At 51.3% G+C, this 55831-nt stretch carries 61 protein-coding genes and 1 tRNA gene (2 of these 62 only partly in view); 33 read left to right on the top strand and 29 right to left on the bottom strand.

The window, feature by feature from the left end; translation table 11 throughout:
• A protein-coding gene (locus QNN86_RS02995) for an ion channel protein (RefSeq protein WP_414210609.1) crosses the window boundary here: on the bottom strand, window positions 1–626 show its 5' portion. Its footprint begins 610 nt before the window's first position; 626 of the gene's 1236 nt are visible here — the first part of the coding sequence; the start codon lies at window positions 624–626; its stop codon lies beyond the left edge, outside the window.
• A 204-nt stretch (window positions 627–830) separates the two neighbouring features.
• Here QNN86_RS02995 and glk point away from each other — a divergent pair, with 204 nt between their 5' ends.
• A complete protein-coding gene (glk, locus tag QNN86_RS02990) occupies window positions 831–1796 on the top strand; it encodes a glucokinase (protein WP_181617521.1) in 966 nt (321 codons plus the stop codon).
• Between the two features lie 78 nt (window positions 1797–1874).
• Here glk and QNN86_RS02985 read toward each other — a convergent pair whose 3' ends face one another.
• The 3 genes from QNN86_RS02985 to QNN86_RS02975 are packed head-to-tail and all read right to left on the bottom strand — an operon-like array spanning window position 1875 to window position 5375.
• Window positions 1875–2894 (bottom strand): hypothetical protein, encoded by a 1020-nt coding sequence (locus tag QNN86_RS02985; protein ID WP_414210608.1) that lies wholly within the window; start codon window positions 2892–2894, stop codon window positions 1875–1877.
• Window positions 2895–2928: 34 nt separating this feature from the next.
• Window positions 2929–3663 (bottom strand): two-component system response regulator YpdB, encoded by a 735-nt coding sequence (ypdB, locus tag QNN86_RS02980; protein ID WP_181617519.1) that lies wholly within the window; start codon window positions 3661–3663, stop codon window positions 2929–2931.
• A 14-nt stretch (window positions 3664–3677) separates the two neighbouring features.
• Window positions 3678–5375 carry a sensor histidine kinase gene (locus tag QNN86_RS02975; protein WP_181617518.1) on the bottom strand — a complete coding sequence of 566 codons (1698 nt, stop codon included), beginning with the start codon at window positions 5373–5375 and terminating at the stop codon, window positions 3678–3680.
• A gap of 386 nt (window positions 5376–5761) precedes the next feature.
• Here QNN86_RS02975 and alaC point away from each other — a divergent pair, with 386 nt between their 5' ends.
• A complete protein-coding gene (alaC, locus tag QNN86_RS02970) occupies window positions 5762–7000 on the top strand; it encodes an alanine transaminase (RefSeq protein ID WP_181617517.1) in 1239 nt (412 codons plus the stop codon).
• 67 nt (window positions 7001–7067) lie between these two features.
• On the opposite strand, the gene ypdK is transcribed toward alaC, so the two are convergent.
• The gene (gene ypdK / locus QNN86_RS02965; protein ID WP_010723117.1) at window positions 7068–7139 is read right to left on the bottom strand and encodes a membrane protein YpdK; all 72 of its coding nucleotides are present in this window, start codon (window positions 7137–7139) and stop codon (window positions 7068–7070) included.
• A 358-nt stretch (window positions 7140–7497) separates the two neighbouring features.
• On the opposite strand from ypdK, the gene QNN86_RS02960 reads away from it, so the two are divergent.
• Entirely contained in the window at window positions 7498–8097 is a 600-nt protein-coding gene (locus QNN86_RS02960) for a lysozyme inhibitor LprI family protein (protein ID WP_181617516.1), read from the top strand.
• A 41-nt stretch (window positions 8098–8138) separates the two neighbouring features.
• On the opposite strand, the gene lpxP is transcribed toward QNN86_RS02960, so the two are convergent.
• Window positions 8139–9059 (bottom strand): kdo(2)-lipid IV(A) palmitoleoyltransferase, encoded by a 921-nt coding sequence (gene lpxP / locus QNN86_RS02955; protein ID WP_115257852.1) that lies wholly within the window; start codon window positions 9057–9059, stop codon window positions 8139–8141.
• 440 nt (window positions 9060–9499) lie between these two features.
• On the opposite strand from lpxP, the gene QNN86_RS02950 reads away from it, so the two are divergent.
• On the top strand, window positions 9500–9742 hold the full coding sequence (locus QNN86_RS02950) for a YfdY family protein (protein WP_115257853.1): 243 nt from the start codon (window positions 9500–9502) through the stop codon (window positions 9740–9742).
• A 112-nt stretch (window positions 9743–9854) separates the two neighbouring features.
• Here the strand turns inward: QNN86_RS02950 and pgtP are convergent, their stop codons facing one another.
• Window positions 9855–11246, bottom strand: coding sequence for a phosphoglycerate transporter PgtP (gene pgtP, locus QNN86_RS02945; RefSeq protein ID WP_414210607.1), 1392 nt, complete (start codon window positions 11244–11246; stop codon window positions 9855–9857).
• 391 nt (window positions 11247–11637) lie between these two features.
• Between pgtP and pgtC the strand changes: the two genes are divergently transcribed.
• Genes pgtC through pgtA form a run of 3 tightly spaced genes read left to right on the top strand, consistent with a single transcriptional unit; the run spans window position 11638 to window position 16104 of the window.
• Complete coding sequence (gene pgtC / locus QNN86_RS02940; RefSeq protein ID WP_279278101.1) at window positions 11638–12861, top strand: phosphoglycerate transport regulator PgtC; 1224 nt, start codon at window positions 11638–11640, stop codon at window positions 12859–12861.
• Window positions 12858–14867 (top strand): two-component system sensor histidine kinase PgtB, encoded by a 2010-nt coding sequence (gene pgtB, locus QNN86_RS02935; protein WP_414210657.1) that lies wholly within the window; start codon window positions 12858–12860, stop codon window positions 14865–14867. The genes pgtC and pgtB overlap by 4 nt, the downstream gene beginning before the upstream one ends.
• Complete coding sequence (gene pgtA / locus QNN86_RS02930; protein ID WP_115257857.1) at window positions 14857–16104, top strand: two-component system response regulator PgtA; 1248 nt, start codon at window positions 14857–14859, stop codon at window positions 16102–16104. Before pgtB ends, pgtA begins: the two co-directional genes overlap by 11 nt.
• 51 nt (window positions 16105–16155) lie before the next feature.
• On the opposite strand, the gene QNN86_RS02925 is transcribed toward pgtA, so the two are convergent.
• From QNN86_RS02925 to QNN86_RS02865, 13 genes are all read right to left on the bottom strand, one after another.
• The gene (locus QNN86_RS02925) at window positions 16156–16695 is read right to left on the bottom strand and encodes a DUF2058 domain-containing protein (RefSeq protein ID WP_414210606.1); all 540 of its coding nucleotides are present in this window, start codon (window positions 16693–16695) and stop codon (window positions 16156–16158) included.
• A gap of 197 nt (window positions 16696–16892) precedes the next feature.
• Window positions 16893–17093 carry a helix-turn-helix transcriptional regulator gene (locus QNN86_RS02920; protein WP_023294204.1) on the bottom strand — a complete coding sequence of 67 codons (201 nt, stop codon included), beginning with the start codon at window positions 17091–17093 and terminating at the stop codon, window positions 16893–16895.
• Window positions 17094–17228: 135 nt separating this feature from the next.
• The gene (locus QNN86_RS02915) at window positions 17229–17465 is read right to left on the bottom strand and encodes a hypothetical protein (RefSeq protein ID WP_149911443.1); all 237 of its coding nucleotides are present in this window, start codon (window positions 17463–17465) and stop codon (window positions 17229–17231) included.
• 8 nt (window positions 17466–17473) lie between these two features.
• The gene (locus QNN86_RS02910) at window positions 17474–17665 is read right to left on the bottom strand and encodes a hypothetical protein (RefSeq protein ID WP_414210605.1); all 192 of its coding nucleotides are present in this window, start codon (window positions 17663–17665) and stop codon (window positions 17474–17476) included.
• A gap of 9 nt (window positions 17666–17674) precedes the next feature.
• Window positions 17675–17914 (bottom strand): DUF4222 domain-containing protein, encoded by a 240-nt coding sequence (locus QNN86_RS02905; RefSeq protein WP_414210604.1) that lies wholly within the window; start codon window positions 17912–17914, stop codon window positions 17675–17677.
• On the bottom strand, window positions 17892–18515 hold the full coding sequence (locus QNN86_RS02900) for a morphogenetic protein (protein WP_414210603.1): 624 nt from the start codon (window positions 18513–18515) through the stop codon (window positions 17892–17894). The genes QNN86_RS02905 and QNN86_RS02900 overlap by 23 nt, the downstream gene beginning before the upstream one ends.
• Entirely contained in the window at window positions 18512–18733 is a 222-nt protein-coding gene (locus QNN86_RS02895) for a TraR/DksA family transcriptional regulator (protein ID WP_414210602.1), read from the bottom strand. The genes QNN86_RS02900 and QNN86_RS02895 overlap by 4 nt, the downstream gene beginning before the upstream one ends.
• Complete coding sequence (locus QNN86_RS02890; protein WP_414210601.1) at window positions 18733–18915, bottom strand: hypothetical protein; 183 nt, start codon at window positions 18913–18915, stop codon at window positions 18733–18735. The genes QNN86_RS02895 and QNN86_RS02890 overlap by 1 nt, the downstream gene beginning before the upstream one ends.
• Window positions 18916–18917: 2 nt before the next feature.
• A complete protein-coding gene (locus tag QNN86_RS02885) occupies window positions 18918–19256 on the bottom strand; it encodes a hypothetical protein (protein ID WP_414210600.1) in 339 nt (112 codons plus the stop codon).
• 95 nt (window positions 19257–19351) lie between these two features.
• On the bottom strand, window positions 19352–20404 hold the full coding sequence (locus tag QNN86_RS02880; protein WP_414210599.1) for a DNA-methyltransferase: 1053 nt from the start codon (window positions 20402–20404) through the stop codon (window positions 19352–19354).
• Window positions 20401–20853: a hypothetical protein gene (locus QNN86_RS02875; protein ID WP_414210658.1), complete on the bottom strand. Its 453-nt coding sequence runs from the start codon at window positions 20851–20853 to the stop codon at window positions 20401–20403. Before QNN86_RS02875 ends, QNN86_RS02880 begins: the two co-directional genes overlap by 4 nt.
• Window positions 20854–20865: 12 nt before the next feature.
• Window positions 20866–21348 carry a siphovirus Gp157 family protein gene (locus QNN86_RS02870; RefSeq protein ID WP_414210598.1) on the bottom strand — a complete coding sequence of 161 codons (483 nt, stop codon included), beginning with the start codon at window positions 21346–21348 and terminating at the stop codon, window positions 20866–20868.
• Window positions 21341–22246: a recombinase RecT gene (locus QNN86_RS02865; protein ID WP_414210656.1), complete on the bottom strand. Its 906-nt coding sequence runs from the start codon at window positions 22244–22246 to the stop codon at window positions 21341–21343. The genes QNN86_RS02870 and QNN86_RS02865 overlap by 8 nt, the downstream gene beginning before the upstream one ends.
• Window positions 22247–22452: 206 nt before the next feature.
• Between QNN86_RS02865 and QNN86_RS02860 the strand changes: the two genes are divergently transcribed.
• From QNN86_RS02860 to QNN86_RS02835, 6 genes are read left to right on the top strand one after another with little or no spacing between them, the layout of a single operon-like run.
• Complete coding sequence (locus tag QNN86_RS02860) at window positions 22453–22641, top strand: hypothetical protein (RefSeq protein WP_414210597.1); 189 nt, start codon at window positions 22453–22455, stop codon at window positions 22639–22641.
• Window positions 22638–22997, top strand: a complete 360-nt coding sequence (locus QNN86_RS02855) for a hypothetical protein (RefSeq protein WP_337899754.1) — start codon at window positions 22638–22640, stop codon at window positions 22995–22997. Before QNN86_RS02860 ends, QNN86_RS02855 begins: the two co-directional genes overlap by 4 nt.
• Complete coding sequence (locus tag QNN86_RS02850) at window positions 22994–24223, top strand: baseplate J/gp47 family protein (protein ID WP_414210596.1); 1230 nt, start codon at window positions 22994–22996, stop codon at window positions 24221–24223. The genes QNN86_RS02855 and QNN86_RS02850 overlap by 4 nt, the downstream gene beginning before the upstream one ends.
• A 9-nt stretch (window positions 24224–24232) precedes the next feature.
• On the top strand, window positions 24233–24871 hold the full coding sequence (locus QNN86_RS02845) for a DUF2612 domain-containing protein (RefSeq protein WP_414210595.1): 639 nt from the start codon (window positions 24233–24235) through the stop codon (window positions 24869–24871).
• A gap of 2 nt (window positions 24872–24873) precedes the next feature.
• Window positions 24874–25605, top strand: a complete 732-nt coding sequence (locus QNN86_RS02840; RefSeq protein WP_414210594.1) for a hypothetical protein — start codon at window positions 24874–24876, stop codon at window positions 25603–25605.
• Window positions 25606–25607: 2 nt separating this feature from the next.
• On the top strand, window positions 25608–26030 hold the full coding sequence (locus QNN86_RS02835) for a tail fiber assembly protein (protein ID WP_414210593.1): 423 nt from the start codon (window positions 25608–25610) through the stop codon (window positions 26028–26030).
• Between the two features lie 52 nt (window positions 26031–26082).
• Here the strand turns inward: QNN86_RS02835 and QNN86_RS02830 are convergent, their stop codons facing one another.
• Complete coding sequence (locus QNN86_RS02830; protein WP_414210592.1) at window positions 26083–28089, bottom strand: hypothetical protein; 2007 nt, start codon at window positions 28087–28089, stop codon at window positions 26083–26085.
• 93 nt (window positions 28090–28182) lie between these two features.
• Between QNN86_RS02830 and QNN86_RS02825 the strand changes: the two genes are divergently transcribed.
• Window positions 28183–28347: a hypothetical protein gene (locus QNN86_RS02825; RefSeq protein WP_414210591.1), complete on the top strand. Its 165-nt coding sequence runs from the start codon at window positions 28183–28185 to the stop codon at window positions 28345–28347.
• A 146-nt stretch (window positions 28348–28493) separates the two neighbouring features.
• On the opposite strand, the gene QNN86_RS02820 is transcribed toward QNN86_RS02825, so the two are convergent.
• From QNN86_RS02820 to QNN86_RS02810, 3 genes are all read right to left on the bottom strand, one after another.
• Window positions 28494–29648 (bottom strand): tyrosine-type recombinase/integrase, encoded by a 1155-nt coding sequence (locus QNN86_RS02820; RefSeq protein WP_414210590.1) that lies wholly within the window; start codon window positions 29646–29648, stop codon window positions 28494–28496.
• A gap of 160 nt (window positions 29649–29808) precedes the next feature.
• Window positions 29809–29883 (bottom strand) — tRNA-Arg (locus QNN86_RS02815).
• 75 nt (window positions 29884–29958) lie between these two features.
• Window positions 29959–30900 carry a formate/nitrite transporter family protein gene (locus QNN86_RS02810; RefSeq protein ID WP_181617460.1) on the bottom strand — a complete coding sequence of 314 codons (942 nt, stop codon included), beginning with the start codon at window positions 30898–30900 and terminating at the stop codon, window positions 29959–29961.
• 288 nt (window positions 30901–31188) lie between these two features.
• Between QNN86_RS02810 and mlaA the strand changes: the two genes are divergently transcribed.
• A complete protein-coding gene (gene mlaA, locus QNN86_RS02805; RefSeq protein WP_096756318.1) occupies window positions 31189–31944 on the top strand; it encodes a phospholipid-binding lipoprotein MlaA in 756 nt (251 codons plus the stop codon).
• A 60-nt stretch (window positions 31945–32004) separates the two neighbouring features.
• On the opposite strand, the gene fadL is transcribed toward mlaA, so the two are convergent.
• Window positions 32005–33336, bottom strand: coding sequence for a long-chain fatty acid transporter FadL (gene fadL / locus QNN86_RS02800; protein WP_181617459.1), 1332 nt, complete (start codon window positions 33334–33336; stop codon window positions 32005–32007).
• Between the two features lie 371 nt (window positions 33337–33707).
• Here fadL and QNN86_RS02795 point away from each other — a divergent pair, with 371 nt between their 5' ends.
• From QNN86_RS02795 to sixA, 4 genes are all read left to right on the top strand, one after another.
• On the top strand, window positions 33708–33992 hold the full coding sequence (locus tag QNN86_RS02795) for a YfcZ/YiiS family protein (protein WP_115257884.1): 285 nt from the start codon (window positions 33708–33710) through the stop codon (window positions 33990–33992).
• Between the two features lie 176 nt (window positions 33993–34168).
• Entirely contained in the window at window positions 34169–35479 is a 1311-nt protein-coding gene (fadI, locus tag QNN86_RS02790; RefSeq protein WP_414210589.1) for an acetyl-CoA C-acyltransferase FadI, read from the top strand.
• Window positions 35479–37626, top strand: a complete 2148-nt coding sequence (gene fadJ, locus QNN86_RS02785; protein WP_414210588.1) for a fatty acid oxidation complex subunit alpha FadJ — start codon at window positions 35479–35481, stop codon at window positions 37624–37626. The genes fadI and fadJ overlap by 1 nt, the downstream gene beginning before the upstream one ends.
• A gap of 208 nt (window positions 37627–37834) precedes the next feature.
• Window positions 37835–38320, top strand: a complete 486-nt coding sequence (gene sixA, locus QNN86_RS02780; RefSeq protein ID WP_096756324.1) for a phosphohistidine phosphatase SixA — start codon at window positions 37835–37837, stop codon at window positions 38318–38320.
• 108 nt (window positions 38321–38428) lie between these two features.
• Here sixA and smrB read toward each other — a convergent pair whose 3' ends face one another.
• Window positions 38429–38980: an endonuclease SmrB gene (smrB, locus tag QNN86_RS02775; RefSeq protein ID WP_096756325.1), complete on the bottom strand. Its 552-nt coding sequence runs from the start codon at window positions 38978–38980 to the stop codon at window positions 38429–38431.
• A 166-nt stretch (window positions 38981–39146) separates the two neighbouring features.
• Between smrB and prmB the strand changes: the two genes are divergently transcribed.
• The 6 genes from prmB to QNN86_RS02745 are packed head-to-tail and all read left to right on the top strand — an operon-like array spanning window position 39147 to window position 43698.
• Window positions 39147–40079: a 50S ribosomal protein L3 N(5)-glutamine methyltransferase gene (gene prmB, locus QNN86_RS02770; RefSeq protein WP_115257887.1), complete on the top strand. Its 933-nt coding sequence runs from the start codon at window positions 39147–39149 to the stop codon at window positions 40077–40079.
• Between the two features lie 37 nt (window positions 40080–40116).
• A complete protein-coding gene (gene aroC, locus QNN86_RS02765; RefSeq protein ID WP_279277872.1) occupies window positions 40117–41202 on the top strand; it encodes a chorismate synthase in 1086 nt (361 codons plus the stop codon).
• Between the two features lie 3 nt (window positions 41203–41205).
• Complete coding sequence (gene mepA, locus QNN86_RS02760; RefSeq protein ID WP_115257888.1) at window positions 41206–42030, top strand: penicillin-insensitive murein endopeptidase; 825 nt, start codon at window positions 41206–41208, stop codon at window positions 42028–42030.
• Window positions 42030–42839, top strand: a complete 810-nt coding sequence (locus QNN86_RS02755) for a sulfite exporter TauE/SafE family protein (protein ID WP_096756329.1) — start codon at window positions 42030–42032, stop codon at window positions 42837–42839. Before mepA ends, QNN86_RS02755 begins: the two co-directional genes overlap by 1 nt.
• Window positions 42839–43387 carry an elongation factor P hydroxylase gene (locus QNN86_RS02750; RefSeq protein ID WP_181617454.1) on the top strand — a complete coding sequence of 183 codons (549 nt, stop codon included), beginning with the start codon at window positions 42839–42841 and terminating at the stop codon, window positions 43385–43387. The genes QNN86_RS02755 and QNN86_RS02750 overlap by 1 nt, the downstream gene beginning before the upstream one ends.
• A 32-nt stretch (window positions 43388–43419) precedes the next feature.
• Entirely contained in the window at window positions 43420–43698 is a 279-nt protein-coding gene (locus tag QNN86_RS02745; RefSeq protein ID WP_096756331.1) for a YfcL family protein, read from the top strand.
• A gap of 110 nt (window positions 43699–43808) precedes the next feature.
• Here the strand turns inward: QNN86_RS02745 and mnmC are convergent, their stop codons facing one another.
• Entirely contained in the window at window positions 43809–45809 is a 2001-nt protein-coding gene (gene mnmC / locus QNN86_RS02740) for a bifunctional tRNA (5-methylaminomethyl-2-thiouridine)(34)-methyltransferase MnmD/FAD-dependent 5-carboxymethylaminomethyl-2-thiouridine(34) oxidoreductase MnmC (RefSeq protein ID WP_414210587.1), read from the bottom strand.
• A 159-nt stretch (window positions 45810–45968) separates the two neighbouring features.
• On the opposite strand from mnmC, the gene fabB reads away from it, so the two are divergent.
• On the top strand, window positions 45969–47189 hold the full coding sequence (gene fabB / locus QNN86_RS02735) for a beta-ketoacyl-ACP synthase I (protein WP_096756333.1): 1221 nt from the start codon (window positions 45969–45971) through the stop codon (window positions 47187–47189).
• Window positions 47190–47273: 84 nt separating this feature from the next.
• On the opposite strand, the gene QNN86_RS02730 is transcribed toward fabB, so the two are convergent.
• Complete coding sequence (locus QNN86_RS02730) at window positions 47274–47786, bottom strand: YbjP/YqhG family protein (RefSeq protein WP_414210586.1); 513 nt, start codon at window positions 47784–47786, stop codon at window positions 47274–47276.
• Window positions 47787–48192: 406 nt separating this feature from the next.
• On the opposite strand from QNN86_RS02730, the gene QNN86_RS02725 reads away from it, so the two are divergent.
• Window positions 48193–49371 (top strand): MFS transporter, encoded by a 1179-nt coding sequence (locus QNN86_RS02725; RefSeq protein ID WP_181617451.1) that lies wholly within the window; start codon window positions 48193–48195, stop codon window positions 49369–49371.
• Here the strand turns inward: QNN86_RS02725 and flk are convergent.
• Window positions 49368–50375: a flagella biosynthesis regulator Flk gene (gene flk, locus QNN86_RS02720; protein ID WP_414210655.1), complete on the bottom strand. Its 1008-nt coding sequence runs from the start codon at window positions 50373–50375 to the stop codon at window positions 49368–49370. The two genes, QNN86_RS02725 and flk, sit on opposite strands and share 4 nt — an antisense overlap.
• Window positions 50376–50483: 108 nt before the next feature.
• Here flk and pdxB point away from each other — a divergent pair, with 108 nt between their 5' ends.
• The 6 genes from pdxB to folC form a co-directional block, all read left to right on the top strand.
• Complete coding sequence (pdxB, locus tag QNN86_RS02715) at window positions 50484–51620, top strand: 4-phosphoerythronate dehydrogenase PdxB (RefSeq protein ID WP_182269477.1); 1137 nt, start codon at window positions 50484–50486, stop codon at window positions 51618–51620.
• 67 nt (window positions 51621–51687) lie between these two features.
• Window positions 51688–52701 carry an aspartate-semialdehyde dehydrogenase gene (locus QNN86_RS02710; RefSeq protein WP_181617449.1) on the top strand — a complete coding sequence of 338 codons (1014 nt, stop codon included), beginning with the start codon at window positions 51688–51690 and terminating at the stop codon, window positions 52699–52701.
• The gene (gene truA / locus QNN86_RS02705; RefSeq protein WP_181617448.1) at window positions 52701–53513 is read left to right on the top strand and encodes a tRNA pseudouridine(38-40) synthase TruA; all 813 of its coding nucleotides are present in this window, start codon (window positions 52701–52703) and stop codon (window positions 53511–53513) included. Before QNN86_RS02710 ends, truA begins: the two co-directional genes overlap by 1 nt.
• Before the next feature lie 23 nt (window positions 53514–53536).
• The gene (locus QNN86_RS02700) at window positions 53537–54196 is read left to right on the top strand and encodes a DedA family protein (RefSeq protein ID WP_096756341.1); all 660 of its coding nucleotides are present in this window, start codon (window positions 53537–53539) and stop codon (window positions 54194–54196) included.
• A 149-nt stretch (window positions 54197–54345) separates the two neighbouring features.
• Window positions 54346–55260, top strand: coding sequence for an acetyl-CoA carboxylase, carboxyltransferase subunit beta (accD, locus tag QNN86_RS02695; RefSeq protein WP_096756342.1), 915 nt, complete (start codon window positions 54346–54348; stop codon window positions 55258–55260).
• Window positions 55261–55448: 188 nt separating this feature from the next.
• Window positions 55449–55831, top strand: the 5' portion of a protein-coding gene (gene folC, locus QNN86_RS02690; RefSeq protein ID WP_414210585.1) for a bifunctional tetrahydrofolate synthase/dihydrofolate synthase. The gene runs 886 nt beyond the window's last position; 383 of the gene's 1269 nt are visible here — the first part of the coding sequence; its start codon is at window positions 55449–55451; its stop codon lies off the right edge, out of view.

Raw genomic sequence — 55831 nt, 5'->3', positions numbered from 1 at the left:
GAAAAATGCGGATGAAAGAACAGGTCAGTGGTCAGTGCACCGGCAGCAGCCGCCAGCAGCGGTGCAAACAGGCGATCCCATAACGGCACATCATTGGAGCCATTCAGCGTTTGTGAAAATATCAGTGCCGCGGCGACAGGCGTACCAAATAGTGCTCCGATGGTGCCCGCAGAGGCGAGAATGGTCCAGTCCAGCTTATTAATTCGAGGGAACAGACGCACGCCAATTGCCGCCGCCAGCGCGATATTCACGGTCATTATTGGGTGTTCAGGCCCCAAACTGACGCCGCCGGCCAGGCCGAGGATCAGCGCAGCCAGCAGGCCCGGCAGTGCTGACGTGGGGACCGGCATTCCGATTAGCGGTTCACAAGCTGGGTCCGGTCCCGCATGACCGTGGCTGTAGCGAATGACGAGTCCGACCAGTATCCCGGTCAGCGTGAGCATACCGATTATCCACAGCGAAGAGTCATGAGCAATGCCGATGATGGTGGGCAGGCGCTCCCATAAAAATTGCTGTAAAACGGCGGCCACTTTCATGACGATGATCAGTACCAGGCTTGAGGCAACGCCAATGATCAGTGCGGGAGTGGATAACAACAGCATCGTTCTGGCTCGCGGATGGAGCATTTTCTATTCCCTCAAATAGAGTCATAAGCATAGTTTGCACAGCCTGCCTGCTGACATCGCTGCAAATGGTGCTGAAACGATAAAGTAATTCTGTGATCTGGGTCGATATTTTACCGGCATCAGCCTTCAGGCCGTTGTTGTTATGCCCCCATGAATTTACAGTGTGGCAAAGATTTATTCTGACTTTAGCGGAGCAGTAGAAGAATGACAAAATATGCTTTAGTAGGTGATGTTGGCGGCACCAACGCGCGTCTTGCTCTGTGCGACATTGCCAGCGGTGAAATTTCGCAGGCTAAGACCTATTCAGGACTGGATTACCCCAGCCTTGAGGCCGTGGTTCGCGTGTACCTGGATGAGCATAGCGTCAGCGTCGAAGACGGGTGTATTGCGATTGCCTGTCCGATTACCGGCGACTGGGTGGCGATGACCAACCATACCTGGGCGTTTTCTATTGCTGAAATGAAAAAGAATCTCGGTTTTAGCCATCTGGAAATCATCAATGATTTCACCGCCGTGTCGATGGCGATCCCGATGCTGAAAAAAGAGCATTTGATCCAATTTGGTGGCACGGAGCCGGTAGACGGTAAACCGATTGCCGTGTACGGTGCGGGAACCGGTTTAGGCGTAGCGCATCTGGTGCACGTCGATAAGCGCTGGGTGAGCCTGCCGGGAGAGGGCGGTCACGTAGATTTTGCGCCTAACAGCGAAGAAGAGGCGATTATCCTTGAAGTCCTGCGCGCTGAGATTGGCCATGTTTCTGCAGAACGCGTGCTGTCCGGTCCGGGGCTGGTGAACCTGTACCGCGCTATCGTCAAATCCGACGGACGTCTGCCGGAAAACCTGCAGCCGAAGGATATCACCGAACGTGCGCTGGCAGACTCGTGCACTGACTGTCGTCGGGCGCTGTCGCTGTTTTGCGTGATCATGGGACGCTTTGGTGGCGATCTGGCGTTAACGCTGGGGACCTTTGGCGGTGTTTATATTGCCGGCGGGATTGTGCCGCGCTTCCTTGAATTCTTTAAAGCATCGGGTTTCCGCGGTGGCTTTGAAGATAAAGGTCGTTTTAAAGCCTACGTACAGGATATTCCGGTGTATTTGATTGTGCATGATAACCCTGGTCTGCTGGGTTCCGGTGCGCACCTGCGCCAGACGCTGGGACATATTCTGTAAGATCCCTGCCGGATGGTGTCTATTAACACCTATCCGGCACACTATAAATAATATGCCTGCCGCCGTCAGGGTAACGCATTAGGTCCCGTGAGTTTTACTCGCAATCTCGTTCAGTACTATCGCTATCATCTGCTGTTCAAACATTTCGCTGTGCAGGTATCTTTTTTCTCTGTATTTTTTATCTGTCTCGAGATAAGGCTGATGCAAAACGCATTCAGGTGGTGTACACGAAATAAGAGTATTAATGACGTCGATTGGCTGAGGATATTCAAAAAAAAGCGCGCCGGGATGGTAGTTATGCTTAATTTGCCATTCCGCCAGGTCATCCAGAAAACAGTCAGCTTCTGGTTTTGACATTGTGCTGGCTTTTTCGCTGCCCCACACCACACTCGCCAGGTTGTATAACCCATGTGCGTATGGCCAGAACATTTTATTGAGCTTAATAAGACCCGCGTCCCTCAACTTTGGTACGCTTTTACAATATAAATCGAGCTGCACGCCCGCTTCTGTCACATCCTCCTCGAGGAGCGCCATCAGATAACGGAGGATACACATATCGCTGGCTGCCTGCTTCGTCGCCAGTACCTTTTGCGCTCGTTTACTGGCTTCAGCCGCAAAATCAGTTCGTTTGTACCACAGTGCCATGACTAAATTAGCAATCGCTATAGTAACCGGGTGACCGTTGTCACTGAGACCCCATTTTTCAGGTAACAGCAGCGGTACGCGGGCAAACAGGCCGGCAGCAAGAATATCGAGGGTCGTCCAGATGTTTATACTGTGGTCGCATCCGGAATCTACGCCGAGTGTTGTATGTTTGATCATGGCTGACTGACGCAGCGCAGCATGCAGTAATGCCATATCGTTGGCGAGGATGGCCGTTTTAAATCCTAATAAATCAGGATTGTGATTAATGCGCAGCACAAAAAGCCATAGCCTTATCTGCTCTTGCAGTGACGCATCTTTATGGCATTGCGTCTGGGTATCCAGACATTCTGCTAAATAATCATCGGTATCCATCCATACCCGGGCATTTTGATCAGCTTCTTTCGCGTATTTACGTTGATATGCACGTTGATATTTTTCCGTCAGCTTTGCCATTAAATCTCAGCGCTCTTTCTTTGTGGGGTAAGTGTTATAAATGCATTAACTGCCTAAACTCTTTCACTTTACTTCTACTAACCGGGATTTCAAATTCCAGGTCTTTTAACCGCAGAATGTAGGTGTTATTGAACCACGGCTCGATTTCACGGATTTTATTCAGATTCACGCAGAACGAACGGTGACAGCGGAAGAAATGTGAAGCTGGTAGTTTGCTGCAAAATTCGCTGATGTTCATCGGCATGACGTACGATTCCCGTCGTGTGTAGACAAACGTCATCTTTTCATGCGCTTCCGCGTAGTAGATATCGTTGATCGGGGTCACGATGATTCGCTCATCTTTGATCAGATTGATGGTGTCATTCTCACGCGTGACGGGGGTTAGTAGTGGGGTTCCCGTTTGTTGCTGCTGCCAGGCTGCCTCCAGCTTTTGCAGCATTCCAACAATCCGTGACTCCTGGTACGGCTTCAGAATGTAGTCAAACGCCTCGAGTTCAAACGCTTCAACAGCGTGTTCTTTCCAGGCGGTAATAAACACAATAAAGGGTTTATGCGCGAACTGGCTGATGTTTTGCGCCAGCAATACGCCGTCCAGTGAGGGAATATTAATATCGAGGAAAATAGCGTCGACGCGGTTGTGCTGCAGGAATTTCAGCACATCCAGACCATCGTCAAACGTGCCGACAATCTCCATCTGGCTATGTTCTTTTATCAGCCAGCTCAGTTCCTGTTGGGCCAGGAATTCATCTTCAACAATGATGACTTTCACAACTTCACTCCTGGTTAAAGCAATAAGGTCGCCGGTGTGACAGCGGGTGAGTGCTGATTGGGCACATAGAATGCAATCTCGGTGCCTGGCTCCAGGCGGCGGATATGCAGCCCTTCGCCGTACAGCAACTTCACGCGGTGATGCACATTCAACAGACCGATTTTATTGCCCGGCATTTCGTTGGACTCGACCCGTTCAATGACTTTTGGATCGATACCGTGGCCGGTATCCCTGACGGCGATGCGTACCCGGTTACCGCACTCCGCGACGCTAATGGTGACTACACCTTTTCCTTTACACGGCTGAATACCGTGAACGATAGCGTTCTCGACCAGCGGTTGAATCAGCAGGCTGGGAATATAACAGCTGACCTCTTCATCAATATCATAAATAACCGTTAGCTTATCGCCAAAGCGGGCCTGTTCAATGGCGATGTAATCCTTGATTTGATACAGCTCTTTCTTGATATCGATCTGCTCATCGTCTTTCAATTCAATATTATAGCGAAGATAACGCGACAGATTAAAAATCAGCTGACGGGCGGTATCTGGGTTAAGCCTGACTGATGACGAAATAGCGTTCAGCGCATTAAACAGAAAATGGGGATTGATTTTACTTTGCAGCGCGCGTAGCTCTGCCTTATTTGCCATCTCTCGCAGTTGCTCTGCGCGGGAAACCTCAAGCTGCGTAGAGATAATCTGCGACAAACCGATCGCCATTTCCTGTAACGAGGAGGTGATCTGATGGGCGTGACAGTAGTAGATCTTCAGTGTGCCGGTCACGACGCCTTTCTCCCATAGTGGGATCACCAGCATGGAGTGGATTTCCGGGGTCCGATGTGCTTCATCATTGTTTTTAATGATTATTTTACCGTGATTGATGGCTTCCTGCGTTGTGGGGCTGACGAAGTCATCGTTATCGCGATAGTTAAGTTCCCCGACGCCAACATAGGCCAGCACGTGTTGGGTATTGGTGATGGCAACCGCATCAGCGAGAATGTCATGGCGAATAATTTCACATACCTGACGTAACGACTCGCTGTTGACCTGGCGAAAGAGCGGCAAGGTTTTGTTAGCAATATCCAGTGCCAGCTTGGCCTGCCTGGCGGCGCTGGCCTCTTTCTCACCTTCCACGCTTTGTACCAGAAGCACAATAAAACCAATACAGACGCTGCCGAGGATCATCGGGATACCGATTTTGGAGACAATATCCAGCCCCAGTTCGGTGGTAGGGGCCCAGGCGACTACCAGGATCATGGTCAACGTTTCGCACAGCATCCCGCCTAAAATACCAACTCGCCAGTGCTGCGCTTTGGGGATCTTTCGGTTGATCCAGCCGGCAATACAGCCCGCCAAAATACTGGTGATAAAGCACGGCAGGGCAGTGACGCCGCCAATGTCGATCAGATAGCGATGGATGCCCGCGATGATGCCGGTAATGATGCCGACCCACGGGCCGAACAGGATCCCACCCGACATCACCGCGATAATACGCACGTTAACCAGAGAACCTTCGACCGGTACTCCGGACCAGGTGCTGAACAGAGCGAACATAGAGAAAATGGCGGTTACGGCGAGCAGTTCCTTCGGGGAGTGGGCTGACTTGTGCAACAGTTCGCGAAACAGGCGGATGCGGATCAGGAAAAACAGGCAGAACAGCATCAGCGCTGCCCGATCAAAGACCGCCAGCAGCATATTGAATATTTCGTGCACGGGTGACTCTTGCGAATAGATTAAACCTCTATGATAGGTAACCTGAGCAAGGATGACCAGCATCCCCATCGCTGCAGCTTAATGAGGAAAAACCATAATATTAAAAGGGGATTGTAAAGGAAAAGTGTATTTCTCCGAATGTTCCAGGATTGATTGATTTCCAAAGTAAATTTTATGACTTCAATATGTTAATGAATGGTAAATTTAGAGGCCTGTGAAAATGTTTATTTCCTTGTTTATTTTTATTGTTCCTCTTTTAGCGCAGGAAAAAATATTTTGCGTTGCCTCTCGACAGAAGGAATTTATTCAGGCTATTTTCTAAATGTGCCACCATCGTGGCAGCGTCGCTCGGACGGTCCGGGCGCTAACGTGAATTTGAGGATACTATGGCCGACTCTCGCCCTGAACGTCGCTTTACGCGTATTGATCGTCTTCCCCCTTATGTTTTTAACATCACCGCTGAACTGAAGATGGCTGCGCGTCGGCGCGGCGAAGATATCATCGATTTCAGCATGGGGAACCCGGATGGGGCTACGCCTCCTCACATTGTCGAAAAACTGTGTACCGTGGCCCAGCGCCCGGATACCCACGGCTATTCCACTTCTCGCGGCATTCCGCGTCTGCGCCGGGCGATATCCCGCTGGTATCAGGAGCGCTACGACGTTGAGATCGACCCTGAATCCGAAGCCATTGTGACCATCGGCTCTAAAGAGGGGCTGGCGCATTTGATGCTGGCTACGCTCGATCACGGAGACACGGTCCTCGTGCCTAACCCAAGCTATCCGATTCATATTTACGGTGCCGTGATTGCCGGGGCGCAGGTGCGTTCTGTACCGCTGGTGGAAGGGGTCGACTTCTTTAATGAGCTGGAGCGGGCGATACGTGAAAGCTACCCGAAACCAAAGATGATGATCTTAGGTTTCCCGTCCAACCCGACCGCGCAGTGCGTTGAGCTGGAATTCTTTGAGAAAGTGGTCGCACTGGCTAAACGCTACGACGTGCTGGTGGTTCACGACCTCGCCTATGCCGATATCGTCTACGATGGCTGGAAAGCGCCGTCGATCATGCAGGTACCTGGTGCCCGCGATGTGGCGGTCGAATTCTTCACACTGTCGAAAAGCTATAACATGGCGGGGTGGCGTATTGGTTTTATGGTGGGTAATAAAACGCTGGTGAATGCGCTGGCACGAATTAAGAGCTATCACGATTACGGAACCTTTACCCCGTTGCAGGTTGCGGCTATTGCCGCACTGGAAGGCGATCAGCAATGTGTACGTGATATCGCAGAGCAGTATAAGCGTCGACGCGATGTGCTGGTCAAAGGCCTGCATGAAGCGGGCTGGATGGTAGAGATGCCGAAGGCGTCGATGTATATCTGGGCGAAAATTCCTGAGCAGTATGCTGCGATGGGGTCACTGGAATTTGCCAAGAAACTACTGAATGACGCGAAGGTCTGCGTGTCGCCGGGGGTGGGTTTTGGTGATTATGGCGATACCCATGTGCGCTTTGCACTGATTGAGAACCGTGACCGTATTCGTCAGGCGATCCGAGGGATTAAAGCCATGTTCCGCGCAGATGGTTTACTGCCCGCCGCCGCGAAATCCACTGCTGAAGGCACCGACTAACCAAACGGTTAACCCACAAAAGCAAACAGGAGCCAGAGGGCTCCTGTTTTTTGCTGCATCTTTTTGTTTAGATCATCAGGGCAAACGTACCGGCCCAAACGATGACCATAAATGAAATGCCCATAAAGAAATATTTCACTTTTCATCTCTCCGCGCACCATAAGCACGCCTAAATGAACATACACTTACCTGACAGAGAGCTGATGCCAGCGTTAACGCAACGGAGAATTCCCTGCGTTTGCAGCGCTGCATCACCTCAGAATTCTGAGCTGTAATGCTCCAGACGGCGCTAATGTACGCCTAAAAATGAGGCGAGACAAGTGGCATTTTTTTATTTAATTTTAATAACTTACAAGTGTCGTGAATCGACGACAGTTTGATTTCTATGAGCAATGAATCATCATTGAGCGATGAAATGTTTACTCGGAGAATTCTCATATCGCCATGATGTTAATGCGGTTACTTTTGCGCGGATTTTTATAATTAAAAGGTTAAAAATGACCAGATTAATGATGTTAGCACTCGTTTTAACTCCACTGACGTCGATGGCGGCAGCCCCACAGGCGTTGAATTTCAGCTGCGCAAGTATTGGTGGTGTGAATAGTGATGGTAAAGGTAATGTCTGGATTGATGGTACGAAAGCGACTGTGAAGACATTCAACGAAAATTACTGGGAAGTGAAAAGCGGTAAAAATACCGTTTCTATTTCCCGTAATGATGACGGTAGCCCGGCCGTTTCCTGGACTGGCCCTAATCGTAAGCACGGTATTTGCCAGCCTGACGATGAGAAGAGCTATGCACCAGCGAAAAAATCGGTGAATGCTGGCCCGTCTTTCTCCTGTGCCGCGGTCGACAAGGGAAGTATGGAGGACATTATTTGTCAGAGCCCGTCACTTTCCGCAATGGACTTGAAACTGAATGGCATCTACAAGCAGGCGTTGGTGAAATCAAACAATGATTCGACGCTGAAAGCCGAGCAGCGCGGTTGGATCAAAGGGCGCAACGAGTGCTGGAAAGAGCAGGATAAGCCTGCCTGTCTTTCCCGCGAATACAGTCAACGGATGACGGAACTACAGAACAAATGGGGCATTAAGTAATTCAGCCGCAGAAAAAAAGAAAGGCCATCTGGCCTTTCTTTTTACGTATATAACGAGGCTTCACCCATCGGGCGGGTTTTGAAACGACGATGGATCCAGAGATACTGCTCGGGCGCACGCATAATCTCTTTTTCAATTATTTTGTTCATATAAGCCGCAGCCAGGCCCTCATCAGTTGGGTAACCTTCCATCTCCGGCGTGATAAACAGACGGTAGCCAGAATTGTCCGTTTTTCTCACCATGGTGACGGTCAACATCGCAGCACCTGATAAACGTGACAGTACGTAGGTACCATTGGTTGTCGCGACGTCCTTGACGGCGAAAAAGGGTGCAAACGAACTGCCTTTGCGACCGTAGTCCTGATCGGGAGCAAACCATACGGCTTCCCCTTTTTTCAGGGCGCTGACAATGCCACGCAGGTTATTTCTGCCGATCATGGCTTTGTTTGAGCGCATCCGACCACGGGTCTGGATCCACTCCATTAACTTATTGTTATGCGGGCGGTAGGTTGCCATCATGGGTTGGCAAAGCCCCATCACGCGGCCCCCCAATTCCAGAGACATAAAGTGTACGCCTACTACCATCACGCCGCGGTTTTGCGACTGTGCACGCTTCAGGTTGTCGAGACCTTCGACGTCAAACCACTTACGCACGCGACGGTCAGGCCAGAACCAGGCCATGCCGGTTTCAAGCAGCGCCATGCCAAGAGAACGAAAGTTTTCTTCGACCAGTCTGTCCCGTTCTGCCTGTGGCAGATTCGGGAAGCACAGTTCGAGGTTTTTACGGGCAATAGATTCACGACGTTTTAAAAACGGGCGAGCAAGCGTTCCGGTACGCGTACCCAAAAAGCACAATACGGGGTAGGGGAGTTGCACCAAGAGCCAGAGCACACCGACACCAAACCATGTGAGCCAGTAGCGCGGATGCAAAAACGCGCGTGAAAATTTACATTGGGGGAACATAAGCACCTGTTGTTGATACTAATAAGATGTATCGCGAAGATTCTTTGTCGACAGCGTTACACTCTGATACTGATCGTTAGGCCACCATGAAGGACAATGGTTCCTGTAAAGAGTGTAAAACTTAGTCAGGACAAAACCACGGGGGGACATGAATGATCGGGCTTATACTTTACCACCTGGAGATTAATGTCAGCCAGAGATAAATCCTCAATAAGCGTAAATGTTTATGCGGGAGAGAAACTGAAATAGGGAGAGGGGTATAACCTGTTGTTTTTTTTGCTGGTTAACTGTCCATCTGATGTCGAGGTTCGCCGCCATAGCCGTATTTATTGTAACAAAAATGTTGCCTGGATTGCCTGTGTATAGGAATTGTCTTAGACTATAAATTCAAGGAGTGTAAGGACTTACGTGACGTTTTACGGCAGACAGGAGGTACCGCTATGCTCTATTTCTGGACCTTTCTCATATTGAGCATTCTGTGCGTTAGTTGCTATATCTGGCAGGTTTTGGGCGCGTTGGCATCAATCAGTTCTTTAATCGGCATGGCTATCCTGGCGGCATTAATTTACTTCACTACTCTGTGGCTGACTCATGGTGATGAAATGGTCACGGGAATATTTCTTTTTCTGGCTCCGACCTGTGGGCTGATCATCCGCTTTATGGTCGGTGACGGGAAGCATTAAATCGATGTGTCATCGATGATGATAACAAAATGATTGTCACACGTTTTTTCATCCAGCATATGAATATCCTGAAGTGCCAGCATCGCTGGCACTTTTTTATCGACCTTACCGATTACCGGGCATCAGCAAGCTCTAAAGCGGCTTCCTCTTGCTGGGCATCTTTTCGCTGTTGTTCCAACTCCAGCGCGCCGCGGTGAGACAAGTAGCAGAACACGATGCAGCAGACGATCCCCCCCATCAGTAGGTAAAATCCCCCGTGCCAGCCCATTTTGTCGACCATCACACCAAACAGGCTGGTTCCCAGCGAGGCGCCAAAAATGTAGCTCATGAATCCGCGTAATCCCACGGCTGAACCGACGGCGAAGCTGGGGACGATTTCCATGGTCTGCACGGATGCCAGGAACTGAGGAACGTAAATCAGACAACCGACAATGGCGGCGAAAATAGTCACCATCAGCAGGGATTCACTTTTCCAGTAGCCGATCAGACAGACGAAGATCAGCGCCATGCAAATCATCGCCAGCGGCATCCTGCGACCCTTAAACAGTTTGTCGGTGAGCCAACCGGCCAGCAATGTGGAAGGAATGGCCGCCCATTCGAAAAACAGAAATGCCACGCTCATTTGTTCTTTCGAGAAGTGTTTTTCGGTAAGCAAGTAAATCGGCAACCAGCTGATCATGCCAAAACGCACCATATAGACAAACACGTCCACCAGAGAGACATACCAGGCATTTTTATTACGCAGCACGTAGGTGCAAAAAATCTGGAAGGCGCTCATATTCTCCGGTGCCTGGGTGACCTGTCGGGTGTTGAGCACGACTTTTTCTTCCGGCATCATTTCTTCCAGCGGCGGTAAACCTTCTTTACGTGGCGAACCTTTACCCAGCATTAGAACAATAAAGGCAAATAACACGGCGATACAGGCGGGGACAATATAGCTGGCGCTTTGCCAGTGTTCGCTACCCAGAATGGCAAAAGCGGTGCCTACAATCGGGGCGACAATACCGCCGCCAACGTTGTGCGAGATATTCCAGAAGGCGCCAACGCGTCCACGTTCTTTACGTGGGAACCAGTTGGCAATAGTTATAAATGAGGGGCCAACGCCCATCCCCTGGAATAAGCCGTTGAACACTACCAGTGTGGCAAATATCCAGAATCCGGTGCTGAAACCTAACCCGACGTTCACGATGGCGCACAAGACCAGACCGCATGCCATAAAGACTTTGGGGCTGGCCTTATCGGCAAGGCTGCTCATAATACCCTTACTGATCCCGTAGGCAATCAACATGCAACTGCTGAGCAGACCAATTTGGGTGGCACTGAGATCCAGATGTTCTTTCAGGTACGGCGTAGAGAGTGTGAAGTTATTACGTACAATATAGTACGCAAGATAGCCGAGAAATACGCTAAGTAGCGCCTGCATCCGGTATCGACCATATGTCGCCTGGACTTGCTCCGGCGGGACTTTATTTGCCGATGGCCCTGTCTTAAATATTGAAAGCATATCATCACCTAAATTTATATTGATGTGAATATCAGGAGTTTTCGTTGTGCAGGGTGAAATAAACGGTGATGGAATTCAACTCGATGAAATGTGTCAGTATTGACTCAACTTAACCACAGAATGACTAATTTTGACTCTTTTAAATTAACAGACGTGTGTGTTTTTTATTTTTAGCGGGGATTTATAGCCAGCATGTGCGGGTACTAACAATTTTAATCGGTAATTTAAGGTATTCTGTACCCATGCTTTCGCTTTCGGCTTGGTTATTTTTATAACCACCTTACCTTTCCCCTGAGTTGGGGTAAACGGGTAAGTTTTGTCTCAATATTATTTTTCGAACATGTTGGTATTTATGAACGGGATCACAAACAGGCTTTGCGACCAGGGGCGGATGATCATCCTGTCGCTTTGTTTTACGTTGCTGTCTACGGCCAGCCAGGCACAGGGTAAAGAGCTCGTCATGGCCACGACGTTCTCCCCTGGAGCGACGGCATGGATTATCCAGCAATGGCAAACCGAGCCAGGGTCGGTGATGATTCGTACGCTAAACCGCACCAGTGCCTCTCTGGAACAACTGCTCGATACGGCGAACGCGGACAATGTTGATCTGATTTTGACCTCCTCTCCCATGCTGTTGCAGCATTTGCAGGAACATCAGAAGCTGGCTCCGTTTGATAATGCGCTGCCAGAGAGTCAACGCCTGGTGCCGGAGTCCATCCGTTCTACGTCCGTGGCGGTGGCAATATCAGGTTTTGGCCTGTTGATTAACCGTTCTGCGCTGGCGGCGCGGCATTTACCGGCTCCGACTGACTGGGGGGATTTAACGCACCCCCGGTATCAGGGCGCGCTGTTGATGAGTAGCCCGTCACGTTCGGATACCAACCATTTGATGGTGGAATCACTGCTGCAGCAAAAAGGGTGGGAACAAGGATGGGCGACGCTGCTGGCGAGTGCCGGCAATCTGGTGACGATTTCCTCGCGCAGTTTCGGTGTTGCTGACAAAATTAAGAGTGGATCAGGCGTAGCCGGGCCGGTGATTGATAATTACGCCAATCTGCTGCTCAACGACCCGCATCTGGCGTTTAACTATTTTCCGCATTCCGCAGTGTCGCCAACCTATGTGGCGGTGTTGAACAATAGCCAGCATGCCGGTGAAGCCCGTCGTTTTATTCGCTATTTATTGAGTCCTCAAGGGCAGCGGATCCTTGCCGATGCGAATACCGGGAAATATCCGGTCACGCGGTTGCCCGCCGATAATCCGCGTGCTGCTCAGCAGGCCATACTGATGGACCAGCCACCACTAAATTATCGCCTGATCCTCAAGCGGCAGCAGCTGGTGCAGCGGATGTTTGATACCGCCATCAGTTTTCGTCTCGCACAATTGAAGGATGCCTGGCGAGCGCTGTATAGCGCCGAAGCGCGGCTAAAACGGCCACTCCCTGAAATACGAGCGTTATTGACCAGCGTCCCGATAGACGCCAGCAGCAGTGAAGATGAGGCCTGGCTTGCGCAATTCGAGAATAAAAGCGTTGCTGAACAGCAGATGATGGAATGGCAGCTATGGTTTCTCAAAAACCAGCGCCAGGCTATCGCCAAACTGGAAGAATTAAAATGAAGGGCGGGTCGTTACTGCAACGTCTTCGTCAGCTTAGCATCAGCAGCAGTCTGCGCGGGGCATTCCTGACAGGGGCGTTGCTGACGTTAAGCGTGAGTTGCGTCAGTCTGTATTCCTGGCATGAGCAGAGCTCGCAGATCCGCTATTCGCTGGATGACTACTTCCCGCGCGTCCATTCCGCTTTTTTAATTGAAGGTAATCTCAACCTGGTGGTGGATCAGCTCAATGAGTTCCTGTTGGCTCCCAATACCACGGTAAGACTGCAACTGCGCAACCAGATAATCCAGCATCTGGATAAGATTGAGGCGTTAAGCCGTGGATTGCAGCCCGCGGAACAGCAGCAACTGGCGGTCATTTTGCAAGACAGCCGTACCCTGATGACGGAGCTGGACAGGGTGCTCTACAACATGTTTCTGGTGCGAGAAAAAGTGAGTGAATTGTCTGCACGCATAGATTGGCTGCATGATGATTTTACGACCGAGTTGAACTCACTGGTGCAGGATTTTACCTGGCAACAGGGAACTCTGCTGGATCAAATTGAGGCCAAAAATGGTGATGCGGCGCAATACCTGAAACGTGCCCGGGAAGTGCAAAACGAACAGCAGCAGGTTTACACACTGGCGAGAATTGAGAATCAAATCGTCGACGATCTGCGTGACAGGCTGAACGAGCTGAAGTCCGGTAGCGATGACGGTATGTTGGTGGAGACCCACATTCGTTATCTGGCGAATTTGAAAACAACGGCGGATGAAAATATCCGCACGCTGGATGACTGGCCTAGTACCATAACGTTGCGCCAAACTATTGATGAGTTGCTGGAAATTGGCATGATGAAAAATAAAATGCCCGACACAATGCGCGACTACGTAGCGGCGCAAAAGGCCCTCGTTGATGCTAATCACGCCAGAGAAGCGACGCTTGGGCGCTTTCGTACCTTGCTTGAGGCGCAACTGGGCAGCAGTCATCAGCAAATGCAGATGTTTAATCAGCGCCTGGAGCAGATTGTTCGCGTCAGCGGTGGACTGATTCTGCTGGCGACGTTACTGGCGCTGCTTCTCGCCTGGACGCTCAACCACTACTTTATCCGCTCCCGACTGGTGAAGCGTTTTACCGCACTGAATCAGGCCGTGGTGCAGATCGGTCTCGGTAGAACGGATGCAACTATCCCGGTGTATGGTCGCGATGAGTTAGGGCGCATCGCGGGCTTGCTACGCCATACGCTGGGGCAGCTTAATACGCAAAAAAATCAGCTTGAGCAGGAAGTGGCTGAGCGTAAAGAGATTGAGTCCGATCTTCGCGCCACGCAGGATGAGCTGATTCAGACGGCGAAACTGGCGGTGGTCGGCCAGACCATGACCACTCTGGCGCATGAAATAAACCAACCGCTGAACGCGCTATCGATGTACTTGTTTACGGCGGGAAGGGCCATTGAACAGGGACAACCAGCGCAGGCAAGAAGCACTTTAACCAAAGCGCAAGGGCTGATTACCCGCATTGATGCCATTATTCGCTCGCTGCGCCAGTTTGCGCGTCGGGCCGAGCCGGGGGCGCCGTTGCATCCGGTTGATTTGCGGCAAACTTTTAGTGCGGCTTGGGAACTGTTAGCCATGCGTCATAAGCCACAGCAGGGCAGACTAACGCTCCCGCCGGAGACCGTATGGGTACTCGGTGATGAGGTGAGGAGCCAGCAGGTACTGGTTAATGTGCTGGCAAACGCGCTCGACGCCTGTCCGGCTACGGCTGAAATTGAGGTGAGCTGGCGGGCTCAGGGCAAAACGCTGTGCGTATTGATCGCTGATAACGGACCCGGTTGGCCTCAGGCGTTGTTACCGTCGCTATTGAAGCCATTTACGACCAGTAAGGATGTGGGTCTCGGCATTGGTTTGTCGATTTGTGTATCGTTAATGACGCAAATGAACGGTGAGTTACGCCTGGCGTCAACGCTGGAGCGCAATGCCTGCGTAGTCCTGCAATTCAACCTGACGGATGTAAATGATGTTGAGTGATGAATGTTCTGTTCTGCTGATTGATGACGATGCCGATGTGCTCGATGCTTACACGTTATTGTTGGAGCAGGCAGGATATCGCGTCCTGGCCTGTAACAATCCGTTTGACGCCAGAAATCTGATGCCTGCCGACTGGCCAGGGATCGTATTAAGCGATGTATGTATGCCAGGCTGTTCGGGGATCGATCTGATGACTCTGTTTCATCAGGATGATAATCAACTGCCGATCCTGCTGATCACCGGGCACGGCGATGTCCCGATGGCGGTGGATGCAGTGAAGAAAGGCGCATGGGACTTTCTGCAAAAACCGGTCGATCCTGGCAAGCTGCTGGCGCAGGTTGAGGATGCCCTGCGTCAGAGGCAGTCCGTAATTGCGCGTCGTCATTACTGCCAGCAGAAATTACAGGTTGAACTGGTCGGATACAGTGACTGGGCAACGCAATTCCGCCAGCGACTACAGCAACTGGCAGAAACGGATATCGCCGTCTGGTTTTATGGTGAACCCGGAACAGGACGCATGACGGGCGCGCGGTATCTGCATCAGCTTGGGCGCAATGTCCACGGGCCATTTATACGTGCAGACCTGACATCCGGAAATGCGGTTCAGCTCAACGCGCTCATTGATCAGGCTCAAGGTGGAACGCTGGTACTGAGTCATATTGAATGCCTGACGCGCGAGCAGCAGCACCATCTGGTGCAGTTGCAAAGTCAAGAGCGGCGTCCTTTTCGCTTGATTGGGATCGGGGAGACGTCCTTGGTGGAGTTGGCGGCAACCCACCAGATTGTTGCAGAACTCTATTATTGCTTTGCCATGACGCAAATCGCCTGCCAACCGCTGTCTCTGCGCCCGGACGACATTGAGCCGTTATTTCATCACTACCTGCATAAAGCCTGTCTGCGGTTAAACCATCCCGTGCCTGAAGTCGACGGGGAATTGCTAAAAGGCATGCGGCGACGAGTATGGTTGAGCAATGTACGGGAACTGGCAAATGCCGCAGAGTTGTTTGCCGTCGGGTTACTCCCGTTGGCTGAAACTGCCAACCCGCAGATGCATATGCCCGAGCCGACCCCGCTGGATCGTCGGGTAGAAGAGTATGAACGACAAATCATCACGGAAGCGCTCAATATCCATCAGGGGCGGATTAATGAGGTGGCAGAGTATCTGCAAATTCCGCGTAAGAAGCTGTATCTGAGAATGCGAAAATACGGGCTGAGTAAAGAGCACTATAAGTTCTAGCGCTCATCGAAATATTCGAACAGAGGCCAGAAAATCATCTGGCCATATCTCTTACCACATCAAATCATCAGGTACGACAAAGTCAGCGTACGGGTCATCATCGTCCTTATCTTCCTGGCTCAGTTCGCAATTTAAGACAATGTAGCTGGCGTCACGCTGCGCGATCTTATCGGCAACCACCGCCGGGATGATGGCGTATTCGCTCTCGCGATCACTTTCAGCGGCCAGACGCGCAATGGCAAGACGCCCCTTGATTAACTGAGTCTGGGTAACTTTATCAACGTAGATTTTTTTAATCAGATTGTTGTCGGTAAAGTTATAACCAATATCGCCTCTTGAAATGGTGATTTTATTCATTTCAATCAGCTGCTTAATCTGAGCTTTGTATTCTTTCGACAGGGCTGCTTGCTTTTGCTGCTCGCTGAGTTGCTTATCACGCTCAACCTGTGCTTTTTTATTTTCTTCAACCGCCTCTCTGGCCTCACGCGCCTGAACGCGCGACTTTTTCGCCGTTCTTTGCACCTTCGCCATTTTTTTACTGGTGACTAAGCCAGCTTTAAGCATCTGCTCTTGTAGGGTGAGTTTTGTCATGTTCGTTTCTAAATCCAGTAAAAAGAGTTCTCAGGATTATACCCTTAACGTCCGGGGGGATGCCAGATTGCGGGGAGTTGCAAAGCGTCGGGGATAAAATGGAAGGTTATGGTGTCCCCTGCATACATCGAATTGGCATGTCAGGGGATTGTATAGAAAGGGAAATTTCAGAAGTGTATTTTATTTTACCCGCAATTTTACCCATCGAGGCGGCTTAAGAGTTTTTGTTTGAACTCGCAGTGTTCACTATATAGCCAGCGGGCGCGGCCGTGGATGAGTTTGCTTTTTGGCAGAGTGCCGTCTTTGATGCGGTCATAGATGAAGGTCTTTCCGAAACCAGTATCTGCCATGATGAATTTCAGATCAACCAGTGAATCGGGCTGTAATTGGTGTTGCATGGGTTTCATCTCCGGTTTGGAAATCGAACCTGGAAGCCAGGCAAAAAGAATGCCCTCACAATGGAGGGCAAATGGGGGATAACGTGGCAGTGCATTCGCACCCAATAGCCAGCTCATAACTGGCTATCAGTTGCGTCAGTCGTCTTCATCGTCCCACCAATCTTCGTCATCACCTTCGTGACAATCAGAGAGAAGTGGATTGGTTGCAGATAGCATGTCACTGGCTGCTCCGCGGCGTTGAAGTCGTCGTAGCGCCTCATATAATTCGAAGGCCTCAGTTCTCTCATCGCCTATTTCTAGAGAGCAAGCTACCTGATGAGCCTCTGGAACTAGCTCGGCTAACTTGTTGCGAATATCCTGAATGGTGCTCATATTTCTCCTCAATCCTGCTGCTTAACCGTGTAATTGCCGTTCTGCTTAACGCCCACTGCAAAGTAGGTGCCGCCGGTAATGCCGATTCCCCACACGTCGCTCGTCCCATCATTTGGCTTCTTCTCGCTGATGAACCTTTGCAATGCGACGATGGCTTTCTCAATATCCAGCGTTGAGTTAACCGTCATGGTGATGCGCATAATCTCTCCTCATGCCGCCCGCATAGCGCGGAGGCGTTTTAAGTGTTCTGCTGTTTCAAGTTCTTCGGCGATCCGCTCGGCCTGTGCTTTGGTAAGCGGTTCGAATTCATTCTGAAAGCGGTCCATGCTGGCGATGCAGGTTCTACCGTTGCGGATGTAGTGGATTACTTCGTGAGTGGCGCGGATGATTTTGCAGGGTGCGCCGTGGGGATCGGCGTACCAGGTATTAGGCTGGATTATCCTGAACATTGGGCACCACCTTAAATTCGATTACCCAGACCCAGGGATTGGCCTGCCAGTTTTCTTCGCCGTATATTGATTCCCATAAATACTTAAATGCTCCTTTTGCCGTTGGCCTCCCGGTCATATTGTGGTCTGCAATACAGTCGTAACAGTCCTGGGAGTCAGCAAGTGCTTCCATGTCGATGCCTTCCGCCTCCGCATTCGCTTCACTGATGCCATTCAACCGATCAACACGAATGCCGGTAATTTCCAGCGTGAGGCGGCTGGCCCAGCGCGGCATGTGGATGGATGGCGTCCAGCGATTCACTTTGCATTTCGCCCCGTCATCAGTGTCTGCCCGGTAAGCAAGCCGAACGCCACAATCGCCGAATGTTTCCCGCACCCAGATACGATCGCCGACTATGCCAAATGGACAATGCTCACGGTAATAACTCTGGCTGTTTGCATGGTCGACCCCACACTCCAGCGGGTAGCATTCACCTATCTGAGAGCCCACGTCGATGAGGTTAAGATGCCGCTCGCTGACTATCCGCCGCGTCTGCGTCTTCCGACCATCGAGCAGCGCCCGCACCATCTCTTCGTTGAAAATCATTCCGCGCTCTTTCACTGAATCCCCCTCTGTTTATTCCTGTGCTCAGCAACACCCTGGCACTCCACACACATCATGCATCCCGGATACGCTTTCCTGCGCTCATCACTGATCTGATCGCCGCATTCCTCACAGTGCGTTGCTGATACTGCTGAGTGGTTGAGCCTGTGCATGCTCAGTGCCGCGTCACGCTGCAAATCTTCAAGCTGTGATGCGTTATCGATAATGTCAGCCATCACTTTGCTCTCCTGCGTTTCTTTGCTGCACGTTTAGCAGCTGCGATACCGGTTTTACCATTGGCAGATGGATAGCCATTTTGATTTGGGGTTGGGGCCGCCAATATTTCTACTGGCGCAAAGCGAGGAAGAGAGGCAAGCGTGAGCATGCCTACGCTAATCGCGAGCATAGTTTTCTTCATGGCTATTCCTTACCGAGTGCTTTGGCGATGGCGGCGTTAGCCATATCTTCAGAGCCAATGAGTGCCGATATAGCTCCCTGTACGTTGCATCCATCGTTCATGGCTTTGTTCATTCGCTTTACCGCTGACATGTACGTCTGCAGCGCCTCGAGGAGGTCAGGAGCCGCTGCCATAAGATTCAAATTGGCGATGCGAGTTTGCTTATCGAAAACGCTGTAATGGCTTGTTGCGTCGCATACGGCTGAACCAAGAGAGTTATTGCAATACACGACAAGCTCACCACCTCCTTTCGTGCCACCACCTCTTTCCCACGGACCCGGCGTACCTTTAAACTCTTCCATATCTCACTCCATGAACTGTCGATTAATTCGGTTGAATGTGAACGCGAGAAAATAAAAAGGCCGCATTAGCGACCTTGTGATTCGTTTGGTTAGCGTCATGCTGCCTCCGTCGACTTTTTGAAGGAGTGAGCTATTCGCGCCGATGCGATTGTCACGTAGTCAGGATTCAGGTCGATGCCTATGAAGTTGAAACCTTCTTCTATAGCTGCCCGACCAGTGCTTCCGCTACCCATCCACGGGTCCAGAACGGTACCGCCTTGCGGGGTAATCAACCTGCATAGGTAACTCATCAATGAGAGCGGCTTAATGGTTGGGTGATTGTTCTTAGCACCATTGGTGCGACCAGCACCTGCGCGCGGATCATTAATTCCGACGCTTCCCTCTTTGCGACCTCCAGTCATCTCACTGGCTGATATCGATATGAATCTCTCTAGCCCTTCATCCCTTTCTTTCTTCGTTACCTTGGCGCAGTAAAAGAACCTAGCCGCACTTTTGTCTCTTTCCACTCTAGCGACATGCGCTTTTGGAGGTGGCATATCTCCATACCTACCTTGAGAAATCCTAGATCTCCCAGTCTCTTTTAAATCTCCTTGCTGACCTTTCGCATCCGGGAACGCTGATACGACAACATCACTTCCATCGTGAATTATATTTGCCGGCCAGCGTCCATCAGCTGACGGCTCGTCTGTCTGTATCCGGCAAGAGTCGATATTTATTGCGCCGGTGCCATTCTCAGCCATGTTGGCTGACACCGTCTTCTTGAAAGGTTTGCGAGCCATGACGATCGGCTCATGGGCTGGTTTTAACGCGGTACCCCATCCATCAAAATCGCCATCGAGGTTATGCGACTTGGGAAAGCCGCTTCCGTAAATCCAGAGGATTTGGTCCCTGATTTCGAAACCAGCATCCTCAACGTTAACGACAAGACGGTGATAGGTACGGGACCCACCGAAAGCCAGCAGGTGTCCGCCAGGCTTCAGAACGCGCAGGCATTCCTGCCACTGCTCAACTGTCGGGACCTCGTAATCCCACTTGTGGTTCATGAGACTCAGTCCGTACGGTGGATCCGTCACGATGGCGTCAACAGAATTATCAGGCAGAGTTTTCAGAACATCCTCACAACGCCCGACGTGAAGTTGATAGGTCATGCGTCCTCCGGGTTATGCTTATCCCATCCATTCCGCTCAATATTCACCTGCATCCGTTTATCTCCTACCTCTTCGATACTCCTACCGGTAATCTCTGCTACTTCTGCGTTGGTGTAGCGCATGAGTATTGCTAACTCTTCCGTTGACCATTCACGCATAGTTAATCCTCCGGAGCGGGCCAGCGCGTTACGCTTGCTTCTAACTGAGTAAATGGAGCGACCGGTTGCCTTGGCTATCTCTTCCTCTGAGAACCGACCAAAGAGATGAAGCTCAGCTGGCGTCCATACTCTTCCGGTCATCTTGCTGATAAGTGGTGCGCCGATACGTGATGCCTGGCGATTGATTGCCGATTCTGAACGCTCGAGTTTTTCTGCTATTTCTGAGCGGGACATCTTCATCCCAACCTCGTGCAGAAACAGGTTTTCAAAGGGTTGCCAAGGTTCGCTCATTGAAAGCACCTGTTATTTGATGATTAATGATGGCTTGCCAACCTTGAGTTGAGCGCCGGGAATTGATTGGCCCGCTTTGAGTTGGTGCTTAATCGCTAATTTATCCGCCTTGATAACGGTTTCGTATTCGACAAACTCTGGAGGAAGGGAGCTTGAGTCGACAATTTCCACTGATTCAGAAGGAGAGCGAATTGTTACCTGGTGAATACCGGCTCTGATTTTCTTCTTTCCTGCTGTGGTTAATGCGGTTGCTATGTAAGCCTGAATGTTTTCAACTTTATTCAGCGTGACTACTGCGCGTTCGTTGAGTGATTTTGCCTCGTCCTTGAGGCGTTCTGCGTATCCGGTTTCGTTCTTGCAGATAGCCAGCAACTGCTCAATTTTATCTGTAAGCTCTCCTTCCATCCCTTCAAGCGTGTCGGCGATCGCATCTGCCTCGAAGTCTGAATCCATCAACTTGGCGTAGTCGTTGGCGATTTCGTAAAGCTTACTCACTGGTCACCTCCAGCTTTGCTTTGCACTCTGCATAGATAGCCTGAACGTTCTGCTGCAGCTTCATGCCAGCTGTGCGCTTGTAGGCATCGGCAAAGATGCGTTTCAGGTCGTCCATGCTTTCTGCTTGCGCCATTTCATCGCAAAGAGTTTGAACATGGTCGATCACTTCCTGCTGTCGAAGACGCTCATCTTCGCGGATATCTTCCTCTGACTTGTGCGCCATAACCGGCTCTTGGTAAACGCCGTCATCTTCATTGATGACGTGGATCGCGTTATCCAGACGCTCAGCACGAGGCCAGTACTTGCTGGCCCGCTTAACGATGGTCTTACGCGCCATCTCTTCCCAGAAGTTTTTCCACGGGCCATTCTTGGCTTTACTGGTTGCCTCCGTTGTCTTAATTTCTGCCAGGCTCATTTCTTCTGTCAGGTAATCGCCGTCAGCCGTTTTAACTGTGCAATAACCGCCGACTACGTCACCGCGATCGCCGAATGCGTTGTATTTGTGGGTAGGGGCGGTATCAAGTCCGTTTGATTCGTACGTGTCGTTTGAATACACCAGTTTGCACTGGCCCCACTTAATGGAACCGGTAGACTGTGCAAGATGGAGGAGACCCATGTAGCTGATATCAAGACACACCATGCCGTCGCGCGGAACCAGATAAGCCAGCTTGCTAGCCGGGTTAAGAGTGATTCCGATCGCCGCAACGTTGATGATGGCATTCTGTGCGCTGGTAGGGTTTGATAGCGCCGTCTTGGCTAAATAGTCGTTACGCTGGAAGTACTGAATAGCAAACTGGCTTTCCTTAGCCCATGTGACTGACTGGTCAGTTACCGCGCCAACAAAGAGTGGCTCCTGTTGTTTAACGAACTCAACAATGCTGATGCGACAGAGACACAACACTGGTGCGAACCAACCGTAAAGAGTCAGTCCCGGCCAGTGGGAGAAAGCACAGTAAATCTGACGCGCTATATCTTGGCGGCTTCCTGAATGATCAGCCCACGCAGTTCATTGAGTTTGCAGATGACGCGATAAATATCACAACTCCTAATCCGGTTAATATCACGTGCTCATCTGCAACGGTAACCGCCCCTGATGGGGTAACGATGACAACTCCAACTCTTCATGTAACTGGGGATATCACGGCTGGCGGTGACATCACAGACAACAACGGAACTCAGAGCGCGTCGCTCAAGGCTCTGCGCGACAACTACGACCAACATAAGCATCCGGTTGAAGGAATTCAGACGGGCTTGTCAACAGTCACTTCCAACGTAACGGATAAGCCAACATGACATACAGAACCATGCAATTAGACACGTCTACGTGGGATTTGACGCTGGATGGCAACGGTAATCTGGCGATCGCCGATGAGTCGTATTCCGTCGCTCAGGATGTTGCCAGCGCATGCCTGGTGTTCTCTGGTGAATGCTATTACGACAACACGCTGGGAATTCCGTGGAAAACAGAGGTGCTTGGGAAACGTCCGTCTCCGGGGTTCATTGCGCAGAAGATGCAAACAGAAGCGCTCAAGTTACCAATCGTTGATCAGGCTCTGGCGTCCATTTTCTTCGACAAAAACACCCGCACAACTCGCGGCACGATCCGCGTCACCGATATAAACGGGAATATTGCACAGGCCACTTTATGACGACATTAAATACAGCCGTTCCGGATGTCACCATTACCGAGAATGGACTATTGGTACCGGACGTATCGGATGTGCTCGCTGGTCGACTAACTGACATGTCGACGGCGCTAGGTGGCGGGGCCAGCCAGTCTCTTAGCTCACCGCAAGGGCAGATCGCACAGTCAGATACAGAGATTATCGCTCAGGAGTATGACAAGCTGTTGTGCCTGTTCAACCAGGTAAACCCTGATTACGCAACGGGTAGATTTCAGGACGGTATCGGGCAGATTTACTTCATGGACCGGATATCGGCGCAGGGTACAGTTGTTACTGCGACCTGTATTGGTCAGGTCGGCACGACAATCCCTGCCGGAAGTACAGCCATTGATATCAATGGATATATCTACCAGTCTATCGACAACGCAACGATACCAGCGTCAGGAAGCATTGATGTTCAGTTTGTGAATAACACAACCGGGCCAATCCCTTGCGGGGCCGGAGCATTAAATCAGATTTACCGGGCAGTATCGGGATGGGATGCGATCACAAACGTTAGCCCCGGTGTAGTAGGAGTAGATGTTGAATCACGCATTGCATTTGAAACGCGTCGCAAACAGTCAGTTGCCAGAAACAGCCGTAACCAGGATGCATCAACTCTGGCGGCATTACTCGCCACTAATGGTGTTCTCGACGCATACGTCTGGTCAAACAGAACTGCAGCCACGGTAAACAAGGGAACAACTAACTTCCCGGTACTGGCGCATTCGATTTACATCTGTGTCTATGGCGGCACTGATGAGGATGTTGCTGAATCAATTTTCCAGACGTACAACCCTGGTGCAAACCTGAACGGAAGTACTCATCACACCGTTTACGATAACGTTAATTATCTGCCACCCTATCCTGAATATGATATGCAATGGCAGAAAGCCACACCTACTCGGGTTTATTTTAATGTTGAATTAGACAGCTCACTTAATCCTCCAAGCGACATTACATCGCAGGTGAAATCCATGATCGCCAACGTATTCAATGGTGGTTACGAAGGAATAGGGAAGGCAAGGATTGGTTCAACCATTAACGCCGGTAAATATTACGCGCCTGTGATTTCCATTTCTCCAGATACGGTAGGAATACTGAGTCTTGAAGTATCTCTCAATGGGACAACTTTCGGGCCAGCGTCAACCATGGGGATAGATCAGGTTCCAACCATTCAGGAATCAGACATCACCGTAACGTTGTCATAAGAGGTATCCATGTGGGAAGACACAATTCTTACCCAATATTCCGCAAGTAAAAAACTAATCTCCATCATTGATACATTTAATCAGGCAATAAGTCTCAATGACTTTACAGAAGAGTTCATTTCTAAAGTATGGGACCTGACAACTTGCGAAACATTCGGACTTGATATGTGGGGAAAGATAGTCGGCATAAGCAGGTATATAAATGCCCCCATTGAAAGTAGCTCTTTTGGTTTTAGCGAAGCCGATGATGCAAATCCTGATTATCCTACGCCATTCAATGAATCACCATTCTTCGGTGGAATGCAGGAAACAACAAATGTGAGGTTGGGAGATGATGCATACAGGACTCTTATATTTTGCAAGGCATTCACAAATATCAGTATTGCTACAATTCCAGATATAAACAGATTTCTAAAAATCCTCTTCTATCAGAGAGGGAGAGCATACTGCGTTAATTACCGTGATATGACCATGGGATTAACGTTTGAGTTTGAGCTAGCGCCATATGAAGAGTCTATTCTGACAAATTATGATGTCACACCAGTTCCCAGCGGCGTTCTTGTAAAGATAAATCAAATCATCAGTCCTTACTTCGGATTTTCAACTGACGCTTATCCATTTAATGATGGAACATTTTACAGAGATTAAATATGAAACGTTCAGATTCCCCTTCTAAACAGCCAAAACCATTTGGAATTAACGGTCAGCGAGAGGATATTTTACCAACTACGCCATCTGGTGATAATACTGCTTCGTATGAATCAGGTTTCCCTCCAATCACGATGATCCTGAAGTCTGCAGGTGGACTACCGCCCAAGGGTCAGGATATGAACCAGATTCTGTATGAACTCTCTGCCTTGTGCCGTTGGGCTAGTGCTGGAGCGCTGAATACTTTCGACTCAACATTCTCAACAGGTATTGGAGGATATCCTAAAGGCAGCCTTCTTTTCAGTGATGATGGTTTAAAAACATATATTAACACCACTGATGATAACACCGCCAATCCAAATACTGGTGGGGCAGGTTGGAAGGACCTGTTTACTTTCTTGGGGCTGGGAAGTGCAGCAAAACTCTCCGCAGTTGCGGCAGTTCAGGGAGTATCAGGGTATTTAATTATTCCTGGACTTGTTGGGGGGGTGGAAAAAAATACCATCATCCAGTGGGGGCCATGGACAAATGATGGTACTGGGGATTCGACTGTAGTCTTCCCATTCCCGTTCCCCAATAACGCACTTCAGTTATTTGTCTCTGCGCAGGCAATTGGAACTGGAGCATATTCCGGCTGGAACACACTTACTAAAACGGGATTCAAAGGCAACATGTGGGCAGCACAAAACACCAGACAATCTGGTAACTCCACTTATCTGGCTATTGGGGATTAATAATGAATTACGTATATAGCGCAGAAAACAATCTATTTTATCCCGTACAGCTTCAGCGTCAATATGAAAAAAATGGAGATTGGCCGTCCGATGCGGTAGGTGTTGATGACAATATTTTCCATGAATTTACCTCCCTCCGAGATGGCTTGGTTCGGGTTGCCGGGGAAAATGGTCTGCCAGTATGGGGAGGTGCTCCGGCACGAACACACCAAGAATTGACTGCGTTGGCAGAACAGCAAAAGCAGACGCTTCAAGATGAGGCGCTGAAAATTACCGCAATATGGCGTGCGGAATTGCAACTAGGAATCATATCTGATACTGACAAGGCGCGTCTAACGGCATGGATAGAATACTATAAAGCCGTACAGGAGATCGACGCCGATTCAACGACCGATATCAAGTGGCCAACAAAACCAGAAAATTAACTAATAAACCGCAGACACCGCTGTTGAGGCTCTGCGGTTATCATTCACAAAATCACAAGTCTGCAATTAAAGATAGGAAATACTTCGCATTAACCCACGCTTGGATCATTACATTATCATCATACCTGGCGTTTGGCAAAATTGTGTAAACTAAGATTAAACAAACAGCGATATACTTATATCTTCTATTTAAATCGCAGCCAATTATCGATAAAGACACAAGTATAGTTGCATAAAATCCTGCCTCTACCATTCTGGTGCGCACTGCGAACTGCCGAGCATAATCCCAACTTATCCCAGGGAAGTCATTATTTATCTTAACATAGTCCATAATGAACAAACCCACGATGAAGGTTAGAATGGAAAGCAATAATGAGCGAGTGGCAGTGTTCTGCTCCTGATTGCTGTAGGTAGTGACTATGAGTGTGGCGATAGCGGATAAAACCACAGGAACTCCGTACCTTGCCGAAAAGTTCGCAAAATTAAACTGATGACCTATAGGCCAGACGTTACTTCCAAATGCTCCGCTACTAATAAGTTTTTCACCAGATACTAGCATCTCAGCTTGTGGATATATCAGTCCGTGAGATGATAATTCTGGGATAAACTTCGCAATAAACGACACCCCCATATTACCGAATGTAAAACCAATCAGCGTTCCTAATGAAATTATAATAATTAGTTTCCACAATTGGTGTTGATTATCCCTCGTGAAAATTTTGTTGTCATGGCGTAAACATAAGAAATATGTGGCTATAGTTGATATTATTAGACCCGCATACAGCCAACCGTTAATTGAGTATGAACTGAAGTCAAAATATATTAATGGAAGCGCTGCAAGAGATGCGCAGGAGGCAACATAGATAGTCACTTTTTCCGCAAATTCAGAGTTAACAACTTCTGCAAATGCCCAACATAATATAATAGATACACATATCAAAGATACGTTAAATGTTGTGGTTGTAGCGCCAATACTTAATAGTGCAAGCGCGCCGGTGCTTAATGGGTTAAATTTAATATTTGTTTTTTTGAGCTTAACCCACCTCAACGCCGATATTACCCAAAAGACTGAAAGTGAGCTAATTACTCGACCTGGATGCAATGTAAAATAAATTGGGTTTGATGAATCAAATAATTTAACCCTTTCCATGGGGTTGAATGATAGCGCACCAAAAAAAATAAGAATCACGAGTATCAAGCTGTAGAATCTTGAACAACGAAAAGATCTGATGCAAAAATACGTCAAGCTGAATGCTGAAAGTTTAACCATAAATTGCATAACCCATACTGAAATCAGCAAAGTGTTATGTTGTGCAGGATTTTTTGTCCAGTAGAAAACAGGAAAAAGAAACGACAATTCGTCATAATGATATGATAATAACGGAAAATATTTTATGTGCTCCGGTCCATATATAGATGAAAGGGTTATATTATGAAGTTCGGTAATTGTTCTATCTCCAGTAATGAACGCAAAACCAAACTGGATGGTAAGCATAGCAGAAAGAGATAGAACAATGACTTGAACTGGTAACTCTACCTTTGAATTTCCATGGCCCTTAACGCGAACCGAAATTGCGATAATCACAGCCACTGCCAGGAATAATAGACTTGCAATTGCTGCAGTATGAGCAGGTAGAAACAATGAGATAAGTCTATTAATGGCTGATGTGGTAAGATATATTACAATAAATCCTGAAAATGGAATTATAGCCCTCTCAAAAGAAGTAAAATCAGCATTGCTATAACTTGCTGCTTTTTTTGATATAAATGAAGATATGAACAGCAAAAACGAAATATATAGTAAAAGAATAAATGTTGACTTGTTGGATATAACTCCGGATAGGGAAAAGTCATGGATCTTTATTTTATCCCAACCCCAATCACTCCAATAAGGCGATGGGGGGGTATGCACTTTATAAACTCCTAACCCAGCAACATCCGCATGCGTTGATATAGAAATCCCCTGAAAAACCCATATCGACGATATAATTATAACCATCAACATTATATATTTTTTGTTGATTATAAATTTATTCAATGGAACTTTTAGATCATTCATCTTGTTAAACGGGTTAAATGTGAGAAACGGATAGGTGATAATGGGTGATCTGTTGTTTGAAATCAATGGCCTTGATCAATTTAAGGATCTGACATGACAGCAGAAAACGAAAAAAACACAGAGCAGAAGTCTGAGCAGGATGCCTTTCTGAAATTCCGCCCTATATGCGGCAGCACCATGTACCAGGAAGATTATCTTGGTGAAAAATGGTGGTTTTGTGATGATCCAGAATGTGGGTTTTATGAACCGGTGAAATAGAGAGGGGTAAAAATGGGCCACACAAAGGCTTGTATCTATTTACAAAACTTTGTGTGGCTTTGTCGGGTGGGGCATGGATGGGGCAAAAAATTAGCGCAAAACAACTCAAAACCTCGGAAGGTGGTGATTCGTCTTGCGCTAATTTTTCATACTTTCTCATCAATCCAGTCAGCCCACCACTGCATCATTTCCCGGCGCTTATCCATGTACTGTGCGTGATTGTATATCCCACGTATAGAGCCGCTGTTAGCGTGTGCTAACTGTTTCTCAATGGCATCTGCGGGCCACTCATGCTCGTTCATTATTGTGCTGAACTGGTGCCGGAAACCGTGGCCACTTGCCAGGCCTTCATATCCTATCTGCCTAATAACCAGCAGCACGGCATTCTCACTGATTGGCTTTGTTTTATCGTTGCGCCCGGCGAACACGAAGCTTGATATCGGCTGCGTGACCGGCTTTAAAGTCTCAAGCAGAGAGATCACCTGATCTGACATTGGGACAAGGTGAACTCGACGCCCTTTCATCACCTCTTCGGCGATCGTTATAGTCCTGGTTTCAAAGTCGACGTTCGACCATTGCATGGACCGGAGTTCTTTTGTCCTGAGTACCGTGTATTGCAGAACCTGCGTTGCTATGCGTGAAACGATGCTTCCGGAGAACCCAGCCAGCGCCTTATTGAATGCCGGTATCTGGTCTGCAGGAAGGAAGGGGTAGTTCTTCTTCCGGTAACCCTTCATGGCATCAGCCAGGTCAGGCGCAGGGTTATACTTCGCTCTCCCGGTAACTATCGCGTACCTGAATACTTCCCCGCACCGCCGTCGCGCCTTATTGGCCCGTTCCATTGCCCCACGGTCTTCATACCGTCGGATCACTTCAAGTATCTGCATGGGTTCTATCTCGTTAATCTCCATCCCGCCAATCAACGGCAGAATGTCATCATGGAACATGCGTGACAGTTCGGTGCTGTATACCTCTGACCATACCTGTTTTTTGTGTTCGTACCATTCCTGGTATATGGAGCCGAATGAGTTGTCTGTGGCTGACAGCTTTTTAGCCTTTACCGGATCGACACCGACAGACACATCCTTTTTGGCAAGCCACGCTTTGTCTCTGGCTTCCTGCAATGACATGAGCGGATATTTTCCTACCGTCAGCACCTTCTCTTTTCCATCGAGCTTGTAACGCAATTGCCATACTTTCTTTCCGGTAACCGGCACATAAAGGTACAGGCCATTGCTGTCGAGCAGCCGGTACGGTTTATCTTTCGGCTTTGCCGCGTCGATCTGCTTGATGGTGAGCATGGGTAAAATTCCGGTGGGTAAAATTATTTACTCGTTTTTTACCCGCCGAAGCATGCGGCTGTCAACGTTCCATTGCGAACTATGGCGAACTGGTATTTTATTGAGAGCTTGCTATGTAAGGGATTTTGCGAACTACTGCGGAGAGTGGCGAACTGTGAAATGGTGTCCCCTGCAGGAATCGAACCTGCAACTAGCCCTTAGGAGGGGCTCGTTATATCCATTTAACTAAGGGGACGAAGCGGCACGAGTATAGCGTTTTTTACCTGCAACGGTAAGTCTGTGTCCGCCTGACTGCTCAAACAGTCGCCATTCAGGATTGTTTCTTCTGGTTTTTCTGCTTTTTTTGTTCCCGCTCAGCCGCTAATCGGGCCTCTTCTTTGCGTTTATTGCTCATATCATTGCGAATTTGCGCATGGCTCATCAACGCGAAGATAAATGTCCCACCGCAAATATTCCCGGCAAGCGTTGGAAGCGCGAACGGCCAGAAGAAGTCGCTCCAGTGCAGTGTGCCGTTAAAGACCAGGTAGAGAATCTCAACCGAGCCGACGACGATGTGCGTGGTATCACCCAACGCAATAAGCCAGGTCATCAGAACAATGACGACAATTTTTGCCGCGCCCGCTGCGGGAAACATCCACACCATGGTGGCGATCAGCCAACCGGAAATAATCGCGTTGGAAAACATCTCCGTCGGGCTATTTTTCATAACGTCCATCCCAATTTTGACAAAGGCGTCGCGAGTCTCTTCATCAAAAATTGGCATATATTCAAATGCCCATGCCGCAATGCCGGTGCCGATAATGTTACCCAGCAAGACCACGCCCCACAGACGCATCAGTAAACCAAAATTGCCGAGGGTTGGATTTTGCATGACCGGCAGGACAGCGGTTACAGTGTTTTCGGTAAAGAGCTGTTGGCGGGCCATGATGACAATGATAAACCCGAAGGTATAACCGAGGTTTTCCAGTAAGAACCCGCCGGGAACGCCCTCAAGCTGTACGTGAAAAATGCCCTTTGCCAGTAAAGAGGCTCCCATCGATAGCCCAGCGGCGATAGCTGACCACAGCAGCGCCATCGCATCGCGTTCCATCTCTTTTTCCCCGTCCTGGCGAATATGTTCGTGAATCGCCATAGCACGGGAAGGAAGTCGGTCCTCGTCGACTTCTATCTTTTTACCCTGCAACTTCTCTTCACTTTCTACTTCGAGTTCGTCGCTGTGTTGATCAATTTTTTCTTTTTCGATGTCATTCATTTTTAAGTCCTGAATAAGCACGTATTGCTAAAGCGTAGCGGTTTTTATCCAGAAACTGGCGGGAGAAACTCTGAAATCGCAAAAATGGTAACGTTTGTATTTATCGGATTCGGTAAAATAGAAACACCGCGAGGTCTACCTTACCAGGCTATGATCAAATCAGTAAGTTAGGGTATATAGACATCGTTTGACGTGCTGTTACAATCGCTCACATCTAAACCGGCGGACACCTTATTGTTCCGTCATGGATGGCAATCAGCGATAGCCATAATACACAGGGAGACACTTATGAAGCTTCGCCTGTCGGCGCTTGCGCTGGGAACCACACTTTTGGTGGGGTGTGCGAGCTCCGGTACAGAACAGCAGGGGCGCTCGGATCCGTTTGAAGGGTTCAACCGCACCATGTACAACTTCAACTTTAATGTGTTGGATCCGTATGTTGTTCGACCGGTGGCTGTAGCCTGGCGTGATTATGTTCCGCAGCCGGCCAGAAACGGTTTGAGCAACTTTACGGGCAACCTCGAAGAACCGGCCGTGATGGTCAACTATTTCCTGCAGGGCGATCCCTATCAAGGGATGGTGCATTTCACCCGTTTCTTCCTGAACACCTTACTAGGTATGGGCGGCTTTATCGATGTTGCGGGCATGGCGAATCCAAAACTGCAGCGCGTTGAACCCCATCGTTTCGGCAGTACGTTAGGTCACTATGATGTAGGCTACGGTCCGTATATGCAACTTCCGTTCTACGGCAGCTTCACGGTACGTGATGACGGTGGTGATATGGTGGATACGCTGTATCCGGTTCTGTCGTGGCTGACCTGGCCGTTGTCGGTCGGTAAATGGACCATTGAAGGGATTGAAACCCGCGCGCAACTGCTCGACTCCGACGGTCTGCTGCGTCAATCTTCCGACCCGTACATTATGGTGCGTGAAGCTTACTTCCAGCGTCATGACTTCATCGCGAACGGCGGGAAACTCAAACCAGAAGAAAACCCGAACGCGCAAGCGATTCAGGATGATTTAAAAGATATCGATTCCGAATAAGGAAGAGGTACAAATAAAAAGGTGAGCTTTTTAGCTCACCTTTTTTACGTCTGAAGAAAATCAGAATGCGTAGTTCAGGTTCATACCATAAAGCCAGGCTTTCCCTTCTGATTCGAAAGAGTAAGGGCCTTCTTCGAATTTCACTTTCTGACCGTGCATGTAAGATACCCCTACATCTACAGAGGCATCCTTATTAAAGGCGTAGGTTGCCCCTGCGCTCAGCCAGAAGCGGTCCTGGTCTGGAATAGAAATAGAACGGCGGTCAGCCGGGACTGGACTGTCATCATAGGCAATACCGGAACGGAACGTCCAGGTATCGTCGTAGTAGTAGGTTGTACCCAGCGCGATACGATAAGAGTCTTTGAAACCTTCTTCTTTATAGAACAGGGTCTGGCCGTCGCTCCCTTTCGCTTTCAGCTCCTGGAACTGACTCCAGCTGGTGTATGCCATGCTGTAGTGTACCGCCCACTGCGGTGCAACGCGGTTATAACCTGAAATCTCCCACATTTCTGGCAGGTTCAGGTCAAGTGAACCGTCGATTGTGTTGCCATTGGTTCCTGCTGGCAGGCTGGCGAACACTGGACGCAATTGCGGGGGGATACGGTCTGTGGAAGGCAGGCTGCTGCGATAGTCGCCATCGAAGTCAACTTTTACTTCTGAACGGTAGGTGAAACCGTAACGGTTATCTTTATCTACTTCATACAGGATACCCGCGTTCCAACCGAAGCCCCATTCGTCCCCCTTCAGGCGCGCAATTTGCGTATCTGCTGGGTATTGGGCTGCCAGTGCTGGAGGAACTCGCCCACCAGAACCTGCGACGATCTGCTGTGGAAGGTCGCCCGCATAGCGTTCAAGTTTTGCTTTGGCATACACGGCGTTCAAGCCGAGGCCGAAGCTGAAGTGATTATTAAGACGATAGGCACCGCTCAGGTTCAGGTTGAGTGTTTGCAGATCGGTCTTTCCACCCATAGAGCCAGCGGTGTAATTGTTATTAAACTCCGTCGCCAGACCATAGTTAGAGGTGACAGATGCCCCCCAACCAAACTGATCGTTAATCGGGGCAACATAGTGTAGGTTCGGCACCCATGCAGTCGGCGCAATGTTATCCTGGCTGGCGTCGTTGCCAATGCGTGAACGGCCGGAAATATCAACGTCCGGATCGACGAAAATCGCACCTGCTGAGAAAGTAGGGCGATCGAACATCATGATCAGTGCCGGGTTGCGGCTGGCGTTACCAGCGTCGTCTGCGATAGCGCCTTCACCCGAATATGCCCGGCCAAGGCCAGAGGAAGAAAATTCGTTTAACTGAAAGCCTGCAGACCAGGCCTGTGTGGAAATAATTGCCACTGCGACTGCGAGAGCAGACTTTGTAAACAGGGTTTTCTGGCTCATGACCATAACCTCATCGATTTATTTTTATACAAACAATGTTACATGCCGTAACAGGAGCGCGAAGTGTAGGGTCTGAGGTACCACATAGAAATCAGACCAGTGGCGAGAGTATAGGTCTGACCAGATAGAATGTTGCAAGTATGTTTATAAGTTTTTTCAAATATGATCTTAAAAACGCGATCCAGCTGGCAAAATTGTGGGGATGCGCACTCACCTGTTCGGGCGATTTTTGTTTTGGATCATTTTTAAGTGTGATTTCGGTCGCTTATCGCATTTCGCACAATTAACGACTGGAGAGGAGGAAAATGGGAGCGTAAAATATCCCCAACGTTTATCTGGCACCCTTGGTGCGAATACAGAGGAAATCTACAATGAGTAAATGCAGTGCTGATGAAACCCCGGTTTGCTGCTGTATGGATGTTGGTACCATCATGGACAACACCGATTGCACCGCGTCATACAGCCGTGTGTTCGCGACTCGCGCACAGGCAGAAGAAACGCTGGCCGCTCTCACCGAGAAGGCGCGTGGCGTAGAATCTGAGCCTTGCCAAATCACCCCAACCTTTACTGAAGAAGCTGAGGGTGTTCGTCTGGATATCGATTTTGTTTTCGCCTGTGAAGCTGAAACCCTGATCTTCCAGCTGGGTCTGCGTTAATCCCTTCTTTCAGTGCCCTTGCCACCTTCTGACAAGGGCATTTTCGTAACAAGCAGTGATTACTCACTGTGCCATAGCTCCCACTTTCATTTCTCTCCACTTGGCTAAATGTAAAAAATTGGTTAAGACTGTGATCAGGTCAGACCACTTATTTTATTTTTTAACAGGGGAGTGTTATGAGTCAGGCTTTACCGCTGGTTACCCGTCAGGGCGATCGCATCGCCATTGTGAGCGGATTGCGTACGCCTTTTGCCCGTCAGGCAACCGCGTTTCATGGCATTCCCGCCGTTGATTTGGGAAAAATGGTCGTCGGTGAGTTGCTGGCGCGCAGTGAAATTCCTGCCGATGCCATTGAACAACTGGTTTTTGGCCAGGTTGTGCAAATGCCGGAAGCGCCCAATATCGCCCGTGAAATTGTGCTGGGCACCGGGATGAACGTACATACCGATGCCTACAGCGTGAGCAGAGCCTGCGCCACCAGTTTTCAGGCGGTGGCGAATGTCGCGGAAAGCCTGATGGCAGGAACCATCCGTGCGGGTATTGCTGGCGGGGCTGACTCCTCTTCCGTGCTGCCAATTGGCGTCAGCAAAAAGTTGGCGCGGGTGTTGGTGGACGTCAATAAAGCCCGCACCACCGGTCAGCGGCTGAAGCTTTTTTCCCGACTGCGTTTGCGCGACCTGATGCCGGTCCCACCTGCGGTTGCTGAGTATTCCACCGGCTTACGTATGGGGGATACGGCAGAGCAAATGGCGAAAACCTACGGCATCACGCGTGAGCAGCAGGATGCGCTGGCGTACCGTTCGCATCAGCGAGCCGCTCAGGCCTGGGCCGAAGGCAAACTGGCAGACGAGGTGATGACCACCTATGCTCCGCCGTTTAAAGATCCCTTCTCAGAAGATAACAATATTCGCGGAAACTCTACGCTGACGGATTACGCTAAACTGCGCCCGGCGTTTGACCGTAAACACGGCACCGTCACGGCGGCAAACAGTACACCATTGACCGACGGCGCTGCTGCGGTGATTTTGATGACGGAGTCCCGGGCGAAAGAGCTGGGACTGGTGCCGCTGGGCTATCTACGCAGTTTTGCGTTTACTGCCATCGACGTCTGGCAGGATATGTTGCTGGGTCCGGCATGGTCGACGCCGTTGGCTCTGGAGCGCGCGGGCCTGACTCTGGCCGATCTCACGCTGATTGATATGCATGAAGCTTTTGCCGCGCAGACGCTGGCGAATATTCAACTGCTTGGCAGCGAACGTTTTGCTCGTGACGTTCTGGGTAGGGCACATGCCACTGGCGAAGTGGATGACAGCAAATTTAACGTGCTGGGCGGTTCGATTGCCTACGGACACCCTTTCGCCGCGACCGGCGCGCGCATGATCACCCAAACGCTGCATGAATTACGGCGTCGTGGTGGTGGGTTTGGTTTGGTCACCGCGTGTGCGGCGGGTGGTCTGGGTGCGGCAATGGTTCTGGAGGCGGAATAATGGAAATGGCATCTGCTTTTACGCTACACGTGCGTCTGGATAACGTGGCGGTAGTCTCCATTGATGTGCCCGGAGAGAAAATGAATACCCTGAAAGCCGAGTTTGCTTCTCAGGTGCGGGCTATTTTAAAACAAATTCGCGACAACAAAGATCTGCGCGGCGTGGTGTTCATTTCGGCGAAGCCGGATAATTTCATCGCCGGGGCGGATATCAATATGATCGGCAACTGTCGCAGTGCGCAGGAAGCCGAAACCCTGGCTCGTCAGGGGCAGCAGATGATGGCGGAAATTAATGCGTTGCCGATCCCGGTTATCGCTGCCATTCACGGTGCTTGTCTGGGCGGCGGTCTGGAGATGGCACTGGCGTGTCATAGCCGCATTTGTACTGATGACGTTAAAACCGTGCTGGGCCTGCCAGAAGTACAGCTTGGTCTGTTACCCGGCTCTGGCGGCACGCAGCGGTTGCCCCGTCTGATTGGCGTTAGCACTGCGCTGGACATGATCCTGACCGGCAAACAATTACGCGCTAAACAGGCGCTGAAAGTGGGGTTGGTGGACGAGGTTGTGCCGCAGACCATTTTGCTGGAAGCAGCGGTGGAACTGGCTAAAAAGGAGAGTTCGGTACACCATAGCCTGCCGGTACGGGAACGCATTCTGGCCGGGCCGCTGGGGCGGGCGCTGCTGTTCCGTATGGTCGGTAAAAAGACCGCACAGAAAACGCAGGGAAATTACCCCGCAACCCATCGTATTCTTGAGGTGATCGAGACCGGTCTGGCACAGGGCAGCAGCAGCGGCTACGACGCAGAAGCCCGCGCGTTTGGTGATCTGGCGATGACGCCGCAGTCTCAAGCTCTGCGTAACGTCTTTTTTGCAAACACCGACGTGAAAAAAGATCCCGGTAGCGAGGTACAACCCGGTCCGCTAAACAGCGTCGCGATTCTGGGCGGGGGGCTGATGGGCGGGGGGATTGCCTACGTGACGGCCTGCAAAGGCGGCTTGCCGGTGCGTATCAAAGATATCAATGCTAAGGGCATCAACCACGCGCTGAAGTACAGTTGGGATCAGCTTGAAACAAAAGTTCGCCGTCGCCATCTCAAAGCCGGTGAGCGTGACAAACAGCTGGCGCTGATTTCAGGCACCACCGATTTTCGCGGTTTTGCGCATCGCGATCTGGTTATTGAAGCGGTGTTTGAAGATCTGGCGTTAAAACAACAGATGGTGGCAGATATTGAGCACAATTGCGCCCCTCATACCATTTTTGCTTCCAACACCTCATCTTTACCGATTAGCGACATTGCAGCCAACGCAGTACGGCCTGAGCAGGTCATTGGTTTGCACTTCTTTAGTCCGGTAGAAAAGATGCCGCTAGTAGAAGTTATTCCTCATACAACAACGTCCGAACGCACTATTGCCACCACGGTTAAACTGGCGAAAAAACAGGGGAAAACGCCGATTGTGGTGCAGGATAAGGCCGGGTTCTATGTAAATCGCATTCTTGCTCCGTACATCAACGAAGCTATCCGCTTATTGACCGAGGGCGAGCGCGTTGAGCAGATTGATGCTGCACTGGTAAAGTTTGGTTTTCCGGTAGGGCCAATCCAACTTTTGGATGAGGTCGGAATTGATACGGGCACTAAAATTATACCTGTACTGGAAGCCGCTTACGGTGAACGTTTTAGCGCACCTGCAAATGTTGTTACTTCAATTCTGAATGATGATCGCAAAGGTAGAAAAAATGGTCGGGGTTTCTATCTTTATGGTGCGAAAGGGCGTAAAAGCAAAAAACAGGTCGACCCTGCAATTTATACGCTTATTGGCGTCCAGGGACAGAGCAAACTCAGTGGCCCGCAGATTGCAGAGCGGTGTGTCATGTTAATGCTCAACGAAGCGGCACGCTGTTTCGATGAGAAGATTATCCGCAGCGCACGCGATGGTGACATCGGCGCTGTGTTTGGTATCGGTTTTCCGCCATTCCTCGGCGGCCCGTTCCGGTATATGGACTCCCTCGGGGCGGGTGAAGTGGTTGCGGTTCTGCAACGACTGACCACACAGTATGGTTCCCGGTTTACGCCGTGTGAACCGTTACTGCAGATGGCGGAACGCGGAAATAGTTTCTGGAAGCACGGGGAAACTGACCTGAATTCATGAGGTCAAAGGTAAGATGAATCCGCACCGAATGTACGAGTTAAGCTCAAAATGTAAACAGAGATTGACTATACTTACGCCATTAAGGTAAAAAACAGCGTTTCATTCGGTGAATGGATAAGGCACAATGCCGGCCACCACACATTTACCCTCGCCAATAGGGGCGTTGGCTAAAGGTGTTGGTGTTTCTGGTTAACAAAAGCGGTGCAATATGCAAGTTTTTATCATGCGTCACGGCGACGCGGCCCTCGATGCCGCCAGTGATTCGGTTCGTCCCTTAACCTCCTGCGGTTGTGACGAATCTCGCCTGATGGCGAACTGGCTGAAAGGTCAAAAAGTGGATATCGAACGTGTTCTGGTGAGCCCGTTTCTGCGAGCCGAACAAACGCTGGATGTGGTCGGGGAATGTATGAACCTGCCAACCGGTGTGGATGTTTTGCCGGAGCTGACTCCCTGCGGCGATGTCGGTCTGGTCAGCGCCTATTTGCAGGCACTGGCCAATGAAGGTGTCGCTACGGCGCTGGTCATCTCTCACCTGCCTTTGGTGGGATATCTGGTGTCCGAGCTGTGTCCGGGTGAAACGCCGCCGATGTTTACCACATCTGCGATTGCCAGCGTCACGCTTGATGAGAGCGGAAAGGGCGTTTTCAACTGGCAGATGAGCCCGTGTAATCTGAAGATGGCGAAAGCGATATAGTCGTTTCGTTGGCCGGATCAAGCGCGAGCGCAGCCATCCGGTAAAACGTCTTTGACATGAGCCTGCAATAAAAAGAGCCGCAACTGCGGCTCTTTCTGTTTTCCGTTCTCAGGGAAGTTCGGGCGGTAACCACTCTTCCACTTCAATCAGTACCAGCAGCGCGGCGTCGCCGCCGTACTCTTTAGGCGCCTGATGAAAAGCCATCACGTGCGGATGTTGCGCCAGCCAAAGCGGCGTTTGCTGTTTCAGAACGTGCTTTCCGTGGCCGTGCATGACGCAGGCGCAGAAGACGTGTTCACGACGACAGGCGGCAATCAGCGCCCCGAGTTCCTGTTTAGCCTGCTGTTGCGTCAGCCCGTGTAAATCAAGAAACAGTTCCGGGGAGTAGTCACCACGGCGCATTTTCTTCAGTTCAAAGTGGCTGACGTCGGCCCGCAGATATCTGACCGGACCCTCTGTGTTCAACAGCGGCTGAAACTCATCAGAGAAATAGTGGCTGGCATCAGCCTGTTCCTGCAACAGCCTTTTAACCGGCACCTCGGTGATTTTTTTACGCGGTGGTCGATGGACAATCGTGTCCTGCTTAATTTGACGAGTGCCGGTCATCAACTGGCGAAACAGCGTCTGATCCTCCTCGCTGAGCGATGTTTTCTTTTTCATTTGAGCGTCTCATCTTTTATTTTCCGTTAGTTTAACCCGACTCGATGGGCATCCGATCGCTTAAAACGCAATTTTCGCGCTCAGGCTCGGCGTGAATGCTGATTTATCGCCGTCTTCGTGGCAAACTAGCCGCCGAATTTAATACGAGCATGCCCTGGAGGAATACGTGGATAAAATTTTCGTTGATGAAGCAGTGAGTGAACTGCATACCATTCAGGACATGTTGCGTTGGGCGGTCAGCCGTTTTAGCGCGGCGAATATCTGGTATGGTCACGGGACGGATAACCCATGGGATGAGGCGGTACAACTGGTGCTGCCGTCACTCTACCTGCCGCTGGATATTCCTGAAGATATGCGCACTGCGCGCCTGACCTCCAGCGAACGCCACCGTATTGTTGAGCGCGTAATTCGCCGCGTTAACGAGCGTATCCCGGTTGCCTACCTGACCAACAAAGCCTGGTTCTGCGGTCACGAATTCTATGTTGATGAACGCGTGCTGGTGCCGCGCTCACCGATTGCCGAGCTGATCAATAATCGCTTTGCCGGTCTTATCAGCGAGCAGCCGCAGCACATTCTCGATATGTGTACCGGCAGCGGCTGTATTGCTATTGCCTGCGCGTATGCCTTCCCGGAAGCCGAAGTGGACGCGGTGGATATTTCCACTGACGCCCTGGCGGTGACCGAGCACAATATTGAAGAGCATGGTCTGATCAATCACGTGACGCCGATCCGCTCCGATCTGTTCCGTGACCTGCTGAAAGTACAGTATGACCTGATTGTGACCAACCCGCCGTATGTGGATGCGGAAGATATGTCCGATCTGCCTAATGAGTATCGCCACGAACCTGAGCTGGGCCTGGCGTCCGGAAGTGATGGGCTGAAGCTGACCCGTCGCATTCTTGGCAATGCGCCGGACTACCTGTCAGACAACGGTATTCTGATTTGTGAAGTCGGTAACAGCATGGTACATCTGATGGAACAATATCCGGACGTGCCGTTTACGTGGCTGGAATTCGACAACGGCGGTGATGGCGTATTCATGCTGACCAAAGCGCAGCTGATTGCCGCTCGCGAACATTTCAGCATCTATAAAGATTAACGACACGCGCAAACACAACAACGATAACGGAGCGGTGATGGCAGGAAACACAATTGGACAACTCTTTCGCGTAACGACCTTCGGTGAATCACACGGGCTGGCGCTCGGCTGTATCGTTGATGGTGTTCCACCGGGCATTCCGCTGACAGAAGCTGATCTGCAGCACGATCTCGACAGACGTCGTCCGGGAACCTCGCGTTACACCACGCAGCGTCGTGAGCCGGATCAGGTGAAGATCCTTTCCGGCGTGTTTGACGGCGTCACCACCGGCACCAGTATTGGCCTGTTGATTGAAAATACCGATCAGCGTTCGCAGGATTACGGCGCCATTAAGGATGTTTTTCGTCCAGGCCATGCCGACTACACCTACGAGCAGAAATACGGTGTGCGTGACTACCGTGGCGGCGGGCGTTCGTCCGCGCGCGAAACGGCAATGCGCGTGGCGGCCGGGGCGATTGCCAAAAAATACCTGGCGGAAAAATTCGGCGTACAAATCCGCGGATGCCTGACCCAAATGGGCAATATTCCGCTGGATATTAAAGACTGGTCTCAGGTCGAACAAAACCCGTTCTTTTGCCCGGATCCGGACAAAATCACCGCGCTGGATGAACTGATGCGCGCACTCAAGAAAGAGGGTGACTCCATCGGTGCAAAAGTGACCGTGGTTGCAAGCGGTGTACCGGCCGGTCTCGGCGAACCTGTTTTTGACCGTCTGGATGCTGACATCGCCCATGCGTTGATGAGCATTAATGCGGTGAAAGGCGTGGAGATTGGCGACGGCTTCGACGTTGTTGCGTTACGTGGTAGTCAGAACCGTGATGAAATCACCAAAGAGGGTTTCCAGAGTAATCATGCTGGTGGCATTCTGGGGGGCATCAGCAGCGGGCAACAAATTGTTGCACATATGGCGCTGAAACCGACTTCCAGTATTACCGTTCCCGGGCGCACTATTAACCGCTTTGGTGAAGAAGTCGAGATGGTCACCAAAGGACGTCACGATCCGTGCGTTGGGATCCGCGCAGTGCCGATCGCAGAAGCGATGCTGGCGATTGTGCTGATGGATCACCTGCTGCGTCAGCGGGCGCAGAATGCGGATGTGAAGACTGACATTCCACGCTGGTAAGAGATGAAAAAAACGGCACTTGCAGCACTGGCTCTGTTTGCCAGCTCGGCCTGCCTGGCAGCGACGCCCTGGCAGAAAATTACCCACCCGGTGGCAGGCAGCGCACAGTCTATCGGCGCGTTTTCCAATGGCTGCATTGTGGGGGCAGATACGCTTCCCGTGCAGTCCGAACACTATCAGGTAATGCGCACCGATCAACGTCGCTATTTTGGTCATCCTGACCTGGTGACGTTTATCCAGCGTCTGAGCACCCAGGCCAATAATTTGGGTCTGGGTACGGTGTTAATCGGCGATATGGGTATGCCGGCCGGTGGGCGTTTCAACGGTGGACACGCCAGTCACCAGACAGGACTGGATGTTGATATTTTCCTGCAACTGCCGAAAACGCGCTGGACGCAGTCGCAACTGTTGCGACCGCAAGCGCTGGATCTGGTCGCTCAGGATGGCAAACGTGTCGTGCCGTCACTGTGGAAGCCGGAAATTTTCAGTCTGATCAGGCTGGCGGCAAAAGATAATGATGTAACGCGTATTTTCGTGAATCCGGCAATTAAACAGCAACTTTGTCTGGATGCAGGGAGCGACAGGGACTGGTTGCGTAAAGTGCGGCCATGGTTCCAACACCGTGCACATATGCATGTCCGGTTACGTTGTCCTGCCGACAGTCTTGAGTGCGAAGATCAACCGTTACCTCCACCGGGTGATGGCTGTGGCGCGGAGCTGCAAAGCTGGTTCGAACCTCCTAAACCGGGAACCACTAAGCCTGAGAAGAAGACACCGCCTCCGTTGCCGCCTTCCTGCCAGGCGCTACTGGATGAGCATGTACTTTAATGGATAATTTTGCCGATCTGTTTATGGTGTCTCCGCTGCTGTTGGGCGTTCTTTTTTTTGTGGCCATTTTGGCGGGATTTATTGATTCTCTGGCGGGGGGCGGCGGTTTACTCACCATTCCTGCGCTGATGGCAGCAGGCATGCCGCCAGCTCAGGCGCTGGCAACGAATAAACTGCAAGCCTGCGGAGGGTCCATCTCCGCTTCGCTCTATTTTATCCGTCGTGGCGTGGTGAATCTGGCCGACCAGAAGCTTAATATCGCCATGACCTTCATCGGCTCAATGAGCGGCGCGCTGCTGGTCCAGCATGTGCAGTCGGACATTTTGCGCCAGATCCTGCCGATTCTGGTTATCTGTATCGGTCTCTACTTTCTGTTAATGCCTAAGCTGGGTGAAGAAGACCGACAGCGTCGGCTGTACGGCCTGCCTTTTGCGCTGGTCGCCGGGGGCTGCGTCGGTTTTTACGATGGCTTTTTTGGCCCGGCAGCCGGATCGTTTTACGCGCTGGCCTTTGTCATGCTGTGCGGTTACAACCTGGCGAAATCCACGGCGCACGCCAAAGTCTTGAATGCCACCTCGAATATCGGCGGGCTGCTGCTGTTCGCGCTGGGTGGCAAAGTGATTTGGGCCACCGGTTTTGTGATGCTCATCGGCCAATTTATTGGCGCACGAATGGGGTCGCGATTGGTCCTCAGCAAAGGACAAAAACTGATTCGGCCAATGATCGTCATTGTCTCCGCAGTGATGAGCGCCAAGCTACTTTATGATAATCATGGACAGGAGATTCTCCACTGGCTGGGGATGAACTAATGAATACGACCCATCACTACGAACAGTTAATTGAGATTTTTAACAGCTGCTTTGCCGATGAATTTAATACCCGTCTGATTAAAGGCGACGACGAACCGATCTATCTTCCTGCAGATACAGAATTGCCGTATCACCGGATCGTTTTTGCCCATGGCTACTACGCCAGTGCACTACATGAAATTTCACACTGGTGCATTGCTGGTAAAGCGCGCCGTGAACTGGTCGACTTTGGTTACTGGTACTGCCCGGACGGGCGTGACGCTAAAACACAATGTCAGTTTGAAGACGTGGAAGTGAAGCCCCAGGCATTTGACTGGCTGTTCTGCATGGCGGCGGGCTATCCGTTTAACGTTAGCTGCGACAACCTGGAAGGGGACTTTGAACCGGATCGCGTGGTGTTCCAGCGTCGTGTTCATGCCCAGGTGATGGCGTATCTGGAAAACGGCATTCCTGAACGTCCGGCGCGTTTTATTCGTGCGTTACAGAATTATTATCACACGCCTGAACTTAAGGCGGAACAATTCCCGTGGCCCGAAGCGCTCAACTGAAGCGGCTGCCACGTTTACAATGAGGAAAGAAGATGATCGCGGAGTTTGAATCACGCATTCTGGTACTAATCGACGATATGGTAGAACACGCCAGCGATGATGAGCTGTTTGCCAGTGGGTACTTGCGTGGACACTTGACGCTGGCTGTGGCAGAACTGGACGGCGGCGATGACCATTCCGCTGAGGCACTGTACGCCAATGTTACCAGCAGCCTGGAAAAAGCCATCAGCGCGGGCGAACTCTCGCCGCGCGACCAGGCGTTAGTGAAAGAGATGTGGGACACGTTGTTCCAGAAGGCGACGCAACAATAATTGCAGTGGATTGTGCCGGATGGCGACGCTAAGGCGTCTTATCCGGCCTACGTAGACGGGGGTTGTAGGCCTGATAAGCGCAGCGCATCAGGCAATGATGAGATGGTATCTTATTTCACCGCTTTACCCTTCAATAACTTCCTGACCCACAACCGATTCGGATTCAACGCTGCCAGAGTTTCTGCGTCCATTGGGATAGGTTCATTACTCATTTGCGCGGCCAGGATCTCCGCACACAGCGGGGCGGAACACAGCCCGCGCGATCCCAGTGAGCCCAACATAAAGACGTCACGGTAAACCGGCGCGCGTGCAGCGGTTTCTTGGTGTTCTGCCAGATTAGCGTACTGGCTGAGCGTCGCCTCATAATCCGGCACATTGCCGACCATCGGTAAGTGATCGCGGGTGGCGCAGCGAACGCCACAACGTGCCGATTGCCCACTGACATCCACCTCTTTTACCCATGCGGCATGCGGGAAACAGTCGAGTAAACGCTGGCGGTTTTGCTGCTGATCCTCGTCGCGATACGTCGTCTCTTCCTCACCGCGACGATAGCTTGCACCGATGCAATGATGCTGATTGGCCGGATTTTGTGGCGTGAGGTAGCCGTCGTAACACAACACCTGATGTAGGGCCGACAGTGCAGGCGTGGTGGGGATATGGCTCACCTGACCGCCGACAGAATAAACCGGTAACGGTTGGGTCTGATCAAAGCGATTTATGCGATGACCATTCGCCAGCACCACTACCTTGTGTTCGACGGTTTCGCCAGTGGCAAACTGAAGCTGCCAGCTGTTTTCCTGTTGTACAAGTGATGCCAGTGTATGTTGGTAATGGGTGCGTAATCCCAGCGTCGTGGCGTAATCCAGTACGGCGGCGGTGAGCTGCGCCGGACACAGCCATCCTCCGCCAGGATACTGAATCCCGCCGCAGTTGGTTGCGACGCCGGTTGTTTGCAGAACCTGCTCAGCATCAACGGCCAGCGCGAGGTCGTCAGGTAAGGCAAGCGACAGCATCTGGGTGATTTTCTGTTGGCTTTTTTCATCCCAACCAAGTTGCGTTACGCCGCACCAGTCGTGGGCAAAATCCACCGGCAGGGCGTCATACAGACGTCGGGCAAAGGTAAATGCGGTGGGGAAAAAGAGAGTAATGGCGGCGTCATGTTTACTGAGTAAAGGGTAAAGTGCCCCCTGACGATTACCGGATGCGCCCTGTGCAGGCTTATCGTCAGCGCAATACAGCGTTACCTGCCAGCCACGACGTAAGAGAGCCAGCGACAGCAGTGCACTGGCAATACCGCCCCCGATAATAGCCGCTTCCCGTTTTTCCGTGCCGGTGCGTGAGAACCACGGTGCGGGTGACGGGAACGTGAGGTGTTGTTCCATCACGCCGCACAGCATTTCACGCTTGCGCCCGAAGCCTTTGCATTTCTGCATAGTGAAACCGGCGTCCTGCAAGCCCCGACGGACAAAACCTGCGGAGGTGAAGGTTGCCAGCGTGCCGCCCGGACGGGCCAGTCGGGCCATGGCGTTAAACAGCGTCGGCGTCCACATATCGGGATTTTTTGCCGGCGCGAAACCGTCGAGGAACCAGGCGTCGACCTGCTGGTTCAGGGATTCATCCAACTTACTGGTGAGGTCGTTAATATCGCCGAACCACAAATCCAGCGTAACCCGACCTTCATCCAACAGCAGTCGATGACAACCTGCTAACGGCAGCGGCCACTGAGCCTGTAATGGCTCAGCCCACGGAGTCAGTTCCGGCCAATGCTGATGGGCCAACTTCAGGTCGTCACGCGTCAGCGGATATTTTTCAAAACTGATGAAATGTAGTCTTTCCAGGGTAGCGTCAGGGTGCGCAGTGCGAAAAGTCGTAAATGCCTGCCAGAGTGTGAGGAAGTTTAGCCCAGTGCCAAAACCACTTTCCGCCACTATGAATAACTGGCGTGAATGGGTGGGGAATCGGTCTGCGAGATGATTGCCGCCGAGAAAGACATAACGCGTCTCTTCCAGCCCGTTATCGTTAGAAAAATAGACATCGTCAAAATCTCGGGAAACAGGTGTACCCTCAGCGTTGAATTCGAGGTTGGCAGGTTGTATCGCGTATTGTTTCACGTAAGTTACTCGTCTGGCTTGCTGTGTCTCGATCTTAACGATGAGTGCCTGAGTGCGCAAATTTCCACATAAAATGGCTGATCGGACTTGTTCGGCGTACAAGTGTACGCTATTGTGCCACTCGAAACTTTAAAATAGTGCGACTTACAGAGGTATTGAATGAAACGTGCAGTGATTACTGGCTTGGGCATCGTTTCCAGCATCGGTAATAACCAGCAGGAAGTCCTGGCATCTCTGCGTGAAGGACGTTCAGGGATCACTTTCTCTCAGGAGCTGAAGGACTCCGGCATGCGTAGCCACGTTTGGGGCAACGTAAAACTGGATACCACTGGCCTCATTGACCGTAAAGTTGTGCGCTTTATGAGCGACGCATCCATCTATGCATTCCTTTCTATGGAGCAGGCAGTGGCTGACGCCGGCCTCTCTGCAGAAGTTTACCAGAATAACCCGCGCGTTGGCCTGATTGCAGGTTCCGGCGGCGGCTCCCCACGTTTTCAGGTGTTCGGCGCTGACGCAATGCGTAGCCCGCGTGGCCTGAAAGCGGTTGGCCCGTATGTGGTCACAAAAGCGATGGGCTCAGGTGTGTCTGCCTGCCTCGCAACCCCGTTTAAAATCCACGGTGTGAACTACTCCATCAGCTCCGCCTGTGCGACATCTTCGCACTGTATCGGTAATGCGGTTGAGCAGATTCAGTTGGGCAAACAGGATATCGTTTTTGCTGGCGGCGGCGAAGAGCTGTGCTGGGAAATGGCCTGTGAGTTCGACGCCATGGGCGCACTGTCTACCAAATATAACGACTGCCCGGAAAAAGCATCCCGTACTTATGATGCGAACCGTGACGGTTTCGTTATCGCAGGCGGCGGCGGTATGGTTGTGGTTGAAGAGCTGGAACACGCTCTGGCACGTGGCGCGCATATCTATGCTGAAATCGTTGGCTACGGCGCAACGTCCGATGGCGCAGACATGGTGGCTCCATCAGGTGAAGGCGCAGTGCGTTGCATGCAGATGGCGATGAACGGCGTAGATACGCCAATCGACTACCTGAACTCCCACGGTACCTCTACGCCGGTAGGCGACGTGAAAGAGCTGGGTGCTATCCGTGAAGTCTTCGGCGACAACAGCCCGGCGATCTCCGCAACCAAAGCGATGACTGGCCACTCTCTGGGCGCGGCTGGCGTGCAGGAAGCTATCTACTCCCTGCTGATGCTGGAACACGGCTTTATCGCACCAAGCATCAACATCGAAGAGATGGACGAGCAGGCGGCGGGTCTGAACATCGTGACCGAACCGACTGAAAAAGCGCTGACGACCGTCATGTCCAACAGCTTCGGCTTTGGCGGCACGAATGCCACGCTGGTTATGCGTAAGCTGAAAGCATAAGTCTGAGGTTGTTGGTCGGATAAGGCGTTACGCCGTCATCCGGTCGCCGCTCAGAACCGAAGGGGAGCCGTGAGGCTCCCTTTTTCATTTCTGCATTTTTTCGTATTCCGGTGCGATTTCAGCAGACCAGGTTTTGGCCCACGTAATATCTCCGGCGCTGTAGATCGGGTATTCGAAATGACTGCCTGCATCCTGGACGCGATAAATTTTCCAGCGACCGTCTTCCCGGCGTGTATATACCTCCAACCAAACAGGTGCCGACTCAGTACCTAACTGAACGTCAACTTTTTCACCGCCAAGAAAGGGCCGAGCTTGCCCAACCCGTAACTGCGGGATCCACTCCGGGGCGTAATCCTGCACATACATAAAGTAGTCTGCATCCAGAATCTCCTGTTCATACAGCGTATCAATCATCGCCAGACGGTTAATAACGTCTTTAGCCACGTAGCGCTGCATTAATGTCGAGGTGTCGCTACCTTCAGTCCAGGCTTTCATCCACGCGAGATAGAACTGTTTAACATCCTCGGTACTGCCGTGGTGGGTTGTGGCGCAACCGCACAGCAGCAGGATCAGAGCAATAAACGAGAACGTTTTCATTACTGCTTCCTGTAAATAGTGTATGACGGCTTAGCCACCTGAATTGACGTATGCAAGGTAGTCGACACTGTGTAGTTGTAAATATATTTTGTATGTTATTGAGCATAACTGCCGAGTATTATAATCCTGCTCTGTATCTATTTAAATTGCTGTTAATGCTATAAAATTTAATAATGTGTTGAGCTTGAATATTATTTAATATTATTGAACTGAGGGTTAATTCTGTATCCTGGTTAATTAACTTCCCGGTTGACAAGCTAAGTCGCCCACAGGCAGACTCCAGGTTCAACATTATCCTCATGATAATGCGTAAGCGTTTAACGTTATCCAACGCACCTTAATCCTGATCGTCAGGTAGAGGGGGGCGTGGGCATTCCTCGCCTTACTCTGCATTCTGGAGTAACGCATGACAGCAGTAACCCAACAAGAAAAAACACCGTCGGCGAATGTGTCGCTGTTTCGTATCGCTTTTGCCGTTTTCCTGACCTATATGACGGTCGGGCTACCTTTACCCGTCATCCCACTGTTTGTGCACCAGGAGCTAGGCTATGGCAACACCATGGTCGGCATTGCCGTGGGCATCCAGTTTCTGGCAACGGTCTTAACACGTGGCTACGCCGGGCGCTTAGCCGATCAATACGGTGCCAAACGTTCGGCGCTGCAGGGGATGTTGGCCTGTGCACTGGCGGGAGTCGCGTGGCTATTAGCGGCACTTTTACCCGTTTCCGTTCCAGTCAAGTTTGCGTTGTTGATTGTCGGACGTCTGATCCTCGGCTTTGGCGAAAGTCAGCTGCTGACCGGCACCCTGACCTGGGGATTGGGGCTGGTTGGGCCAACGCGTTCCGGCAAGGTGATGTCGTGGAATGGGATGGCGATTTACGGCGCCCTGGCGGCCGGTGCACCGCTGGGCCTGTTGATTCACAGCCATTTCGGCTTTGCGGCGCTGGCGGCAACCACCATGGTATTGCCGCTGCTGGCATGGGCATTCAACGGCACCGTGCGTAAAGTGCCCGCCCATGCGGGGGAGCGTCCTTCGCTATGGAGCGTGGTTGGGCTTATCTGGAAACCGGGGCTGGGTCTGGCGCTGCAGGGCGTGGGATTTGCGGTGATAGGCACGTTTATTTCGCTCTATTTTGTCAGCAACGGTTGGACGATGGCAGGTTTTACTCTGACCGCGTTCGGCGGTGCGTTTGTGCTGATGCGCATTCTGTTTGGCTGGATGCCAGATCGGTTTGGCGGCGTAAAGGTGGCGGTGGTTTCTTTGTTGGTTGAAACCGTGGGGCTGCTGCTGCTCTGGCAGGCGCCAACGGCCTGGATTGCGCTGCTGGGTGCAGCATTAACCGGGGCCGGATGCTCGCTGATCTTCCCGGCGCTGGGCGTGGAGGTGGTGAAGCGCGTTCCTGCACAGGTACGCGGTACTGCACTCGGTGGTTACGCCGCATTTCAGGATATCTCCTACGGCGTAAGCGGTCCTGTTGCGGGCGTTCTGGCCACCGCGTACGGCTATTCCTCGGTATTCCTTGCCGGGGCGATTTCCGCGGTGGTGGGGATTGTTGTGACGCTGCTGACGTTGCGCAAAGGCTAAACGACGAGCCAGAATATCGCTAACACAACCAGTAGCGCCGCAAATAGCAGTCCCGGTCGCGCCGACAGTGATTTAATGGTTTCAATCACCGGTGCGAACGGGCTGTAAATCGGCTGGAGGTGGCGCGGATCGCTTAATTCTTGCTCCCTGTCACGCTCAACGCGGCGCAGGAAGATTTGGTTGAGCAAATCCTGTATCTGCACGGTGGTCAGAATCGTTTGCGGTTGGATCTGATACGTTTGCTGCGCGTAGTCCTTGATGGCCACAAGTTCATTTGGCTCTAACGGCTGCTTGAGCGCCGCCTGCAACGTTTGCAATGTCGGAGCATTTTGCAGGCTCAGCGTCTGGCGCGCCTGTAGCCAGGTGACCAGGTGCGTAAACTGTTTTGCCGGGATTAGTTCACCGCTTTTAACCCCAGACAGTTCCAGCATCGACTGCCAGATCAGCTTGCCGGATTCTCCGGTAGCGGCCGCTACTTTTGTAACCAGTTGATTCAGCGTGTTGTGCTCGGCGGGTAGCAGAGGGCGAGCGGTTGCCGGGCGTTGCTGCGGCTGCGGAATAGAAAGCTGCCCCTGCTGCAATAGCGTCAGCACATTTTTCAACTGATCGGGCGTGAGTTGACTGAGTGCCGTTTGTCCGTACTGTTGACGGATAAAATCGCTCACTGCCTGACGATTATTCCCCTGACTCAGCAGTTCCGTAAGCTGCGCCAGCACCTGACGGTTGACATGCTTTTGCTGAGCAACCCCAAGTCGTTGGGTCAGGTTTTGTTCTGCAGCAGGAAAGTGACGCGACTGTAACGGCGTATCACTTTTGACGCCCAGATCGTGCTTCATTCCGGCCCACACCTCAGCGCTCTGCTGTTGGGTAAGTGAAATTAGACGGGTAATCAGTCGTTCCAGCACAGTACGTTGTTGCGTGGATAACGGTTGTTCGCCCGCAACGGAAGGGGCGTTTTGGCCTTCACCGGGAGGGCGCGCGGGCGTACCTGAAATGGGCTGCATCATCTCTGTTCCTTAAAACTGTGCTAGCCAGGTCTCGCAGTATGCCTGGCGGCGAGATTATGGCACACTTGCCCGGTTAACTCTCGTTCTCAAACAGGTGCGAAAGACGTGAAAATCCTCGTTGATGAAAATATGCCCTATGCCCGCGAACTGTTCAGTCGTTTGGGGGAGGTAAAAGCGGTTCCCGGTCGTCCGATTCCCGTCGCAGAACTGGATGATGCGGACGCCTTAATGGTGCGCTCGGTGACGAAGGTCAATGAAGCACTGCTTGGCGGAAAACCGGTTAAGTTTGTCGGGACGGCAACTGCGGGCACTGACCATGTGGATGAAGCCTGGCTTGCACAGTCAGAGATTGGCTTCTCCGCCGCGCCCGGTTGCAATGCGATTGCGGTTGTCGAGTATGTCTTTTCAGCACTGCTAATGCTGGCGGAGCGCGATGGTTTTGCGTTAGCCGATCGCACCGTGGGCATTGTTGGTGTCGGCAATGTGGGCGCGCGTTTGCAGGCGCGACTGGAAGCATTAGGGATCCGCACGTTACTTTGCGATCCACCGCGTGCCGACCGGGGTGACGAGGGCGATTTCCGCTCGCTCGACGAACTGGTTGAACACGCCGATATCCTGACCTTCCATACGCCGCTGTTTAAAGACGGTCCGTACAAGACCCTGCATTTGGCTGATGAAGCACTGATTAGCCGACTGAAGCCGGGCACCATCCTGATTAACGCCTGCCGTGGACCGGTCATCGACAATACCGCGTTGCTGTCCCGCCTTAATGCCGGGCAACATCTGAGCGTGGTGTTGGATGTCTGGGAGGGCGAGCCGGACCTGAATGTCGCGTTGCTCGAGAAAGCGGATATCGGTACGGCGCATATTGCAGGATACACCCTTGAAGGGAAGGCACGGGGAACCACGCAGGTCTTTGAGGCCTATAGCAAGTTTATTGGCCACGAACAGCACGTTGCACTGAGCACCCTGTTACCTGCCCCGGAATTTGGACGCATCACGTTGCACGGCCCGTTGGATCAGCCAACGCTGAAAAGGCTGGTGCATTTAGTGTATGATGTGCGCCGCGATGATGCGCCGCTGCGTAAAATCGCTGGAATTCCGGGTGAGTTTGATAAACTGCGTAAAAATTACCTTGAGCGCCGTGAATGGTCGTCTTTGTACGTCATGTGTGACGACGCCGCTGCTGCTACCTTGTTGTGTAAGCTGGGGTTTAACGCCGTTCATCACCCGGCACATTAATGTCTTCTTAATGCTCCCTGTCGAATAATACGACAGGGACGCTTACGTATTTCTGGAGTAAATCACCATGTCTGAAGGCTGGAATATTGCCATTCTGGGCGCAACGGGCGCCGTAGGCGAGGCCCTGCTCGACACGCTGGCGGAACGTCAGTTCCCGGTCGGTGAGATCTATGCGCTGGCTCGTAATGAAAGCGCAGGTGAGCACCTGCGTTTTAACGGCAAATCTGTCATTGTCCAGGACGTCGCCGATTTTGACTGGACGCAGGCGCAATTAGCTTTTTTTGTTGCGGGCGTTGAAGCCACCGCGGCGTGGGTAGACGAAGCCACCAATGCCGGCTGCCTGGTGATTGACAGCAGCGGTTTGTTTGCTCTTGAGCCGGACGTCCCGCTGGTGGTTCCGGACGTGAACCCGTTCGTATTAGCGGATTACCGCAACCGCAACGTGATCGCAGTCCCTGGTAGTCTGACCAGCCAACTGCTGTCTGCCCTGAAGCCGCTGATTGACGACGGTGGCCTTTCACGTATCACGGTGACCAATATACTTTCGGCTTCCGCCCACGGTAAAAAGGCGGTGGATGCGCTGGCCGGGCAAAGTGCGAAACTGCTTAACGGTATTCCGATTGACGACGACGATTTCTTTGGCCGTCAACTGGCGTTCAATATGCTGCCGTTGCTGCCAGACCGCGAAGGCAGCGTGCGTGAAGAGCGTCGTATCGTTGATGAAGTGCGTAAAATCATGCAGGACGAGGGGCTGATGATCTCCGCCAGCATCGTGCAGTCGCCGGTGTTCTACGGTCATGCGCAAATGGTGAGCTTTGAAGCGTTACGTCCGCTGGCAGCAGAAGAAGCCCGTGATGCATTTGAGCGCGGCGAGGACATTGTGCTGTCAGAGGCGACCGATTTCCCAACCCAGGTCAGCGATGCGTCGGGTAGCCCACATCTTTCGGTAGGCTGCGTGCACAATGATTACGGTATGCCGGAACAGGTACAGTTTTGGTCTGTAGCAGACAACGTACGCTTTGGCGGCGCGTTGATGGCGGTGAAAATCGCTGAAAAACTGGTGCAGGAGTATATGTACTAATGTCTGACCTGCAACAGCTGCCCGTCCATAAAATTGCGCTGGGTATTGAGTATGATGGCAGCAAATATTATGGCTGGCAGCGCCAGAACGAAGTTCGCAGCGTTCAGGAAAAGCTGGAAAAAGCGCTTTCGCAGGTCGCCAATGAACGCATCACGGTATTTTGTGCCGGGCGTACCGATGCTGGCGTTCATGGTACGGGCCAGGTGGTGCATTTTGAGACCACCGCGCAACGTAAAGATGCGGCATGGACGCTGGGGGTAAATGCGAATTTACCTGGTGACATTGCTGTGCGTTGGGTGAAAGCTGTACCGGATGATTTTCATGCGCGGTTTAGCGCCACGGCGCGCCGCTACCGTTATATCATCTACAATCATCGGTTGCGCCCAGCAGTTCTGGGTAAAGGCGTGACGCATTACTATGAGCCGCTGGATGCTGAACGTATGCATCGCGCGGCCCAGTGCCTGATTGGGGAGAATGATTTCACCTCGTTTCGGGCAGTGCAGTGCCAGTCGCGCACACCGTGGCGTAACGTGATGCACATTAACGTGACGCGTCACGGTCCTTATGTGGTGGTAGATATTAAAGCGAATGCCTTTGTACATCATATGGTCAGGAATATTGTTGGCAGCCTGATGGAAGTAGGTGCCCACAACCAGCCGGAGAGCTGGATAGCAGAACTGTTAGCGGCGAAGGACAGAAAGCTGGCAGCGGCAACGGCGAAAGCGGAAGGTTTGTATCTGGTGGCGGTAGATTACCCCGACCGGTTTGACCTGCCAAAACCGCCGATGGGCCCGCTATTTCTGGCGGACTAATTTGAGTCGTATAAAGGCATACTATGGAACTGATTTACTTTCTTATTGATTTTATCCTGCACATTGATGTGCACCTGGCGGAGCTGGTCGCGGAATACGGTGTCTGGGTATATGCCATTCTGTTTCTGATCCTGTTCTGTGAAACCGGACTGGTGGTTACGCCGTTCCTGCCGGGAGATTCGCTGCTGTTTGTCGCAGGCGCGCTTTCTGCATTGCCCACTAATGATTTAAATGTCCATCTGATGGTGGCGTTAATGATTGTGGCGGCAATCGTAGGCGATGCGGTGAACTACACTATCGGTCGGGTGTTCGGCGAAAGGCTGTTCAGCAATCCGAACTCGAAAATTTTCCGTCGTAGCTATCTGGATAAAACACACGCGTTCTATGAGCGTCATGGCGGTAAAACCATTATTCTGGCGCGTTTTGTCCCTATCGTACGCACATTTGCACCGTTTGTTGCCGGTATGGGACACATGTCCTACCGTCATTTTGCACTGTTTAACGTAGCGGGCGCGCTGCTGTGGGTATTACTGTTCACCTATGCAGGCTATCTGTTTGGCGATCTGCCGGTGGTGCAGGAAAACCTGAAATTATTGATTGTGGCGATTATCGTCCTCTCCGTATTGCCTGGTGTTATCGAAGTGATTCGTCACAAACGCGCAGCATCAAGGGCGCAAAAATAAAAAGTAACTCAGCGGTTCGACCACTTTTTTGTCCAAAGTTTCGGGCTGTTATGTTTTAATGTGCAACATTCATGGTCTGTTGGGGGCAAAAATGGCATTATGCGCCCCTTATAACAAAGCTGACTAAGGTTCAGGCAGAAAGGTCACCAATGAGCTGGATTGAACGAATTAAAAGCAATATTACTCCCACCCGCAAGGCAAGCATTCCTGAAGGGGTGTGGACCAAGTGTGATAGCTGCGGTCAGGTATTATACCGTGCTGAGCTGGAACGTAATCTTGAGGTCTGTCCGAAGTGTGACCATCATATGCGCATGTCGGCGCGCAATCGCCTGCATAGCCTGTTAGATGAAGGTTCTCTTGTGGAGTTGGGTAGCGAGCTTGAGCCGAAAGACCTGCTGAAGTTTCGTGACTCCAAGAAGTACAAAGACAGACTGGCTTCTGCGCAGAAAGAAACCGGTGAAAAAGATGCGCTGGTAGTAATGAAAGGCACGCTTCACGGTATGCCGGTCGTTGCAGCCGCATTCGAGTTCGCGTTTATGGGCGGCTCCATGGGTTCAGTGGTTGGCGCACGTTTTGTTCGTGCCGTTGAGCAGGCGCTGGAAGACAACTGTCCGCTGATCTGCTTCTCCGCTTCCGGCGGGGCGCGTATGCAGGAAGCGCTGATGTCGCTGATGCAGATGGCTAAAACCTCCGCGGCGCTGGCAAAAATGCAGGAACGCGGTTTACCGTATATCTCTGTACTGACTGACCCAACCATGGGCGGTGTTTCCGCAAGTTTCGCGATGCTGGGCGACCTCAACATTGCTGAACCGAAAGCACTGATTGGCTTTGCCGGTCCACGTGTTATCGAGCAAACCGTACGTGAAAAACTGCCGCCGGGATTCCAGCGCAGTGAATTCCTGATTGAAAAAGGCGCTATCGATATGATCGTCCGCCGTCCGGAAATGCGCCTGAAACTGGCGAGCGTTCTGGCGAAGCTGATGAATCTTCCGGCGCCGAATCCGGATGAGCCGACTGAAGGCGTAGTGGTACCTCCGGTACCCGATCAGGAATCAGAGGCCTGATAACGGACTCTATGGATTTCGCGTCGCAGGAAGACGGTGAGTGATTCCCGATGAGCTTACACCGCTAAGTGATTCGGGGGAGCGAGCACAGCCAACGCGCCTGCAACGTGAAAGACGACGAGTAGAAAAGGGCAGGCCGGTTGGCGCTGCCCTTTTGCTTTTATTAACGTGACGAATTGACAGGCATCATGGACAATAAACGTATTCCCCAAGCCGCGTCGCCCCTGGCGTCGTGGCTTTCTTATCTGGAAAACCTGCACAGTAAAACCATCGATCTCGGCCTCGAGCGCGTCAGCCAGGTTGCACGAAATCTGGGTGTGCTGAAACCCGCGCCGTTTGTTTTCACGGTGGCAGGCACCAACGGTAAGGGTACAACCTGCCGTACGCTGGAATCCGTACTGACCGCGGCGGGATATAAAGTCGGGGTATACAGTTCTCCTCATCTGGTGCGTTACACGGAACGTGTACGCGTGCAGGGGCGCGAACTTGCGGAATCTGCCCATACCGCTTCGTTTGCCGAGATTGAAGCCGCTCGCGGTGATATTTCGCTGAGCTATTTTGAATACGGTAC

It is taken from the genome of Citrobacter sp. C348 (genome assembly GCF_047467975.1).
GTDB classification, from domain to species: Bacteria; Pseudomonadota; Gammaproteobacteria; order Enterobacterales; family Enterobacteriaceae; genus Citrobacter; species Citrobacter gillenii.
The sequence above is the reverse complement of the archived record's forward strand: the minus strand, read 5'-3'. Positions and strand labels throughout refer to the sequence as shown.

Bases quoted from the DNA above. Each gene is read 5' to 3' on its own strand.
- truA (WP_181617448.1), top strand. From the start codon at position 52,701: ATGTCTGACCTGCAACAGCTGCCCGTCCATAAAATTGCGCTGGGTATT.
- QNN86_RS02855 (WP_337899754.1), top strand. From the start codon at position 22,638: ATGACATACAGAACCATGCAATTAGACACGTCTACGTGGGATTTGACG.
- QNN86_RS02985 (WP_414210608.1), bottom strand. From the start codon at position 2,894: ATGGCAAAGCTGACGGAAAAATATCAACGTGCATATCAACGTAAATAC.
- pgtC (WP_279278101.1), top strand. From the start codon at position 11,638: ATGATCATCCTGTCGCTTTGTTTTACGTTGCTGTCTACGGCCAGCCAG.
- glk (WP_181617521.1), top strand. From the start codon at position 831: ATGACAAAATATGCTTTAGTAGGTGATGTTGGCGGCACCAACGCGCGT.
- QNN86_RS02925 (WP_414210606.1), bottom strand. From the start codon at position 16,695: ATGACAAAACTCACCCTACAAGAGCAGATGCTTAAAGCTGGCTTAGTC.
- pgtP (WP_414210607.1), bottom strand. From the start codon at position 11,246: ATGCTTTCAATATTTAAGACAGGGCCATCGGCAAATAAAGTCCCGCCG.
- QNN86_RS02750 (WP_181617454.1), top strand. From the start codon at position 42,839: ATGAATACGACCCATCACTACGAACAGTTAATTGAGATTTTTAACAGC.
- QNN86_RS02835 (WP_414210593.1), top strand. From the start codon at position 25,608: ATGAATTACGTATATAGCGCAGAAAACAATCTATTTTATCCCGTACAG.
- QNN86_RS02960 (WP_181617516.1), top strand. From the start codon at position 7,498: ATGACCAGATTAATGATGTTAGCACTCGTTTTAACTCCACTGACGTCG.
- QNN86_RS02755 (WP_096756329.1), top strand. From the start codon at position 42,030: ATGGATAATTTTGCCGATCTGTTTATGGTGTCTCCGCTGCTGTTGGGC.
- fabB (WP_096756333.1), top strand. From the start codon at position 45,969: ATGAAACGTGCAGTGATTACTGGCTTGGGCATCGTTTCCAGCATCGGT.
- QNN86_RS02910 (WP_414210605.1), bottom strand. From the start codon at position 17,665: ATGCGCATCACCATGACGGTTAACTCAACGCTGGATATTGAGAAAGCC.
- flk (WP_414210655.1), bottom strand. From the start codon at position 50,375: ATGCAGCCCATTTCAGGTACGCCCGCGCGCCCTCCCGGTGAAGGCCAA.
- aroC (WP_279277872.1), top strand. From the start codon at position 40,117: ATGGCAGGAAACACAATTGGACAACTCTTTCGCGTAACGACCTTCGGT.
- QNN86_RS02825 (WP_414210591.1), top strand. From the start codon at position 28,183: ATGACAGCAGAAAACGAAAAAAACACAGAGCAGAAGTCTGAGCAGGAT.
- QNN86_RS02845 (WP_414210595.1), top strand. From the start codon at position 24,233: ATGTGGGAAGACACAATTCTTACCCAATATTCCGCAAGTAAAAAACTA.
- fadL (WP_181617459.1), bottom strand. From the start codon at position 33,336: ATGAGCCAGAAAACCCTGTTTACAAAGTCTGCTCTCGCAGTCGCAGTG.
- mepA (WP_115257888.1), top strand. From the start codon at position 41,206: ATGAAAAAAACGGCACTTGCAGCACTGGCTCTGTTTGCCAGCTCGGCC.
- QNN86_RS02795 (WP_115257884.1), top strand. From the start codon at position 33,708: ATGAGTAAATGCAGTGCTGATGAAACCCCGGTTTGCTGCTGTATGGAT.
- QNN86_RS02725 (WP_181617451.1), top strand. From the start codon at position 48,193: ATGACAGCAGTAACCCAACAAGAAAAAACACCGTCGGCGAATGTGTCG.
- alaC (WP_181617517.1), top strand. From the start codon at position 5,762: ATGGCCGACTCTCGCCCTGAACGTCGCTTTACGCGTATTGATCGTCTT.
- QNN86_RS02890 (WP_414210601.1), bottom strand. From the start codon at position 18,915: ATGAAGAAAACTATGCTCGCGATTAGCGTAGGCATGCTCACGCTTGCC.
- lpxP (WP_115257852.1), bottom strand. From the start codon at position 9,059: ATGTTCCCCCAATGTAAATTTTCACGCGCGTTTTTGCATCCGCGCTAC.
- QNN86_RS02810 (WP_181617460.1), bottom strand. From the start codon at position 30,900: ATGAATGACATCGAAAAAGAAAAAATTGATCAACACAGCGACGAACTC.
- pgtA (WP_115257857.1), top strand. From the start codon at position 14,857: ATGTTGAGTGATGAATGTTCTGTTCTGCTGATTGATGACGATGCCGAT.
- QNN86_RS02915 (WP_149911443.1), bottom strand. From the start codon at position 17,465: ATGAGCACCATTCAGGATATTCGCAACAAGTTAGCCGAGCTAGTTCCA.
- QNN86_RS02875 (WP_414210658.1), bottom strand. From the start codon at position 20,853: ATGAGCGAACCTTGGCAACCCTTTGAAAACCTGTTTCTGCACGAGGTT.
- QNN86_RS02700 (WP_096756341.1), top strand. From the start codon at position 53,537: ATGGAACTGATTTACTTTCTTATTGATTTTATCCTGCACATTGATGTG.
- QNN86_RS02820 (WP_414210590.1), bottom strand. From the start codon at position 29,648: ATGCTCACCATCAAGCAGATCGACGCGGCAAAGCCGAAAGATAAACCG.
- QNN86_RS02950 (WP_115257853.1), top strand. From the start codon at position 9,500: ATGCTCTATTTCTGGACCTTTCTCATATTGAGCATTCTGTGCGTTAGT.
- accD (WP_096756342.1), top strand. From the start codon at position 54,346: ATGAGCTGGATTGAACGAATTAAAAGCAATATTACTCCCACCCGCAAG.
- smrB (WP_096756325.1), bottom strand. From the start codon at position 38,980: ATGAAAAAGAAAACATCGCTCAGCGAGGAGGATCAGACGCTGTTTCGC.
- QNN86_RS02880 (WP_414210599.1), bottom strand. From the start codon at position 20,404: ATGACCTATCAACTTCACGTCGGGCGTTGTGAGGATGTTCTGAAAACT.
- sixA (WP_096756324.1), top strand. From the start codon at position 37,835: ATGCAAGTTTTTATCATGCGTCACGGCGACGCGGCCCTCGATGCCGCC.
- QNN86_RS02850 (WP_414210596.1), top strand. From the start codon at position 22,994: ATGACGACATTAAATACAGCCGTTCCGGATGTCACCATTACCGAGAAT.
- QNN86_RS02710 (WP_181617449.1), top strand. From the start codon at position 51,688: ATGTCTGAAGGCTGGAATATTGCCATTCTGGGCGCAACGGGCGCCGTA.
- QNN86_RS02745 (WP_096756331.1), top strand. From the start codon at position 43,420: ATGATCGCGGAGTTTGAATCACGCATTCTGGTACTAATCGACGATATG.
- QNN86_RS02885 (WP_414210600.1), bottom strand. From the start codon at position 19,256: ATGGAAGAGTTTAAAGGTACGCCGGGTCCGTGGGAAAGAGGTGGTGGC.
- fadJ (WP_414210588.1), top strand. From the start codon at position 35,479: ATGGAAATGGCATCTGCTTTTACGCTACACGTGCGTCTGGATAACGTG.
- QNN86_RS02840 (WP_414210594.1), top strand. From the start codon at position 24,874: ATGAAACGTTCAGATTCCCCTTCTAAACAGCCAAAACCATTTGGAATT.
- QNN86_RS02895 (WP_414210602.1), bottom strand. From the start codon at position 18,733: ATGGCTGACATTATCGATAACGCATCACAGCTTGAAGATTTGCAGCGT.
- QNN86_RS02730 (WP_414210586.1), bottom strand. From the start codon at position 47,786: ATGAAAACGTTCTCGTTTATTGCTCTGATCCTGCTGCTGTGCGGTTGC.
- QNN86_RS02860 (WP_414210597.1), top strand. From the start codon at position 22,453: ATGACAACTCCAACTCTTCATGTAACTGGGGATATCACGGCTGGCGGT.
- fadI (WP_414210589.1), top strand. From the start codon at position 34,169: ATGAGTCAGGCTTTACCGCTGGTTACCCGTCAGGGCGATCGCATCGCC.
- QNN86_RS02920 (WP_023294204.1), bottom strand. From the start codon at position 17,093: ATGCAACACCAATTACAGCCCGATTCACTGGTTGATCTGAAATTCATC.
- QNN86_RS02905 (WP_414210604.1), bottom strand. From the start codon at position 17,914: ATGTTCAGGATAATCCAGCCTAATACCTGGTACGCCGATCCCCACGGC.
- QNN86_RS02830 (WP_414210592.1), bottom strand. From the start codon at position 28,089: ATGAATGATCTAAAAGTTCCATTGAATAAATTTATAATCAACAAAAAA.
- mlaA (WP_096756318.1), top strand. From the start codon at position 31,189: ATGAAGCTTCGCCTGTCGGCGCTTGCGCTGGGAACCACACTTTTGGTG.
- pgtB (WP_414210657.1), top strand. From the start codon at position 12,858: ATGAAGGGCGGGTCGTTACTGCAACGTCTTCGTCAGCTTAGCATCAGC.